Annotated in this window: 48 protein-coding genes and 2 tRNA genes (1 of these 50 only partly in view); 46 read left to right on the plus strand and 4 right to left on the minus strand. The window is 34.1% G+C overall.

The genetic code is table 11. From position 1 onward, the window contains the following. The first annotated feature begins 253 nt into the window (after positions 1 to 253). The 11 genes from nifJ to CVU84_13155 all read left to right on the plus strand — a co-directional run bounded on the left by nifJ (position 254) and on the right by CVU84_13155 (position 15472). Positions 254 to 3766 carry a pyruvate:ferredoxin (flavodoxin) oxidoreductase gene (gene nifJ, locus CVU84_13105; protein PKM93846.1) on the plus strand — a complete coding sequence of 1171 codons (3513 nt, stop codon included), beginning with the start codon at positions 254 to 256 and terminating at the stop codon, positions 3764 to 3766. Positions 3767 to 3913: 147 nt separating this feature from the next. Continuing rightward, positions 3914 to 4495, plus strand: coding sequence for a nucleoside recognition protein (locus tag CVU84_13110; protein PKM93847.1), 582 nt, complete (start codon positions 3914 to 3916; stop codon positions 4493 to 4495). Next, on the plus strand, positions 4492 to 5019 hold the full coding sequence (locus CVU84_13115; protein PKM93848.1) for a spore maturation protein: 528 nt from the start codon (positions 4492 to 4494) through the stop codon (positions 5017 to 5019). Before CVU84_13110 ends, CVU84_13115 begins: the two co-directional genes overlap by 4 nt. A gap of 69 nt (positions 5020 to 5088) precedes the next feature. Beyond that, positions 5089 to 5547, plus strand: coding sequence for a MarR family transcriptional regulator (locus tag CVU84_13120; protein ID PKM93994.1), 459 nt, complete (start codon positions 5089 to 5091; stop codon positions 5545 to 5547). A 239-nt stretch (positions 5548 to 5786) separates the two neighbouring features. Next, the gene (locus CVU84_13125) at positions 5787 to 7115 is read left to right on the plus strand and encodes an ABC transporter substrate-binding protein (protein ID PKM93849.1); all 1329 of its coding nucleotides are present in this window, start codon (positions 5787 to 5789) and stop codon (positions 7113 to 7115) included. Then, positions 7105 to 8892 carry a hypothetical protein gene (locus tag CVU84_13130; GenBank protein PKM93850.1) on the plus strand — a complete coding sequence of 596 codons (1788 nt, stop codon included), beginning with the start codon at positions 7105 to 7107 and terminating at the stop codon, positions 8890 to 8892. Before CVU84_13125 ends, CVU84_13130 begins: the two co-directional genes overlap by 11 nt. Before the next feature lie 15 nt (positions 8893 to 8907). Beyond that, complete coding sequence (locus CVU84_13135; protein PKM93851.1) at positions 8908 to 10509, plus strand: hypothetical protein; 1602 nt, start codon at positions 8908 to 8910, stop codon at positions 10507 to 10509. Positions 10510 to 10803: 294 nt separating this feature from the next. After that, a complete protein-coding gene (locus CVU84_13140) occupies positions 10804 to 11466 on the plus strand; it encodes a methyltransferase (protein ID PKM93995.1) in 663 nt (220 codons plus the stop codon). Beyond that, entirely contained in the window at positions 11432 to 12208 is a 777-nt protein-coding gene (locus CVU84_13145) for a glycerophosphodiester phosphodiesterase (GenBank protein PKM93852.1), read from the plus strand. Before CVU84_13140 ends, CVU84_13145 begins: the two co-directional genes overlap by 35 nt. Positions 12209 to 12267: 59 nt before the next feature. Then, positions 12268 to 13848 (plus strand): choline transporter, encoded by a 1581-nt coding sequence (locus CVU84_13150; GenBank protein PKM93853.1) that lies wholly within the window; start codon positions 12268 to 12270, stop codon positions 13846 to 13848. A gap of 127 nt (positions 13849 to 13975) precedes the next feature. Further along, positions 13976 to 15472: a choline transporter gene (locus CVU84_13155; GenBank protein ID PKM93996.1), complete on the plus strand. Its 1497-nt coding sequence runs from the start codon at positions 13976 to 13978 to the stop codon at positions 15470 to 15472. Between the two features lie 126 nt (positions 15473 to 15598). Here CVU84_13155 and CVU84_13160 read toward each other — a convergent pair whose 3' ends face one another. Next, positions 15599 to 17254 (minus strand): phosphoenolpyruvate carboxykinase, encoded by a 1656-nt coding sequence (locus CVU84_13160; protein PKM93854.1) that lies wholly within the window; start codon positions 17252 to 17254, stop codon positions 15599 to 15601. A 322-nt stretch (positions 17255 to 17576) separates the two neighbouring features. Here CVU84_13160 and CVU84_13165 point away from each other — a divergent pair, with 322 nt between their 5' ends. The 26 genes from CVU84_13165 to CVU84_13290 all read left to right on the plus strand — a co-directional run bounded on the left by CVU84_13165 (position 17577) and on the right by CVU84_13290 (position 47699). Continuing rightward, positions 17577 to 18311 carry a hypothetical protein gene (locus CVU84_13165; GenBank protein ID PKM93855.1) on the plus strand — a complete coding sequence of 245 codons (735 nt, stop codon included), beginning with the start codon at positions 17577 to 17579 and terminating at the stop codon, positions 18309 to 18311. 80 nt (positions 18312 to 18391) lie between these two features. Then, positions 18392 to 20359, plus strand: a complete 1968-nt coding sequence (locus tag CVU84_13170; GenBank protein PKM93856.1) for a methionine--tRNA ligase — start codon at positions 18392 to 18394, stop codon at positions 20357 to 20359. Positions 20360 to 20379: 20 nt separating this feature from the next. Then, a complete protein-coding gene (locus CVU84_13175; protein PKM93857.1) occupies positions 20380 to 21159 on the plus strand; it encodes a hydrolase TatD in 780 nt (259 codons plus the stop codon). A gap of 162 nt (positions 21160 to 21321) precedes the next feature. After that, positions 21322 to 22356, plus strand: coding sequence for a hypothetical protein (locus tag CVU84_13180; GenBank protein ID PKM93858.1), 1035 nt, complete (start codon positions 21322 to 21324; stop codon positions 22354 to 22356). Then, positions 22353 to 23873, plus strand: a complete 1521-nt coding sequence (locus CVU84_13185) for an ATPase (GenBank protein ID PKM93859.1) — start codon at positions 22353 to 22355, stop codon at positions 23871 to 23873. The genes CVU84_13180 and CVU84_13185 overlap by 4 nt, the downstream gene beginning before the upstream one ends. Then, the gene (locus CVU84_13190; GenBank protein PKM93860.1) at positions 23870 to 25450 is read left to right on the plus strand and encodes a hypothetical protein; all 1581 of its coding nucleotides are present in this window, start codon (positions 23870 to 23872) and stop codon (positions 25448 to 25450) included. Before CVU84_13185 ends, CVU84_13190 begins: the two co-directional genes overlap by 4 nt. Before the next feature lie 24 nt (positions 25451 to 25474). Continuing rightward, the gene (xylF, locus tag CVU84_13195) at positions 25475 to 26542 is read left to right on the plus strand and encodes a D-xylose transporter subunit XylF (GenBank protein ID PKM93861.1); all 1068 of its coding nucleotides are present in this window, start codon (positions 25475 to 25477) and stop codon (positions 26540 to 26542) included. Between the two features lie 240 nt (positions 26543 to 26782). Continuing rightward, positions 26783 to 27823, plus strand: a complete 1041-nt coding sequence (locus CVU84_13200) for an ATPase (protein PKM93862.1) — start codon at positions 26783 to 26785, stop codon at positions 27821 to 27823. An 82-nt stretch (positions 27824 to 27905) separates the two neighbouring features. Continuing rightward, positions 27906 to 29426, plus strand: a complete 1521-nt coding sequence (locus tag CVU84_13205) for a xylose ABC transporter ATP-binding protein (GenBank protein PKM93863.1) — start codon at positions 27906 to 27908, stop codon at positions 29424 to 29426. Between the two features lie 20 nt (positions 29427 to 29446). Continuing rightward, positions 29447 to 30643 (plus strand): sugar ABC transporter permease, encoded by a 1197-nt coding sequence (locus CVU84_13210; GenBank protein PKM93864.1) that lies wholly within the window; start codon positions 29447 to 29449, stop codon positions 30641 to 30643. Positions 30644 to 30784: 141 nt separating this feature from the next. Next, positions 30785 to 32587, plus strand: a complete 1803-nt coding sequence (locus tag CVU84_13215) for a hypothetical protein (GenBank protein PKM93865.1) — start codon at positions 30785 to 30787, stop codon at positions 32585 to 32587. Between the two features lie 165 nt (positions 32588 to 32752). Then, entirely contained in the window at positions 32753 to 34039 is a 1287-nt protein-coding gene (locus CVU84_13220) for an O-acetylhomoserine aminocarboxypropyltransferase (protein PKM93866.1), read from the plus strand. A 134-nt stretch (positions 34040 to 34173) separates the two neighbouring features. Continuing rightward, on the plus strand, positions 34174 to 35070 hold the full coding sequence (locus tag CVU84_13225; GenBank protein ID PKM93867.1) for a hypothetical protein: 897 nt from the start codon (positions 34174 to 34176) through the stop codon (positions 35068 to 35070). A 504-nt stretch (positions 35071 to 35574) separates the two neighbouring features. Then, positions 35575 to 35651, plus strand: a tRNA-Arg gene (locus CVU84_13230). Positions 35652 to 35955: 304 nt separating this feature from the next. After that, positions 35956 to 36693 (plus strand): N-acetylmuramoyl-L-alanine amidase, encoded by a 738-nt coding sequence (locus tag CVU84_13235; protein PKM93868.1) that lies wholly within the window; start codon positions 35956 to 35958, stop codon positions 36691 to 36693. A gap of 12 nt (positions 36694 to 36705) precedes the next feature. Continuing rightward, positions 36706 to 36975 (plus strand): hypothetical protein, encoded by a 270-nt coding sequence (locus tag CVU84_13240; GenBank protein PKM93869.1) that lies wholly within the window; start codon positions 36706 to 36708, stop codon positions 36973 to 36975. 151 nt (positions 36976 to 37126) lie between these two features. Further along, positions 37127 to 37321 (plus strand): hypothetical protein, encoded by a 195-nt coding sequence (locus CVU84_13245; protein ID PKM93870.1) that lies wholly within the window; start codon positions 37127 to 37129, stop codon positions 37319 to 37321. Positions 37322 to 37413: 92 nt separating this feature from the next. Continuing rightward, positions 37414 to 37486 (plus strand) — tRNA-Thr (locus tag CVU84_13250). A 31-nt stretch (positions 37487 to 37517) separates the two neighbouring features. Next, positions 37518 to 40538, plus strand: a complete 3021-nt coding sequence (locus CVU84_13255) for a hypothetical protein (protein ID PKM93871.1) — start codon at positions 37518 to 37520, stop codon at positions 40536 to 40538. 233 nt (positions 40539 to 40771) lie between these two features. Next, the gene (locus CVU84_13260; protein ID PKM93872.1) at positions 40772 to 42139 is read left to right on the plus strand and encodes a hypothetical protein; all 1368 of its coding nucleotides are present in this window, start codon (positions 40772 to 40774) and stop codon (positions 42137 to 42139) included. 26 nt (positions 42140 to 42165) lie between these two features. Then, positions 42166 to 43500, plus strand: a complete 1335-nt coding sequence (locus CVU84_13265; GenBank protein PKM93873.1) for a hypothetical protein — start codon at positions 42166 to 42168, stop codon at positions 43498 to 43500. 63 nt (positions 43501 to 43563) lie between these two features. Continuing rightward, positions 43564 to 44316, plus strand: coding sequence for a tRNA cyclic N6-threonylcarbamoyladenosine(37) synthase TcdA (locus CVU84_13270; GenBank protein PKM93874.1), 753 nt, complete (start codon positions 43564 to 43566; stop codon positions 44314 to 44316). 12 nt (positions 44317 to 44328) lie between these two features. Continuing rightward, positions 44329 to 44781, plus strand: coding sequence for an Rrf2 family transcriptional regulator (locus CVU84_13275; GenBank protein PKM93875.1), 453 nt, complete (start codon positions 44329 to 44331; stop codon positions 44779 to 44781). 24 nt (positions 44782 to 44805) lie between these two features. Continuing rightward, entirely contained in the window at positions 44806 to 45252 is a 447-nt protein-coding gene (locus CVU84_13280; protein ID PKM93876.1) for an Rrf2 family transcriptional regulator, read from the plus strand. A 120-nt stretch (positions 45253 to 45372) separates the two neighbouring features. Next, positions 45373 to 46533 carry a cystathionine gamma-synthase gene (locus CVU84_13285; protein ID PKM93877.1) on the plus strand — a complete coding sequence of 387 codons (1161 nt, stop codon included), beginning with the start codon at positions 45373 to 45375 and terminating at the stop codon, positions 46531 to 46533. A gap of 29 nt (positions 46534 to 46562) precedes the next feature. Then, the gene (locus CVU84_13290) at positions 46563 to 47699 is read left to right on the plus strand and encodes a cystathionine gamma-synthase (protein ID PKM93878.1); all 1137 of its coding nucleotides are present in this window, start codon (positions 46563 to 46565) and stop codon (positions 47697 to 47699) included. A gap of 264 nt (positions 47700 to 47963) precedes the next feature. Here CVU84_13290 and CVU84_13295 read toward each other — a convergent pair whose 3' ends face one another. Beyond that, positions 47964 to 48824: a fatty acid-binding protein DegV gene (locus CVU84_13295; protein ID PKM93879.1), complete on the minus strand. Its 861-nt coding sequence runs from the start codon at positions 48822 to 48824 to the stop codon at positions 47964 to 47966. 440 nt (positions 48825 to 49264) lie between these two features. On the opposite strand from CVU84_13295, the gene CVU84_13300 reads away from it, so the two are divergent. The 5 genes from CVU84_13300 to CVU84_13320 all read left to right on the plus strand — a co-directional run bounded on the left by CVU84_13300 (position 49265) and on the right by CVU84_13320 (position 52566). Further along, complete coding sequence (locus CVU84_13300) at positions 49265 to 49744, plus strand: hypothetical protein (protein PKM93880.1); 480 nt, start codon at positions 49265 to 49267, stop codon at positions 49742 to 49744. A gap of 11 nt (positions 49745 to 49755) precedes the next feature. Then, the gene (gene hisA, locus CVU84_13305; GenBank protein ID PKM93881.1) at positions 49756 to 50508 is read left to right on the plus strand and encodes a phosphoribosylformimino-5-aminoimidazole carboxamide ribotide isomerase; all 753 of its coding nucleotides are present in this window, start codon (positions 49756 to 49758) and stop codon (positions 50506 to 50508) included. Positions 50509 to 50518: 10 nt separating this feature from the next. Continuing rightward, complete coding sequence (locus tag CVU84_13310) at positions 50519 to 51010, plus strand: shikimate kinase (GenBank protein PKM93882.1); 492 nt, start codon at positions 50519 to 50521, stop codon at positions 51008 to 51010. A gap of 353 nt (positions 51011 to 51363) precedes the next feature. After that, complete coding sequence (locus CVU84_13315; GenBank protein PKM93883.1) at positions 51364 to 52002, plus strand: tRNA (guanosine(46)-N7)-methyltransferase TrmB; 639 nt, start codon at positions 51364 to 51366, stop codon at positions 52000 to 52002. Positions 52003 to 52026: 24 nt separating this feature from the next. Continuing rightward, positions 52027 to 52566, plus strand: a complete 540-nt coding sequence (locus tag CVU84_13320) for a hypothetical protein (GenBank protein ID PKM93884.1) — start codon at positions 52027 to 52029, stop codon at positions 52564 to 52566. Positions 52567 to 52573: 7 nt separating this feature from the next. Here the strand turns inward: CVU84_13320 and CVU84_13325 are convergent, their stop codons facing one another. Then, positions 52574 to 53575 carry a hypothetical protein gene (locus CVU84_13325; GenBank protein PKM93885.1) on the minus strand — a complete coding sequence of 334 codons (1002 nt, stop codon included), beginning with the start codon at positions 53573 to 53575 and terminating at the stop codon, positions 52574 to 52576. Positions 53576 to 53693: 118 nt separating this feature from the next. Between CVU84_13325 and CVU84_13330 the strand changes: the two genes are divergently transcribed. The 4 genes from CVU84_13330 to galU all read left to right on the plus strand — a co-directional run bounded on the left by CVU84_13330 (position 53694) and on the right by galU (position 57378). Continuing rightward, positions 53694 to 55307 (plus strand): hypothetical protein, encoded by a 1614-nt coding sequence (locus CVU84_13330; protein ID PKM93886.1) that lies wholly within the window; start codon positions 53694 to 53696, stop codon positions 55305 to 55307. A gap of 153 nt (positions 55308 to 55460) precedes the next feature. Continuing rightward, complete coding sequence (gene trxA / locus CVU84_13335; protein PKM93887.1) at positions 55461 to 55778, plus strand: thioredoxin; 318 nt, start codon at positions 55461 to 55463, stop codon at positions 55776 to 55778. 211 nt (positions 55779 to 55989) lie between these two features. Beyond that, the gene (locus CVU84_13340; protein ID PKM93888.1) at positions 55990 to 56463 is read left to right on the plus strand and encodes a hypothetical protein; all 474 of its coding nucleotides are present in this window, start codon (positions 55990 to 55992) and stop codon (positions 56461 to 56463) included. Between the two features lie 27 nt (positions 56464 to 56490). Then, positions 56491 to 57378, plus strand: coding sequence for a UTP--glucose-1-phosphate uridylyltransferase (galU, locus tag CVU84_13345; GenBank protein PKM93889.1), 888 nt, complete (start codon positions 56491 to 56493; stop codon positions 57376 to 57378). 28 nt (positions 57379 to 57406) lie between these two features. Here the strand turns inward: galU and CVU84_13350 are convergent, their stop codons facing one another. Then, on the minus strand, positions 57407 to 57671 hold the end of the coding sequence (locus CVU84_13350; protein PKM93890.1) for an AI-2E family transporter. 902 nt of this gene lie beyond the right edge of the window; 265 of the gene's 1167 nt are visible here — the last part of the coding sequence; the start codon falls outside the window, past its right edge — the gene reads right to left on this strand; it ends in the stop codon at positions 57407 to 57409.

A 57671-nucleotide genomic window follows, 5' to 3' on the forward strand; every position in this document is an offset into this window, starting at 1 on the left:
GGGAAAAGCGGCATAAAGTAAGCGAGAATTTTAAGTCTCAATAGCCGATTTTCCTATTACGATGAAAGTTCTGCAAAAGAAATTGGGAAAAGCGGCATATTGTAAACCAGAATTTTAAGTTTCAATAGCCGATTTTCCTTGGTTAAAAAAATCACTAAGTACTAAAAAAAAAACATTACTTACCAGAATAATATGTTATAATTATAAGACGAGAGTTAAAATTCATTTACTTATTTTCCTAAGGAGGTTAATTATGTCTAAAATTATGAAAACAATTGATGGCAATACAGCTGCGGCTCATGTTGCCTATGCATTTACAGAAGTTGCTGCAATATATCCAATTACACCATCATCAAACATGGCTGAAAACGTTGATGAATGGGCAGCACATGACAAAAGAAATATTTTCGGTCAAAAAGTACAAGTTTCCGAGCTTCAATCTGAAGGTGGAGCAGCAGGTGCAATGCATGGTGCTTTAGCAGCAGGTGCATTAGCAACTACATTTACAGCTTCTCAAGGCTTACTTCTTATGATTCCAAACATGTATAAAATTGCTGGAGAACTTCTTCCGGGTGTTTTCCATGTAACTGCTAGAGCTATTGCAGGTCATGCATTATCTATCTTTGGTGATCATTCAGACGTGATGTCTGCAAGACAAACAGGTTGTGCGCTTTTAGCTTCTGGTAGTGTTCAAGAAGTTATGGACATTGCAGGGATTGCGCATTTAGCAGCAATAAAAGGAAGAATGCCATTTATTCATTTCTTTGACGGCTTTAGAACATCTCATGAAATACAAAAAATCGAAATGATCGATTACAGTGTATTTGATCAATTGTTAGATAGAGAAGCGTTACAAGAATTTAAAGAAAGAGCATTAAGCCCTAACCACCCAGTTACTCGTGGTACAGCTCAAAATCCAGATATTTTCTTCCAAGCAAAAGAAGCAAGCAATACATTTTACGATAATATTCCTGATATTGTTGCGAATTATATGGACGAAATGGGTAAATTAATCGGAAGATCCTATAAACCATTTGATTATTATGGTGCTCCTGATGCAGAAAACATCATTGTTGCAATGGGTTCAGTTACAGAAGCTATTGAAGAAACAATTGACTACTTAGCAGCAAAAGGTGAAAAAACTGGAGTTATTAAAGTCCATTTATACAGACCTTTCTCAGAAAAATATTTCTTCAATGTAGTACCTAAAACAGTGAAAAAAATTGCGGTATTAGATAGATGTAAAGAGCCAGGCTCAATTGGAGAACCTCTTTTCTTAGATATTCAAAGTTTATACTACGGAAAAGAAAATGCACCTATAATCGTAGGTGGACGTTTTGGTTTAGGTTCAAAAGATACTACACCATCACAAATCTTATCAGTATTTAAAAACTTAAAAGCAGACAAACCTAAAAAAGGCTTTACAATTGGTATTGTTGATGACGTTACAAATACATCTCTTGCACTTGACGAAATGATTAATACTGCAAAAGCGGGAACAATTACTTGCAAGTTCTGGGGTCTTGGATCTGATGGTACAGTTGGAGCAAATAAAAATGCTATCAAAATCATTGGTGACAATACTGATATGTATGCACAAGGATACTTCTCTTATGACAGTAAAAAATCAGGTGGAGTTACAATTTCTCATTTAAGATTTGGTAAATCCATGATTAAGTCTACTTATTTAGTAAATGAAGCTGATTTCATTTCATGTTCAAATGAAGCATATGTTCATCAATATGATTTGTTAAGTGGTATTAAAAAGAATGGTACATTCTTACTTAATACAGTAGCATCAGCTGAAGAAGTGGTAGCACAACTTCCAGCTAAAATGAAAAAAAGCTTAGCAGACAAAAATGTGAAATTTTACATAATTAATGCAACTAAGATTGCTGAAGAAATTGGTCTTGGAAACAGAACAAACATGGTTATGCAAGCAGCCTTCTTCAAATTATCAGAAGTTATTCCACTTGATGATGCGGTTAAATTTATATACAAAGCAATTGAAAAATCTTACGGTTCAAAAGGCCAAAAGATTGTAGATATGAATACAAAAGCTGTTGATCAAGGTATCAACGCGATTGTTAATATTGAAGTTCCAGCAAGCTGGACAAATGAAACAGAAACAGAAGTAGCTGCAACAAGCAACAAACCAGCATTTATCACAGACATCATGGAGCCAATTAACAGACAAGAAGGTGACTTGTTACCTGTAAGTGCATTTGTTGGTGGTGAAGATGGAACATGGCCACAAGCAACAGCTTCTTATGAAAAAAGAGGTATTGCGGTTAATGTACCAGAATGGCAAATTGACAACTGTATTCAATGTAATCAATGTTCATTTGTTTGCCCACATGCTGCAATTAGACCTTTCTTATTAACAGATGAAGAAGTTAAAAATGCACCAGCTAACTTTGCTACTAAAAAAGCTGCTGGAAAAGCATTAGAAGGTTTACATTACAAAATTCAAGTAAGTACGCTAGACTGTACAGGTTGCGGTAATTGTGCTGATATCTGTCCTTCAAAAGTAAAATCATTGGTTATGAAGCCAATTGCTTCTCAAAGAGATCAAATTGAGAGCTGGGAATATGCAGTATCACTTCCAGTAAAAGATAATCTTGAAAATAAATTAACGATTAAGGGTAGCCAATTCCAACAACCATTACTTGAGTTCTCAGGAGCTTGTGCAGGTTGTGGAGAAACACCTTATGGAAAAGTAATTACTCAATTATTTGGAGATAGAATGATCGTTGCAAACGCTACAGGCTGTTCATCAATCTGGAGTGGTTCTGCACCTTCAACACCATATTGTAAAAACCAAAATGGAAGAGGTCCAGCATGGGCGAACTCACTATTTGAAGATAATGCAGAATATGGTTATGGAATGGCAGTTGCTTCTAAGAATATGAGAAATGTTCTACTTGAAGACCTAGCTGCACTTGCTGCATCTGATGTTGATGCCGCAACAAAAACAGCTGTAGCTAGTTACTTAGAAACAGTTGATGATGTTGATGCATGTAAAGCAAAAGAAGCGGATGTTCTTAAAACATTAACTGCAGTTGCTTCAACGAATGCACTAGCTGCAAAAGCATTAACGAACAAAGACCACCTTGTTAAAAAATCTGTTTGGATTATTGGTGGAGATGGTTGGGCATATGATATCGGATACGGCGGTTTAGACCACGTATTGGCTTCTGGAGAAAATGTGAATGTATTGGTATATGATACAGAGGTTTACTCTAATACAGGTGGTCAAGCATCAAAATCTACACCAATTGGTGCAGTTGCGAAGTTTGCTGCTGCTGGTAAAAACATGAAGAAAAAAGATTTAGGTATGATCGCAGCAACTTATGGTTATGTATATGTAGCACAAGTAGCTATGGGATCAGACAAAAATCAATTCTTAAAAGCAATTATTGAAGCTGAAAAACATGATGGTCCATCCTTAATCTTAGCGTATGCACCATGTATCAACCACGGTATTAAAGGTGGTATGGGTAAAACACAAGAGCAAGAAGATTTAGCAGTTAAATCTGGTTACTGGCATTTATACAGATTCAACCCAGCTAGAAAAGCTACAGGGGAAAATCCTTTCGTTCTTGATTCAAAAGAACCTACATTATCATTTGTAGACTTCATTAAGAGTGAAACGAGATACACTACATTAGAAAAATCTTTCCCAGATATAGCTAAAGATTTATTCGCAAAAGCGGAAGCTGATGCGAAAGAAAAATACTTAGCTTACAAGAAATTAGCTCAATAAAATTAAGTAAAAAAAGATATAAAAGACATAAGGCACTTTGCCTTGTGTCTTTTTTTTGCCTTTTGGTATATCAGTTCTAAAATCAATTAATAGACATTAATTATAGGAAAAAGCCATATACATATAAAAAATCTATGGTGTATTAACATGATAAATTATTTGTGGGCCATATTGATCATAGTTGGGGTGCTCTATGGTTCCGTGACGGGTACGTTAGGGCAAGTAACACAAGGTGCAATTGAAGAAGCTAAAGCAGCTGTGGCGTTAGGTGTGACTTTAATTGGCGTTATTGCTATGTGGACTGGACTTATGAAGATTGCTGAACGGGCTGGCGTAATTCAGGCCTTGACTCGGTATATGTCTCCCATTTTGAAATTTCTATTTCCTAATATTCCAGAGAGGCACCTAGCAAGGAAGCATATTGCCACCAATTTGATAGCGAATATGCTAGGACTAGGGTGGGCAGCAACACCAGCCGGGTTGAATGCTATGAAAGAGTTGCAAAAGTTAAACAAAGATAAGGAAGTAGCAAGTATCGAAATGTGTACATTTTTAATTATTAACATTTCATCGGTTCAACTTATTTCAATAAATATGATTGCGTATAGAACACAATTTGGATCTGCGAATCCCACTGAGATCATAGGTCCATCTCTAATTGCTACTATTGTTTCTACCGTTGCAGGTATACTATTTTGTAAATTTATGATGAAGGTGAAATCCCATTGAAAATGCTCATGCTGTTCTCGGATATTATGATTCCACTTATTTTTGTAACAATCATTTGTATAGGTATTTCAAAAAAAGTACCCGTCTTTGATACCTTTATTGAAGGAGCAAAGGAGGGCATTAAAATTGTAGTTGATATTTTGCCAACCTTGATTGGGTTAATGGTTGCGGTAGGTATTGTTAGTAGATCAGGACTTTTAGGGTTTCTAACAACGTCATTAAAACCTATTACTGATAAACTAGGATTTCCAGCGGCATTACTTCCAATAGCAATGATGAGGACTATTTCTGCGTCTGCTACGACAGGATTGGTTTTAGATATCTTTAAAACGTATGGACCAGATACCTTAGTAGGTCGTATGACGTCAATAATGATGGGCTGTACAGAAACAATATTTTATACAATGACTATTTATTTCATGTCCATTAATATTAAAAAGACACGCTATACCTTATTTGGCGCGCTTTTAGTAACCTTAGTGGGCATAATCGCATCGGTAATCATTACATATCGTGTATTTTGATTTGACAATAAAAAGCATTTGGTATATACTTTGATTATCAAAATATATAAGGTGATTAACTTGAATGATATGCAGAATTCCTTGAACCATTTATTAGTCAAAATGTTTAATGATATTCTTAAAATTGAAGAGCATGTATTGATTAATGACGAATATAAAGATATATCAATAACAGACATGCATGTTATCGAAGCAATCAGTTATGATAGCTCAAGAAACATGTCATCAGTCGCAAAGGATTTAGGTGTTACTATGGGAACGTTGACCATTGCAATCAATAATCTAGTAAAAAAAGAATATGTTAAAAGAACAAGAAGCATTAAAGATAGAAGGGTTGTTCTTATTTGTCTTACTCCAAAGGGCCAAAAGGCATATAAGCACCATGAGCTGTTTCACGAAAAAATGATTATAGAAATAAAGAAACAAATGGATGAAGAGGAAGAAAAGGTATTGTTGAAAATGTTAAATTCAATTAACGAATATTTTTCTACTTTACTACCTACAATAGGCAACAACAAGCATCAATAAACAAGAATAAATACAGAAATAGATACACAAATAGCACTTCTAGTAACAAATACTCAATTTCCATTGCTTTCATAAGAATCCCCGCTCTAACAATAAGTAGAGGGGATTTTTTTATGTATTAAGAAGGTGCAATACATTTGAATGAAAAAATTATAATTGAGGGTTAAATATGAATGTGGTATGATGATGAATAAAGATTGTAGAATACGTCGGAATTTCATTAGAAGGGGTGAAAAGTTATGAAAAAAACAATCCTATTTGTTCTCATTTGTATTAGCTTATTGATGATATCGTGCAATAAGGCTGATATTCTGCAAAAGACTGAGGAAACGCAACCTATAGAAATTGAGTTTTGGTTTGGTTTAACTGGGGTGCAAGGAGATACGATGGAAGATTACATTCAAGCCTTCAATGAGAGCCAAAAAGAATATGTTGTAAAGGGGGTAGCCTTTGACAGCTATGACGTGACGGCTAAAGCATTAGAAACAGCACTTGCAAAAGGGAAAGGACCATCCGTTGTTCTTCTTGAAGATTACCAGATGTATAAAGTTACTGAAAAAGGTGGAATCAGGGCGATTGACGATTTAATTGAAAAAAGCGAGGACTTTAATATTGACGATATTATTCCTAAGTTTTTAAACCAAGTAGTTGTAGATGATCAAATATATGGGTTGCCAATTTATGGGACTACACAGGTTATGTACTATAGAAAAGACTTATTTGAACAAGAGGGAATTTACGTTGAGCAATTAAATACCTGGGAAGACCTAGCGGCAGCAGCAAAAAAACTAACAAAAAAATCAGCAGAAGAAGTACTGGTATATGGATGGGAACCTATGCAGGGAAGAGAAAATCTGATTGATGCAACAATTAATCGTGGGGGAAAGCTTCTGAATGAAGAGGGTACAAGGGTATTGATTGCTGAAGAACCGTGGATAGAAACCTGGGAGCAATTTAGAATATGGATCCATGAGGATCAAATTATGAAAGTACACTATGGTGGTGAGGGTTGGCAGTATTGGTATGCAACAATTGATGATGTACTACAAGGAAGGTCTGGGGGGTATACGGGTTCTGCAGGAGATTTCAAAGAAATAGATTTTAATATTATAGGAGCACATATTCAACCTTATTGGGAAGGATATGAAGAGAATCCATTAGGGGTATACAATGCACATACAATTTGTATTCCAGTTTTTACACCAGAGCGGGAAGCAACGGCAGCTTTTGAATGGATAAAATATTTTACGAGCACGGAAATAACGAGCAAGTGGTCTATGGAAACCGGGTATCTACCTGTTAGATTATCGGCTATTGAAAGTAGAGAATACATTGAATTTATTGATAAGCATCCAAGCTTTAAAGTCACGTTAGAACAGATGAATAGAGCAACCAATATCAGTTACGATCCTACAGGAGGTGCTATTTATGAGGCCTTAAAGATTGCGGCGGAAAAGGTTGAAGTTCTTAATATTCCTGCGGATATTGCGTTAGAAGAAGCACGTAATTCAGCACAAAAAGCTTTGGATGAAGTGAGGATACTTGAAGGAGCAATAAATGAGAATTAAACACTTGAGAATAAAATTTGTTCTTTTCATTTCCCTTTTAACTGTTGGCGTTATAAGTATTTTAGGTACGATTACGGTATCATTTTTCTCGAATGCAATGCTTAAAGAGGTAAAAACGATAGCAGCACAAAAGATGCAGATTATAACGAGTGACTTAGAAGAAGAGCTTAAATATATATTTAATTTAAGCGAAAATATTAAAAACAATCAGGAACTTGAAAAGAATCTATATATAAACACTACGAATAGTGAAGAGCTGTATGAAAAAATGCGGTTAATTTCAAATATAACTCGAGAATATGCCTATGCTGATGTAGCTATAAATTCTATTTTTGTGATTGACAAAGATAATCAGATATTTGATCCGTTTTATATGATGTCACCTTATAAAGAGATTGTAGAAAACTATGAAGAATTCCATAATTTCAATCGTTTAAAGACCTATTCAGCATTTTCTTTGCCTACAAACTTTCCGAGTAAGCTAGATTCAGAGGAAGGAAGTAAAAGTACAATTACATATTTCGAAACCTATATATCGAAGGAAGATTATCAACCGATTGGAACAATATTAATTAATGTAAAGATTGAATCCTTGTTTCAAAAATTTAAAAATGCATGTAAAGCTGAGTTTGATACAGCCTATATTGTTGACAAACAAGGCAATATAGTTTATAAAATTGAAGAAGAAGAGTCTAAAGCAATCGCGTATAAAGAGATAAATGATAAAGATTCTTCAAGCGGTATCTTTAATGTCAACAAAAAGGATTATTATTTTATTAAGAAAGATCTTGAGGTTTATCCAGGCTGGAAAGTGATCGGTATTATGGAATATAATAACCTGAAAACAAACATTAATACAATTATGAAATACTTTTATGGGATTGCGTTTCTAAGTATCATCATAATTCTTATTTCATCCTTTGTATTTTCTAAAAAAATTACAAAGCCTATATTAAATTTGAAGGAGTCAATGGACATACTAGCATCAGGTGAATGGCCAGAACCCTTAGTACCAACTACCCATGATGAGATTAGAGCACTCATAGAAGGTTATAATAATATGCTGGATGAACATCAAAAATTGATAGAACAAATATATCATGAACAAGAAGAAAAGAAGAAAAAAGAAGTGGAAACAGTTCAATTAAAATTGGATTTGTTGCACTCTCAAATTAATCCTCATTTTATACATAATACATTGCATACAATGCAATATTTATTAAAAGCGAATAAGACAGAAGGTTTACTAGAAATGTTAATTTCATTTAATAGGCTATTACGTTTTAATATGTCTATTGAAAAGGATTTTATAACAATAGAGGAAGAAAAACTATGTATAGATAGCTTTATTAAGATACTTGAATACAGGTATGATTATAGCTTTAAGGTTGAATATACCATTCCAGAAGACATACTTGACTACTTAATACCAAAGTTGATCCTCCAACCACTTGTAGAAAATGCCATTTATCATGGAATCATTCCAAAGGGAGTGGAGGGTAAAGTACTCATAACAATGAAAGCCCAAGATGAAAACTTATTTATTGAAATTGAGGATAATGGTGTAGGAATTGAAAAGGATCTAATTGACAGTATATTAAATAATAAGCAAGCTTCTAATGATAGTTCATTTAATCAAATCGGCGTTCACAATATCGACAAAAGACTTAAGCTTCTATTTGGAGCTGAGTCACGACTGACTATTACGAGCACCTTAAACATTGGAACGACTGTTGCCTTCTCGATCCCTCTGAGAAAACTCAATAGAAAAGCATGATAGTAAGGAGCGAAAATGAAGAAATCTATAATAATCGTAGACGATGAAATGCCATCAAGAGAAATGTTGAAAACCTTTGTTGATTGGGATAAAACTGAATATGAGATCGTTGAAGAATTTGTAAACGGAAAAGATGCATTAGATTTTATTATGAATAATAGGGTTGACTACGTTATAACAGATATCCAAATGCCCGTTATGAATGGTATTGATTTAATTAAAGAAATTAAAAAAGCAAATCCTGGGCAAGCCCTAATTGTGTTAAGCTGTCATGAAAAATTTTCGTATGCGAGAGAAGCGATGAAATATGGAGTGAAAGACTATTTGATAAAAGACATGTTAACACAAGAGGACTTATTAGAAGCATTATCACAAGCAGGAAGCAATTCTGCTACTGAATCTACAGCACAAGCTGATGTATACGAGAATGAATTTGAGCAAAATTCACGAATTAGTTCCTTAGAAGAATTGTTGATTAATACCAGTGACCAGGGAGAACCAATAAAAATAGATGTTTCAAAAAATGAATCTCATGTGCTTATGGTAGTTTTTTTTGAAATGAATAAGCAGTATGGAAGTGCTCTTTTTGAACATGAAAACGAATTAATGTGTAATATTCAAAAAGAATTAACAAGTAAAACCAGTATAAAGAAAGAGTATGTAGTCTGGAAGCCTCCAGCTCAAATTATTATTTTATTAGAGGTTGATCAGATTGCGAGTCAAATTAAATATATATATGATTGTCAAAAGATGGCATTAAAAATTAGAAGTATTATTAATACACTTTGTGGTTGCGAATTGACGATTGGAATTAGTAAAGGCTTTAATGGATATAAAGATATTACACTACGTTATGAAGAAGCGAAGAATGCATGTCACTATAGGGTGTTCTTAGGAGAAAATAAAAACATATTTTACAATACTGTCTTTACCCAAATGACAAAATTCAATCCAAACAGGTTGGAGGAAGGCTTGAACAAGATTTATACTCTTTTGCTTACAGAAGATTACAGTAAAGTTTTCGAAGCTATTAAGGCAATATATGAAGAGGATGTAAAAGGTTTTATGCAATATAACTATATCAAATATGTGAATGCAAGAATAATATCTAGCATTATTCAATATATTAAAGACCATCCTTTTTCTTACGAAACGATTTTTGGTAAAGACTTCATACCGCTGAATGAATTAGATGATAGCAATTCAATAGAAGATATTATAGAGTGGTTTCATATAGTGATTCAAAACATTGAGAAAGCCCATAATCCAAAGGAAACAATTTTATATTCCCTAAGAGTTATTCAAGCACAAGGCTTAATAAAAGCACATTTTAGAGAAGGAATTGGCTTGCATGAAATTGCGGAACGTCTAGGTGTTCACAAGGTATATCTATCTCGAATATTTAAGGAGGAAACAGGAAAGAACATTACACAATATCTACAAGAGCTAAAGATTGAGGAAATCAAGAAATTATTAGAAACGACCAATAAATCAATAAGTGATATTGCAGAAGAACTAAATTATGCGCATTCCCAACAACTATCAGTAGCATTTAAACGGGAAACAAACATGTCACCAAAAGCCTATCGAAATACCCATTTTCAAAAAAAGAGTTAAATTAACTTACAAAAGGTTAATCTTAGCTCTTTTTTTTAATTTGATAAATGATATACTCGAACAAATTAAGAAATTAGGTGATAAGTGATGAAATTTGAGGGTGCATTAGATGAAAGACTGAAAAGTGAACGAGTAATAGCATATGCAAATTCTAAAAATACTCATATTTGGAAAATACCAGCCTTTATTATTTTAATTGTACTAACATTGGTCTCAGGCTTTATTGTGGTTATGAAGGTGCCAAGCATAAGCGTTTTAAACTATAGTCTGGATGCAGGTAATTTCTTTCAGAATATGTTTACAATATTATTAGCAAGCATTATAGGAAGTGTAATTGGCTGGGAAAGAGAAAACAAAAACCGACCCGCTGGTCTTAGAACTTATTCTCTAGTATGTATGGGTTCAGCATTGGTGATGATAACTTCCTACGAAATATTTAATAATTATCATACCCTTGGCAACTTTGATCCAGCAAGACTAGGGGCACAGGTTATTAGCGGCATTGGATTTTTAGGCGCAGGAACTATCATTCGCGATAAATTTTCTGTAAAGGGGTTAACAACTGCTGCAAGCTTATGGGTTGTAGCGTGTATTGGTCTTACGGTTGGAGCGGGGATGTATGTTACGAGTATTATGATTAGTGCAATCGTATATTATGTGATGCACAATTTAAGATGTATGGATGATATAAAAGTAGAGATGATGAATTATGAAATCGTCATACGAATGAAAGAGCAAACGGGGCAAATACGAGAGGTACATAAGGTTTTAGATAAATATAGAATTAATGTAAGAGACATTAATATTAGCTATGGACAGAAAGGTTTATTAGAGGAAGAGAATGACGATTTGAATATTGTCATCCACGCATTAATTATGGATCAATTTGTTGATCAACTCATTATTGAGTTTAATAACATAAATGGAATTACTTCATTTTATTTTAGTGAGTTATGATTTTAATCATTTTAAGGGAGGAAATATCATGATTATCGGACACAAAGGAACAGCAGTCTATGCACCAGAAAATACCATATCAGCAATTAACAAAGCTATTGAAATGGGATTAAATCATGTTGAGATTGATGTTCAGCTAAGCAAGGATGAGGAGGTAGTTGTTATTCATGATTATACCTTGGATAGAACTACAAATGGAAAGGGAGCTGTTAGAAATACAACCTTAGCAGATATGAAATGTCTAAGTGCAGGAGGGTGGTTTGGTGAAGCCTATGAGGATGAAAAGATTCCTACACTAGATGAAGTACTTTGTGTGTTACCAGAAGACGTTACATTAAATGTTGAGATTAAAAACATTGCAAGAGAAAGAGGAAATATTGAAGAACGGGTGCTAGAGTTGATTGAAAAACATAAAATTCAAGACCAAGTGATCATTTCTTCTTTTGACCATGTAAGCTTAAAAAAAGTTAGAACTATGAATGAGACGATCCGAATTGGTGTTTTGATTTATGCGTATTGGCTTGATCCTTGGTCACAGCTAGAGGTCTCTCGATTAAAACCATATAGTATTCACCCCGCTATTGAGTATTTAGATAAAGAATTTGTAATTGAAGCGAAGAAAAGGGGATATGCAATATTTCCATATACAGTGAATAGCCGAGAGGAATATAGCTATTGTATAGAATTAGGAGTAGACGGGGTATTTAGTGACTATCCTAACCTAGTAGATTTAGAAGAATAATCTTAAAAGCAAGTTTCATCAATCATAATGAAATTGCAAATATAAAGGAGGAAGTTATTATGAAAGTTTTATCCAAATTTAAAGAAGGACCAAAAATAGACAAAGCAATATATTGGCCTTCTGTTTTAATCACATTATTTTTAGCAGTTTATTTTGTGTTCAACCCAGAGAAAAGTCTTGTTAAGCTTAATACAGTTTTTAACTATATGACGAACGAATTGGGATGGACATATATTTGGTTTACACTATTGGCTTTTGGTAGTGCGCTTTATTTGATTTTTGGTAAATTTGGAAACGTTATATTAGGATCACCAGGTGATAAGCCGGATTTTTCCACCTTTTCCTGGATTGGCATGATATTCACGGCATCCACAGGCTCATCGTTATTATATTGGGGAACTATAGAGTGGATTTATTATTGGCAAGCACCACCTTTTGGAGCAGAAGTTGGATCGTGGGAAGCAGCAGAATGGGCTTCTGCATACGGTATGTTTCACTGGGGAGCTTCAGCTTGGGCGATGTATGCAGTTATATCAGTAGCAATTGCATATTCTTACCATGTAAGAAAGAAACCTATTTTAAGATTATCAGAAGCTTGTAGAGGGCTTTTAGGTGATCGAGTAGATGGTTGGATAGGTAAGCTAATTGATGTGTTTTTTGTATTTGGTTTAATTGGTGGGGTAACAACATCCATGGGACTTGGCACACCAATGTTAACAGCAGGAATATGTAAATTAACAGGTATCGCACATACTAGAGAGCTAGAACTTATTATTATTACAGTTTGGACTTTATCCATAGGAATTACAGTGTTTTTAGGACTTGAAAAAGGGATACGTAAATTATCCGATTTAAATATATATTTGGCATTTGGTGTACTCGGATTTTTATTAGTCCTAGGAGGACATACGGTATTTATTCTCAACCAAACCACTTCATCAGTTGGATTAATGATACAAGAATTTGTACATATGAGCTTTTGGACAGATGCAGTTGGTCAGTCAAAGCATCCGCAATGGTGGACTATTTTCTATTGGGCATGGTGGGTTGTTTACGCACCAGCAATGGGATTATACATAGCAAAAATTTCTAAAGGAAGAAGCATTAAACAAGTAGTTCTAGGATCAGTTTTTTGGGGATCTCTAGGTTGCTGGATATTCTTCTCGATTTTAGGAAATTACTCCATGGGATTACAATTGAGCTTTAACAACCCAGAATTATTTCCGGGTAGAGCTCTAGATGTTATTTCCATTTTCAATACATCCGGGCCAGCCTGGGCAGTAGTTGAGACCATTGCTGCAGCACCCCTTGGAATGATTTTGCTTTTTGCATTTATTCTATTAGCATTCATTTCTATGGTTACAGGCCAAACTACAATTGCATTTACATTGGCAGCAGTAACTACAAAAGAGCTTAAAGAAACAGAAGAACCAGCAAGATGGAATTCCTTCTTGTGGGCGATAATATTAGGAGCAATTTCAATTTCCCTATTATTATTTAATGCCTTGAAACCACTTCAGACTACATCAATTGTGGCTGCCTTCCCCCTAATGATTGTACTGATTATAGTGGCAATTTCTTTCTTTAAAATGTTAAAAGTAGATAAAGTTCTAGAAAAAATGCAAAATAAGCCTAAGTAAGAATTCCTAAATAATAGGGGAAAGCCATGGAGATTCTCCATGGCTTTTTATTTTATACTAATCGTGTTGTGATGATTCAATGGAAACTTAATAAGGGGATTGAAAGATGCAAAATAAGAAGTTATTCATCTCAAGGAATCATATTGTTTTTGTGTTCTCAATAATAATCATTTTGTTTGTCGCATTTTGGGGCATTTTCTTCCCAAAGAATCTAGGAGATAAAGCCAGCGTAGCCTATAATCTACTGATTTCTAGATTTGGATGGGTGTACTTGCTATCAGTATCAATATTTTTGATTTTCTGTATTTATTTGATATTCAGTCCATATAAAAATATCAAATTGGGGAGTAATGATTCAAAACCTCAATTTTCTACTTTTTCTTGGTTTGCAATGCTTTTTAGTGCAGGTATGGCAGTAGGATTGATTTTTTGGGGTGTGGCAGAGCCTTTAAGTCATTTTGTGAGTCCTCCACACGAGTTGGCTGGAGCAGGATCTCAAGAAGCAATTATGCTTTCGCTAAGATATTCTTTTTTTCATTGGGGGTTACATGCGTGGGCAAACTATGCATTATTTGCCCTTGCAATTGCATATTTTCAACTAAGAAAGGGCTATCCAGGTTTAGTTAGCAGTATTTTCATTCCATTAATTGGTGAAAAAAATGCCAGAGGATGGATGGGTATTATGATTGATTTATTAGCAATATTTGCAACAGTAACGGGTATAGCCACAGATTTAGGCTTAGGAACACTACAAATTAACAGTGGTTTACATATGCTTTACAATATTCCAGAAAATATAACCGTACAAATTATCATTATTATTGTAGCAACTATTTGCTTTATGACTTCCGCCATTAGAGGACTAGAAAAAGGAATAAAGCTATTATCAAATATAAATTTATGGTTATCGATTATCTTGGTTATTTTGGCCATTATAGTTGGACCAAAGCTAACAATAATCAGAAATTTAGTGGGAGGTTTATTTGCTTATGGGTCAAATATTATAGGCGATAGTCTACCAATAGGTTATTTATCTAGTGATAAAGAGTGGTTAGGAAATTGGACAATATTTTACTGGGCTTGGTGGATTGCTTGGACACCTTTTGTAGGAACATTTATTGCAAGAATATCTTGGGGTAGGACGATAAAAGAATTTATTATGGGAGTGTTATTTGTTCCAGTAATAGGATCCATTATCTGGTTTTGTATATTTGGTACGTTAGGAATGTCACAGGGTGAAAACATAGCTACATCAGCACTTAAATCAATACCAACAGCATATTTCACTATTATTGAACAATATCCTATGAGTGGTTTGATATCCTTTCTGACAGTAGTTTTGCTCTTTATATTTTTTGTGACCTCTGCAGATTCATCAACATTTGTACTTGGAATGTTCTCATCAAATGGAGATCCAAACCCTTCGACAAAGAATAAAGCTGTATGGGGTATAGTTCAATCATTACTAGCATTGGGGTTGTTGCTTGCAGGAGGGTTAGAGGTTTTACAAACGGCCAATATTGTTGCAGCATTTCCGTTTGCATTTGTTATGCTGTTTGCAATGATAGCATTAATGAAATCGTTAAAAGAAGAGACGTCAGTTGCTAATAAAATTTCAAAGTAATGCATATAACAAAAACGCAACAAATAATTTATTTGCTGCGTTTCTGTTTTTGGTGGTGTTTGTTTTGTTTTTAAAGTTTCAAGATTAGAGGTTAATTAAAATAACCTCAGTGCTTCATTTAAGTTATTAAGCTAATTCATTAACAACTTTTTTTAATGCTTCTAATGCTTCAGCTGGTAATTTATCGTAACCGCCTTTAGCAGTGTCTCTTGATTCAACATATTGCACTCTGTCAAGCATACGAGCTTTTAATTGACCAACATATTCTGCGTCGCTCATATTAGGAACAAAGCCTTCAACTTCCATAATTTCTATGTCTGAGAAAGTTCCCCATTTTTTGAAGTTAGTATTTCCTTCAACGATAGCTTCTAATGCGCCTAATGTAATGGCTGGTGTTACTTTCTTGCCCATAAAGTCGCCAGTGTTTAAGATATAGCAATCAACATGGTTTTTTTCAAATAGTTGTTTAAACTTGTTGAAATCATCTTCTAATTTGTATGTTCTAAAAGGATTTGCATATGGTTCTACTACTAATGCATTAGGGTCAACTCCTGGAGCCAAACGCTCTGCAGTTGTTCTTTTTGTTGCTAGTGTAGCACCCATAACTGAAGCCAATGCTGAACCACTTAACTTAATAACTGGAGGAAGAGTAGGATCCTTCATTAACCAGAAAATAGAATTGATTGGTTCTGCAAATTTGTCTAAACGGTTTGGTGACCAAAGCTTTGATTTAACAGCTCGTCCATTTCCATTTCTGATGTCTTCAGGAACAATAACAACTCTACCATCTTCATCAACAGTTGCGCCGTTATTTTGAACTGTCATTAAGAATTTGTTATCTGGGTCTGAAGCTGGATAATCTTGAGTTTTATCAAAATAAGCAGGCTCAAGAGCTACAGATGAACCATCTTCAGTAGAAATGATGAATGCATCATCATGTAATACTGTAATATCATATTTATCATTATGTTTTGCATGTGTAATAGTTGATTTACCTGAACCAGATAATCCAAATACACCTGCAACGTATTTTTTGCCATCAGCAAGGTTATAACGTTTTTGTCCACCATGGCATGAAGCATAGCCATTTCTGTTAGCACAAGCCCAACCAAGAGTAAGAGTACCCTTTTTATGTTCTCCAAAATATCTCATGCCCAGTAGTGCAGCACAGTTATGGTTTGGATCAAAGAATGTAAGACCCATAGCATGATCAGCATGTGACCAATCAGGATCTGAGAAAATATAAATGTCACCTTCGTGATTATATTCTTTTGAAGCTTTATACATTTTTGTATATTCTTCATTAAGGTATTGGAAGTTAAGCATCCATGAATACATAATGTTTTCATAACCTTCAGGGATTAAAAGATGAGCTTTTACCATGAAGTCAGGATCTAGACCTACAAATACTTCTGCATGATACATTGTTTTATATCTTGATTGAAAGATTGCTTCACTAATCTTTAAAGCGAATTCAGGTACGCTTACGCCTTCTTCCCCAAGAATTTTTCTTGCTGAAGCAGCACGACCAGAAACTGCTCCATCATTGAAAAGTAATACCTTAGCGTCAGCATCTAGGCCTTGAGCTTCTGGCTCATAAACTGCCATATCTGTAATAACAGTCCCCGGTGAACCTGCTGCTAATTGATAAGCTTCCTTTAAGGAAGTTACATGAATTACATTGTTGCCATAAAATGGTGTTTCGATTGTTGTACGAATTTGAGATAAAATTGGGCTTTTTGGGCTAATTTCATTCAAATTGTAGCTACGTTTTGTTGCCATTGAATTACCTCCTTTAGATTGTATAGAATAATGTTTGTATATATAAATTATCTCAGAATGAGAAATTTATGAACGGTTATATATCACTTCCAATTTTTCCCCATCTTAATTATAGATTTTGTTTTTGCAAATGTCAACAGAAAAATATTTATGATTTAGACATTGCAAAGGGTCTCTTATGGTTATATGCTTTACCTTTCCCATAAGGGTTGTATTTTATTTAACTGCGTGATAAGATAGTTGTAACTAATATATAAGCTTAAAGTAGAAAATATTGAAGTTGGTTTCAAGCAAGATTTTATTTGGGGAGTTGATAAAAACGATGGCTTTGGGGCAGAAAGTGGTAAAGGAATTAAATACAGAGATTGGCTTCATTGAAGATTTACTTAAGGATTATGAGGAACAATCTTTTTTGCAATGTATTCATAAAATCGAAGCACATTTTGAAAGCTGTCCAAATACGATAAGCAAGAAACTAATTAGAAATATTTATTTGAATTGTTGTATGAAAGCTGCAATTAGCGCGAAAGCTGCTGGAGATTTTAGTACATCTAAGGAAATATACGACAAGCTATTAACATATGAGAGTGAATTGATCTTTGAGTCGGACGTTATTTTATATAATGTTTATAGCCAATTAGCAGAAGTGGTTAGCCAGCTTGATGCTGACGAGGATTTAAATATATATGATGAAAAGGCTAAATTGATAGTAAATAAAATGGTATCATCTAGAGTTATTCAAAGCATTTACATCAGCTTTATAGAAGGTAATTATGACGAAGTAATTAAAAGAATAAGGGTCCTGAATGTTGATGATTTAGATCAATTTAACAAGGGAAGATACTATATGATGATTGGTTCTGCTTATTATTATAAAGAGCATTATAAAGAAGCGATTGGTTATTTAGAAAATTCAATAATATACTACAAGGATAAGCCAAATAACAGTGTGTTAGAACTTATTTTTGAAGAATTAAGTAAGTGCTACATGCATTTAGAAAAATATAAAGAAGGCTTTAAATACTTAAAATTAGCCCACAATAAAATAAATATATAGCATCAAAAAACTTTGCATTTTTATATGTTTAAATATATAATATGGATAAGATTTAAGAAAGCTTGAACGGAGGAACGATAATGGGTAAGAAACCCTACTATATTACAACAGCAATTGCTTACACATCCAAAACCCCTCATATTGGAAATACTTATGAAGCGGTATTAACAGATAGTATAGCAAGATTTAAAAGACTATCAGGTTATGATGTATTTTTTTTAACTGGAACAGATGAACATGGTCAAAAAATTCAATTACAAGCAGAACAAGAAGGCATAACTCCAAAAGAGCTTGTAGATAAAATTGCAGGTGAAGTAAAAACCATTTGGGATTTTATGAATACCAGTTATGATAAATTTATCAGGACTACTGATGCAGAGCATGAAGATATCGTTGGTAGAATTTTTAAGAGATTATATGATCAAGGTGATATTTATAAAGGTAGCTATGAAGGCTGGTACTGTACACCTTGTGAATCATTTTTCACAGAATCTCAAGTTGTTCAGGGCAATTGTCCAGATTGCGGTAGCCAAGTACAAAAGGCAAGCGAAGAAGCATATTTCTTTAAATTAAGTAAATATGAAAAAAAGTTAATGCAACATATCGAAGATAATCCTGATTTTATTCAACCGGAGTCAAGAAAAAATGAAATGGTTAACAATTTTATTAAACAAGGCTTACAGGATTTGTGTGTTTCAAGAACTACATTTAATTGGGGTATTCCCGTTTCATTTGACGATAAACATGTAATTTATGTTTGGATAGATGCGTTATCAAATTATATAACGGCACTTGGCTATAATCCTAATGGAGAAAGTGGCGAGCTATTTAATCGCTATTGGCCAGCTGATGTACATTTAATTGGTAAAGATATTTTAAGATTTCATACTATTTATTGGCCAATTATGCTAATGGCTTTAGACGTAGAGTTACCGAAAAAGGTTTTTGGGCATCCTTGGTTAATGGTTGGTGAGGATAAGATGTCTAAATCTAAGGGTAATGTTATATATGCGAAACAACTAGTTGATTTTTTCGGTGTAGATGCCGTTAGATATTATGTATTACATGAAATGCCATTTGCTCAAGATGGCACATTAACCTATGAATTATTAATAGCAAGAATAAACTCTGATTTAGCAAATATTCTTGGCAATCTTGTGAATAGAACTGTTGCAATGGTTCATAAGTACTTTGATGGTATCATCTTGCCGCCAAGTAAGGGAGAAGCTATTGATGAAGAATTAATTAACATGGCATTATCTCTAAAAGGTAAAGTTGAAGTCAAAATGGATGACCTTAAGGTGGCCGAGTCTATAGATGAAATTTGGACCCTCTTAAGAAGAAGCAATAAGTATATAGATGAAACCTGCCCGTGGGTATTGGCAAAGGATGAAAGCAATAAGGAACGTTTGGCTACGGTGCTTTTCAACCTTATAGAAAGTATTCGATTTGCCTCTGTTTTATTGAGTGCATTTATGCCAGAAACAGCAGAAAAAATCCAAAAGCAAATTAATGCTACAAATGTTAGCCTAGAATCTCTAGATTCATTTGATGGAACAACGCCTGGAACTAAAGTTGGCACTGCTGAGGTTTTATTTGCAAGAATTGATGAAAAGAAAATGCTAGAAGAAATAAATAATGAAAATGAAGCTATGAAAGCGACTGGGAAACAGGATGTAGGAATAGCAGCAAAATCAGAAGGAATTGCAACAAAAGACGAAGAGACAATTCTTATAGATGATTTCGCCAAAATCAATATTAAAGTTGGAGAAATTATTGAATGTGAAAAAGTAGAAGGTTCTGATAAATTATTGGTGTCAAAGGTTCAGGTTGGCAATGAAACGAGACAAATTGTTTCCGGTATTGCTAAGAATTACGTACCAGCAGAGTTAATTGGTAAAAAAGTGTTAGTAATTACGAATTTAAAACCCGTAAAGCTTAGAGGCGTACTTTCAGAAGGAATGCTCTTGGCAGCATCAGATGAAGAAGGCAATCTTAAGCTTGCAACGGTAGATGGTGATATTAATACAGGATCAACTGTAAAATAGGTTGCAATAGGGGTGAAAAAATGTTTTTTGAAAGTCATGCACATTATGATGATTTAAAGTTTGAGCAAGATAGAGATACTATATTAAGTAGTGTGAAGGAACAAAACATAACTAAAGTCATTAATGTCGCTGCAAATATGGCATCTAGCTTACACTGCATAGAGCTTGCGAAAAAATATGACTTTATATATGCAACAGTTGGGGTACACCCTCATGATGTAGGAGCAATGTTAGAAGATGATTTAGAAACCTTAATTGGTTTGTCTGCGTATGATAAAGTTGTAGCTATAGGAGAAATTGGCTTAGATTATTATTACGAAAACTCTCCAAAAGAAGTTCAAAGGCTATGGTTTAGAGAACAGATTAACATTGCGAAGGATATTGGGTTGCCGATTATTGTTCATAGTAGAGATGCTTCAAAAGAAACCTATGAGCTCATAAAAGACTCTAGAGGATATGAGGTTGGTGGCGTAATCCATTGCTTTTCAGGGAGCAAAGAAATGGCTCAAGCTTATGTAGATATGGGTTTTTATATTGGAGTAGGGGGCGTTGTAACCTATGACAATGCAAAAACCTTACAGGAAGTAGTAAGGGCAATCCCGCTAAAAAACATATTAATTGAGACGGATTCACCATACTTGTCTCCAGTGCCAAATAGAGGAAAGCGCAATGATTCAAGGAACCTTCAATATGTTGTAAAAGCAATAGCAAAGTTAAAAGAAATATCTGAGGAAGAAGTGATTAAGACAACTTACGATAATGGCCTTAAGCTATTTATGGGTAATAGTTCAAATAATTAGCTTGAAAAATGAATTTATAAAAAGGGCGATTAACACGCCCTTTTATTATCCCAGTAGGAAAGTTTACTTTCCATGAAGAAGAATAGAATAAAGAATTGAATAGTATAAAAGGTATGGAACGTAGGGACGAGCACTTGAGCACTTTATTCTTATATAAAGGTGATGACTATGAAGAAAAGCGTAATAAAGATAGCTATCATAACACTAGTTTCTATATTTATTATTGCCGCAGTTTTATCAATAAAATATATAACAGAAATTAGTGATGAGCTTAACGAAACCAATTCGGAAAATAAGGATAAAAAGTTGCCGCAATATCATTTTATGATTATTGCGAATGAACTAAACTTTTCATCAGGAAAGGCATTTATAAATGGTGTCAATTTAGCGTGTGAGGATTATAATTCCGTTGTAGAAATCAATGAATATAAACGAGAAAATATTGACCAACAAATAAAAAACATTGCAATTGCTGTGGCTTCAAAAGTAGATGGTATTATTGTTCAAGTAACAGATCAAGAGTTGTTTGTTGATGAAATAAACAAAGCAATTGATGAAGGTATCCCTGTAATAACTATTTTTGAAGATTCAGCAAAGAGTAAAAGATTGAGCTTTATAGGCGTTAATTCTTATGAATTAGGTAAGCGAGCGAGTGAATTGGCTGCCAATGCGGTTGATAGCAAAGGGGAAATGGCAATTATATTTGATGGATTAGAAGAAAAGAATTTTGATACTTCTAAGAATTTAATAGAAGAAGGAGTTCGAGATGGCTTGGTTACTAGTCCACAATTAACCATTAAAAAAATTGATATATCCACAACAGGTATACTGGGTGCAGGCGATATTGCAAAGGAAATTATTAGAGATCATCGGGGAATCAATGTTATATTTTGCACTAGTGCCAAGACAACACTTGGTGTTGCTGAGGCAATCGTTGATTTGAACATGGTTGGAAAGATAAAGATTGTTGGATATGGTGATGATCATGATATATTACAATTCATAGATCGGAATGTCATTGACGCATCATTGGTAAGTGATACGAAAAGCATTGGTTATCAAAGCATTGAGTCTGCTTATAAATATTTAGAGGAAGGTAGTATTTCGGATTTTGAAGATACAGGAATATATGTGATTGATGAAACAAATATAGATTATTATATTGAAAAACTTAAAGAGGAAGGTGACGACTCTTGAAAAACCTTCTTATTGATAAAATTTTTAATATAGCTACGATAAGAACAAAAATGATAGCATATTTTTTTGCTACAGTAATCCTGTTGAGCTTTCTAACCATTTATACGTTTTATGTGTCTCAACAATCCCTTAATCAAATGGATGAAATGTATGAGAAAAATTTGTATCTAGTTGATATTTCTAACAAATTATCTCAAGCAAATGACAATTTATTAAATTTTTTAACTGTGAAAAGCTCAGATAGCTTTATTGCTTTTCAAAGGTCTGGTGAGGAAATTAAGGGTGTTATCGAAGCTACAAATAGAGATTTGAGCTATAATCCCTCACAACTACTGTTTGTTGATGTTTCTAATATGATTTATGTTTATTTTTCATATGCGGATTCTGCTATAAATGCAAAGAGGGGTCGAAACGACGATGAAACAAACCAATCATATACGAAAGCAACTGAAATTGAGGGATATATTCAAGAATATATTGCAAAAATACAACTAAATCAAATTAAAGAAAATGCTACAAGATATCAAATTGTAAAAGACAAAGTATCAGAATTACAAAAAACAAATGTTGTATTAATTGTTGACGTTATGTTGTTTTCAATATTAATCATCATTATTTTAACGTATAGGATGACTGAGCCAATTATAAGGCTTGCTCATTCGGCAGACGAAATTTCTAGTGGGAACTTTGAGATTGATGAAATTGTGGTAGATTCTGAAGACGAAATTAAAGTTATGGCAACAGCCTTTAATAAAATGAGAGAAAATATAAAAAATTATATTGAAGAACTTAAAAACAAGGCAGAGACAGAGGCTAAGCTTATGGATCAGGAGCTACAAAATATTAAGATGCAAAGCTTGTTGAATAAGGCGGAGCTTGAAGCTCTACAGTCTCAGATTAATCCCCATTTCTTATTCAATACGATAAATACTGGCGTGCAGTTGGCTATGATGGAAGGTGCAGATGTTACTTCGGAATTTCTTGAAAATATGTCTGCGATATTTAGATATAACATTAAGAATTTGAAGAAGCCGGTTACGCTAGGAGAAGAGATAGATAATATTAAGGCATATGCTATGCTTTTAAAGGTTAGGTTTGGAGAGTTTTTAAAGTTTGAGTTTGATATTGAAGACGGCATTAATGAAATCAATATGCCACCACTTATCTTGCAACCATTGGTTGAAAATGCATGTATCCATGGGATTGGAGACCTCGAAGAAGGCGGCGTTATTCGTATTACTACAAAGAAGGATGCAGATATGGTTCATATTACTATTGAGGACGATGGCGTAGGTATGGATCAAGAATATATTGATAAGGTTCTCTATCATACAAACGAAGAAGATCTTTTTAAAAAGCCAAAAAAAAGTCATACTACAGGAATTGGCCTAGCAAATGTTATTCATCGGTTACGTTTATTTAGTCAGAATGAAGATGCAATTGAAATAAGCAGTGATAAATCTAATGGAACCAAAATAATAATTCACCTTCCAATCTGTGAGGAGGCAATGTTATGAAATATAGATTAGTTGTAGTAGATGATGAAGAAATTGTAATTAACGCAGTGAAATTTATTGTAGAAAAGAATATGGAAAATGTGGAAATAATTGGTACTGCTAAGAACGGTAGAGAAGCAATAGAAGCCGCGATAAGACTAAATCCAGATATTATGCTGATGGATATTACAATGCCTGGAATCAATGGAGTGGATGCTATTAAAGAAATTATTGAACATAACAGTAAAATTAAATTTGTTATACTATCGGCATATGAACAATTTGAGTATGCCAAGGAGGCTGTCGGTTTAGGTGTTCAAGATTATTTGCTGAAACCAATCAATAGATATAAACTAATTGATGCTTTGAATGAAGTAATCAAAACCCTTGAGATAGAGCATAGTAAGCGTATAAAAGAAATTGAAAACATGGAAAAGCTTCAAAATGTTTTGCCTATTTTAGAACAAGGGTTTATATACTCGATACTCATGAATAGAGATTATGAAGATGAAATATCAAAATACAAAGAGCTATTTGAATTAAAGGAAGAAGGGGGATATCTCTTAGTAATTGAATTTGGAGAATATGATAGCAGCACGTTGAAAAATAAAATTGGTTCAGGTGTGAAGTTACAAAAATCATACAACCTAATTCGAGATAGCTTAAAGTTCAAATATAAATGCCTAGTCGGGCCAGCGATTATAAATCGGATTATTGTATTTGTTTCGAAAGACCATCCTTCAGATGAGTATGAATTTAGGCTTGAAACGATTGAAATGGCAGAATACATAGCCGAAACTGCTATGAAAAAGACTGGGGTTGAATGTTATATTGGTATAGGAGGCTATTACCATTTAAAGGAATTGCCCTATTCATATGAAGAAGCTTTGAAAGCACTTCGAGATAGCAATGGCCAAGCAGTAACGCATATTAAAGATGTAAAAAATGAAAATCGAATGGAATTAGACGTATACAATACAATAGGAAAAGAATTGTTGGTGGCCTTTGAATCGGGGAATGAGGAAAAAACTTTAGTTTATTTGAATAAAATTTATGATGCTATTTCTTGTCTTCCAACACATGATCAACCCAATAAATGTATTGAGATTATGGTTTTGATCTACAGAAAGGCATATGAAATGGATGTGAAAAGTGATACGGTGATCAACTACTCTTCTTATCTAGAAGAAATCATCGGTCAAGATAAAGAAGAGCTGCAAAGATGGAGCATAAGAAAGGTGAAATACTTTGTTTCTAGGATTAGTGAAATGAATAAAAATAAAGTGAGCAAAGCTGTACTAGAAGCAAAAAATTATATTGATATTCACTATAGTAAGGAATTAACCTTAGAAGAAATATCAAGAGTTGTAAGTGTCAGTCCACAATACTTTAGTAAACTTTTTAAGGAAGAAACTGGGTTTAATTTTATAGAATATTTAACCAATAGTCGTATTGAAAAAGCAAAAGAATTGATTAAAAACTCTCAAATGACCATGAAGGAAGTATGCTTTGAAGTAGGGTACAATGATCCGAATTACTTTAGTCGGCTCTTTAAAAAGATTGTTGGCGTTTCACCAACAGATTATTTAAGAAAGTAGCAAAATACTAGGGGGTATTTACTGATGAAAGGAAGAAATTGGGTAGTACTTATTGTGGTAGCATGTGGTCTATTAATCCTCGTAAAGGTTCTATTCGGGGACAAAGATTCAAAGGAAAACCTTCCGTCTGAAAAAGATGATGGAATCGTGATTGGGTTCTCATTAAGTTCTATTGTGATTGACAGGTGGCAGAGAGATAGAGACGTATTTGTAGCAACAGCAAAAGAACTAGGTGCAGAGGTTATTGTACAAACAGCAAATGAAGACAAGGAAACTCAAATAAAACAAATTGAGTATCTGATGAAGGAAGGGGTCGATGTTCTAGTCATTAACCCAGATGATAAGGATGGATTGTCAGACGTTGTTAGACGAGCAAAGGCCCAAGGAATTAAGGTGATTGCGTATGATAGAAGCATTAGTAATGCGGATGTAGATGTTTATGTTTCCTTTGATAATCAAAAATTGGGAAGATTAATGGGGGAAACGATGCTAGAATATGTTCCTACAGGCAATTATGTAATTATTAATGGATCCTTAAAGGATAATAATAGCATCATGTATAATGTGGGCTTTCATGAAGCAATTGATGAAGCAGTAGAAAATAAGGATATTACCATTATTAAAGAGGTTTGGGGTGAAGATTGGGGAGAAGAAATTGCCTATACCTCTATGGAAGAAGTTATCCAAAGCGGTGAAAAGGTCGATGGTGTCATTGCTGCAAATGATCGCTTTGCAGAAGCGGCTATAAGAGTTCTAGCAGAAAACAGACAAGCGGGAGATGTGGTGGTAATTGGCCATGACGCTGAATTATCTGCATGTCAAAGAATTGTAGAAGGAACTCAAAAAGCAACTATTTATAAATCCATTACAGATATGGCTGAAGGTGCGGCAAGACTTGCCATAGATTTAGCGAATGGTAAGGAAATTAATTTCCAATCTACATATGATGATGGCACGTATGAAGTACCTAGAATAATGTACGATGTATTCATCGTTACAAACGACAATATGGTGGATATTATCGTGAACAAGGGTTTTCATAGATTAGAAGATATCTATCAAAACGTACCTAAAGAGCAATGGCCAAAGTAAGCGTCAAAACACAGGCCATGGAAATATTTAATGCATAATATAATGCTATACAAAGCATACTATAGAAAAAGAGACTAATTAAAGTAAGGATATGATAATATATTCTAGAGCTAAATAGGCTCTTTTTTTATATAATCATAACTGTAGTGAAACAGCGGTGCCGTGATTAGATAGGGTGAATTTAAGAACGACATTGGCAACTTAATCATTAATCATTAATTATTTGGAGGGTTATGCAAAATGAAAAAATTAGTAACATTATTTTTAGTTTTAGTAATGATGACATCCGTATTTGCTGGATGTGCTAAAAAAGAAGCTCCAGCAACTGATACACCAGCAACTGATGCTCCAGCAGCAGATGCAAAAATTAGAGTAGGTATTTCATTACCAACTCAAAGAGAAGAAAGATGGGTAAGAGACAAAGAACAAATGATCGCAGAAGCTGCAAAACTTGGCGTTGAGCTAGTAGTAAAAGTTGCAGATGCTGACACTCAAGAACAAATCCAACAAGTTGAAGCTATCTTAACAGAAGGCGTAGACGTATTAATTTTAGCTCCAAACGATGCATCAGCATCAGCTTCATTAGTTGACATGGCTAAAGAAGAAGGCGTACCAGTTATCGCTTATGACAGATTAATTACTGGAACTGCTAATTTAGATTATTATATTTCTTTTGATAATACTGAAGTAGGTAGAGTTCAAGGTAAATTTATCACTGATTTAGTTCCAGAAGGAAACTATATCATTATGTCAGGTGCACCAACAGATAATAATGCAAAATTATTCAAAGAAGGCGCTATGGAATACCTTCAACCACTTATTGACTCTGGAAAAATCAAAGTTGTTGCTGAACAAGCAGTTGAAAACTGGGAACCAGAAAATGCTCTTAAAATCGTAGAAGCAGCTTTACTTTCAAGTAACAACGAAGTAGATGCAATTCTTTCTCCAAACGATGGTTGTGCTGGTGGCGCTATCCAAGCATTAGCAGCTCAAGGTTTAGACGGTCAAGTTCCAATCACTGGACAAGATGCTGAACTTGCAGCAGCTCAAAGAATCGTAGCTGGAACACAAACTATGACAGTATTTAAAGACACTAGAGATCTTGCTTCAAAATCAATTCAAATGGCTATGGCTCTTGCAAAGGGTGAAGCAGTTGAAACGAATGGTGAAGTAGAAGGCGTTCCTTCAGTACTAATGGCAGTTAAGATTGTAACTAAAGATAATGTGAAAGAAGTTTTAGTAGACAGCGGATACTTAAAAGAAGCTGACGTATTTAAATAAGATACGAAACAAGTAACATATTTTAAGCAGAGAAGTAGCGATAAGCTACTTCCCTGTTTGTTATAAGAAAGGCGGTGTAATCATGAACGAGTGCATATTGGAAATGCAAAATATAGTTAAAGAGTTTTCAGGAATAAGAGCATTAGATGATGTTACTTTCAAGGTAAAACGTGGTGAAATACACGCCTTAGTGGGTGAAAATGGTGCGGGGAAATCAACACTCATGAAGGTTTTAAGTGGAGTTTATCCTCATGGTGATTATTCAGGGAAGATTATTATCAATGATAAAGAGATGGCATTTGGCCATATAAAAGACTCTGAAAAAGCGGGAGTCGCAATTATATATCAAGAACTTGCATTAGTTAAGCAAATGAATATTGCTGAAAATATTTTCTTGGGTAATGAATTACGAGGAAAAGTTGGAATAGATTGGAATCAAGCGATTTCCAGAACAGAAAAGCTTCTTAAAGATGTTGGATTAGAAGATAATCCACTTACCAAGATCTATCAGCTTGGAATTGGAAAGCAACAACTAATCGAGATTGCAAAAGCAATCGCTAAAGACGTTAGCCTTCTCATTTTAGATGAACCAACAGCAGCGCTTACAGAAACTGAGAGTGATAATCTGCTTACCATCTTAAGAGCATTGAGAGAAAAAGGTGTTACATGTGTTTATATTTCCCACAAACTTAATGAAGTGCTTGAGATTGCAGACACAATAACAGTTCTTAGGGATGGTAAAACAATCTGTACCATGGATAATGATGATCAAATGTCAGAGGACGTCATCATAACTAGAATGGTTGGTAGAGAATTAACGAATAGATTTCCAAGGGTAGAACATAAAGCCGGTAAAGTTGTATTAGAAGTAGAAAATTGGACTGTTCCACATCCTGAAATACTAGGTAAAAATATTATTAGCAATGTGTCTTTTCAAGCAAGGCAAGGTGAGATACTAGGGATTGCAGGTCTTATGGGTGCAGGTAGAACAGAGCTTGCAATGAGTTTGTTTGGTGCATATGGCGAAGGAATCACAGGTACTCTTAAACTTGAGGGCGTAGAACAACGCTTCAACAATCCAAGGCAAGCAATTCAAGCAGGATTTTGTTACTTAACAGAGGATCGAAAAAAAACAGGTCTTGTCCTAATGATGGACATCAAAAAGAACATAACGCTTTCGAGTTTGAATAGCATTACCAAAAACTTTTCAATTAATGCAAATGAAGAAATAAAAGTATCAAATGAGTATGTGTCAGCTCTTAAAATTAAAGCTGCCTCTATAGAACAAACTGTTGATCATTTATCAGGTGGTAACCAACAAAAGGTAGCCATTGCAAAGTGGTTAATGGCAAAGCCTAAAGTATTAATACTAGACGAACCAACGCGTGGTATTGACGTAGGTGCAAAATATGAAATTTATAATCTAATGAACAAGTTAGTAGAAGAGGGTGTCTGTATTATTATGATTTCATCTGAATTACCTGAAGTATTAGGTATGAGTGATCGTGTCATAGTAATAAAAGACGGAAAGATTACTGGAGATGTTGATTTTAAAGAAGCTGACCAAAAAACCATTATGTACTATGCTACAGGTGGCAAGTAAAATGAAAGGATGTGTATATTATGGAAGATAATAAAATCAGTAAGTCACAAATTAAAATTATGATTAAAAATAATATTAGACAATATACAATGTTTATTGCACTAATAAGTATTATGTTGATTTTTTCAGTTATTGAATCAAAATTTTTATCTCCAAGAAATATCTCTACTTTGTTTTTGCAAACAGGATATATTGCAATTTTAACGTGTGGAGTTGTACTAATTATAGTAGCAGGACATATCGACTTATCCATTGGCGCAGTAGTAGGACTTACAGGAGCAATTGCTGCTAGGCTTATGGTTACAATGGGGCTACCAATGTGGTTAGCCATTATACTTACTTTAGTAGCAGGACTTATAATTGGTATATGGCAAGGTGCTTGGGTAGCTTATGGAAATGTCCCAGGATTTATCGTAACTTTGGCAGGTATGTTGATTTTTAATGGACTCTTGTTATTGGTTACAAAAGGTGGAGTTACCATTAACTTTCCTCAAGAATTTAAACTTATTGGTCAAGGATATATTCCAACGTTGTTTATGGAAAACAATGTAAAAGATATGATTCCACATGATACAACGATGATTATCTTGGTATTGTCTTTAGTGGGCTTTGTATTATTTGAAATGAAAAAAAGAGCGGATAGAAAGAAATACAATTTCCATGTTTTATCTACAAAGCTTTTTATTGCGAAACTATTTGGTGTTTCAGCATTAATTTCGGCGGTATTAGGCGTAATGGCATTATACAAAGGTATGCCATACTCAATCCTTATAGTTATTATTATTGCAGGCTTTTATACATTCTTAACGAATAACACAGCCTTTGGTAGACATGTATATGCTATTGGAGGAAATAAAGAAGCAGCAAAATTATCTGGTATTAACATTAAGCTCAGAACATTAATGATATTTGCTTCAATGGGTGTTTTAAGTGCTGCTGGTGGTATCGTATATGGAGCAAGAGTTGGTTCTGCAAGCTCATCTGCAGGAGCAGGTATGGAGCTAGATGTAATTGCTGCAGCCATTATCGGTGGTACTAGTACCATGGGTGGTGAAGGTACGATCATTGGAGCTGTTATCGGGGCACTAGTTATGGGAACCTTGGAAAATGGTTTACTCTTAGTAGGGGTATCCACAGAAGCAAGAATGATTATTAAAGGTTTGGTATTACTTCTTGCAGTATTTGTTGACATTAAAACAAGAAAAAATAAAAGCTAATTAAAATAATATGGTAACCATGTCCCACCTTTCGGGGTGGGAACATGTATGTCTTACCTTAATGGGTATTTTAACTAAATATGGTAGATTGTTTTACTGGTATAAATGCAACCCGCATGAGAAAATGGAGAAAAGCGGAAGTTGGTTTTTGAGAACTTGGGTAAAAGGAGCCTTATGATGAAAAAATTAAGTTTAAAAGTTATGATCCTTTTAATTAGTGTTTCAACGTTTATTTTTGCAACCTTAATTGGCTTAAATTTATATTCAATTAATGAGTATAAATTAAAAACAAAAGAGTTATACACTAAAGGCATTCAAACTCAATTTGACAACGGACTAGTATATGAGGTAGATACCGTAGCAGCGCTCCTCAAGAATTATAATTTTAAAATTGTTAGTGGTGAATATACACTAGAAGAGGCAAAAGCACAAGCTATAAAGGATATTAGTAGTATATCCTACGCAGGGATCAGTGGTTTTTGGATATTCTCATCAGATGGGACGTGTCTATTATATTCGCTTGATCATAGTTTAGAAGGAAGTAATCAATTAGGTTATAAAGACGCACAGGGAAAACCAGTTTTTAGTGACCTTATCAATAGTGCAAAATCAGGTGGGGGATTTGTTGATTTTAATGCTGTATGGTCTAAAAATGTACCAGAACCAGTAAATATTCGTGCTTACGCTAAGAAATACGAAGCATTCGATTGGGTTATTGCAACAGGCTTAACCTATGATAAAATTGACAGTAATTTTACTACTTTTAACAATATTTCCGATCAGTATGTTACGAAGTTAACTAGAAGTTCAATAATACTTGCAATCATTTTATTAAGTATCGTTATTGGGATTGCAATCATTTCTGGGTTCAAGCTGACGAAGCCAATTATACAGATTACTCGCGCTTCGGCACTTTTGGCAAAAGGAGATTTAACAACGCATGTACAAGTGAAGTCAAAGGATGAAACTAAGAAGTTGGCAGATTCCTTTAATGAAAGCATTTCTAGCTTAAATATACTTGTTAAAGATGCGCTATCTGTATCAACAAGAGTAAAGAATTATGCTGAAATTACCAATGCCTCTATGAGAGAATTAGCAGTTGGAACTACTCAAATTTCAAGTACGATTCAAGATCTAAGCATTGGAGTAAGTAAACAAACAACTTCAGTGGAATCTATACATAATCGTTCGACAGACATTTTAACACGTTTATTAATGATCAATGATGAAATGACACAGTCTAGCGACATTTCAGCGGCAACAAAGGAAATAGTGGCAAATGGCACACAGACTATTGAATTTCAAAAAAATAAAATGGATGAAAATAAGAGAGCATCTGAATCAACAGTTATTTCAATAACGAATTTATCAAAGATTTCTAGTGAAATAGCAAACATCATTACGGTAATTGAAAACATCTCTTCACAAACTACATTACTAGCATTGAATGCAAGTATTGAAGCAGCTCGTGCAGGTGAACATGGTAAAGGCTTTGCAGTTGTAGCTGATGAAATTAGAAAATTGGCAGATGAGACAGTGAACTCAACTGGAAAAATTACCCATATTATTTCTGATGTAAATGGTGCAGTAAATGAAGCTGTTAAAACAATAAAAATCTCACAAACTGCAGTTGCTGAACAAGAAACATCACTCATGCAAACGGCTAATGTTTTCGAAGATGTCACTTCAGCAGTAACACAAGCATATAACAATGCGATCACAGTAAAAGAAGCGACTTTAGCGTTAACTGTTAATGTTGAGAAAATAAATGATGAAATTAGCGAAATATCTTCAATATCCCAGGAATCTGCGGCATCCTTTGAAGAAGTATCAGCTACAAATGAAGAACAAACTGCAAGCTTTGAAGAAATTACAGCATCAATTGATGAATTAACGAATCTAGCAGAAGAGCTTAATAATAACTTGCAGAAATTTAAAGTATAGCTTATCCTCCCTCCCCATATAGATAATGTTAGAAAAAGGGCGATTCATTAATCCATTAACCATGGGCTAGAGAACCGTTCTTTTTCTATCCCTTGATAACTACTGCTTGATTATAAAATTCTTTTATTCTATACTATAATAAATATTTCGGAGGGAGCTATTAAAATGAATCAAAATTGGAAACTAGAAACCAAAGCAGTACAAAGTGGATATTCACCAAAAAACGGGGAACCTAGAGTACTACCAATTTATCAAAGTACAACCTACAGATACGATACATGTGAGGAGGTAGCTAATTTATTTGACCTTAAAACAGTAGGTCACATGTATACTAGAATTAGTAATCCCACGGTAGCAGCATTTGAAGAAAAGATTGCACAGCTTGAAGGCGGCATAGGGGCCATGGCTACTGCTTCTGGACAATCAGCTACCCTTTTATCAATCATGAATATTTGTCAGGCAGGAGAACATATATTATCTGTTAGTTCATTATATGGTGGTACCTACTCTTTATTAAAAACAACGCTTAAAAAGTTTGGCATTGAAGTAACCTTTGTTGATCCAGACCTTGCACAAGAAGTGTTGCAGACCTATATTAGAGATAATACAAAAGCAGTTTTTGCAGAAAGTATTGGAAATCCAGGACTAAATGTTTTGGACTTTGAAAAATTTACTGACTTGGCACATAAGAATAATCTACCACTCATAGTTGATAATACTTTTCCTACACCATTTTTATTAAGGCCATTTGATTATGGGGTAGATATTGTAATACACTCAGGAACCAAGTATATTGATGGGCATGCGACAAGTGTAGGAGGAATTATAGTTGATAGCGGTAAGTTTAATTGGTCAAATGGTAAGTTTCCGGAAATGACTACACCAGATGACAGCTACCATGGTGTTGTTTATACCCAAGATTTTGGTAATGCAGCTTATATTACAAAAGCAAGGGTACAGCTATTAAGAGACACTGGTGCGGCAATTAGTCCTATGAATGCTTTTTTGATGAATCTTGGACTGGAAACACTTCATTTAAGAATGGAACGTCACTGTGAGAATGCGCTTAAGATTGCTCAGTGGTTACAACAACAAGATGAAGTTGAATGGGTAAACTATCCAGGACTACCTAATCACCCTTCTTATGAATTAGGCAAGAAGTACTTACCGAAAGGCTGTAGTGGTGTACTAACTTTCGGACTAAAGGGTGGAAGATTAGCTGGAGAAAAGTTCATTGATAGTTTAAAATTGATAGCGCTAGTTGTTCACGTTGCAGATGTTAGGTCTTCGGTATTACATCCAGCAAGTACAACGCATAGACAGCTTACGGAGGCTGAGCAAATTGCATCCGGCGTTAAACCAGAGTTGATTCGTTTCTCAGTTGGAATTGAAAATAGGTTGGATATTATTGATGATTTGAGACAAGCATTAGATCAAGTTGCAAACGCTTAACCTCTGTGAACTTCACATGTTTTCAGGTGTTCATGTTGGCTAAAAACATATAGACAAACAGGCATACAAATGCTATATTATGGTTATATCAAAATGAGATATATATTTTTACATATAGGGCAAGGTGAAGCAGGATGATGTTGTACATTTCAGCGTTAGGATTTAGTGCGTATAATACAAAAGAAAAAGCCGAGGGAATCGTAAGCGATATAATTGCAAATCCCAATACAAGATACATCTCAAATTATAAATCAGATGAAATAAAGGTAGAATATTACAAGGAATATGGTACAGAATTTGGGCTAATCGTTAGAGGTGCCCTGAGTCAAGATGAAGAACTGACTGTATATTCCTTAATTCCATATGCTATTGGTAGTGTGATTACTGATACACACGAAATAGATGTAGTTAAAGGTGAAAAAACAGACGTATACAATGCTTTTTGTGAAGAAAGTCGATCTGGCACGCCAGTGTCTTTTTTTCTTCAAAATGTAATAGATTATTTAGAAATTGAAGACCAAGAGGATATTTATATTGAAGGTGTTCGATTTGTTGCTTTTTCTGTTGAGGGCACGGTAATACTTCCAATTGATAAAGATGAAACGGATATATTACTTGAAGAAGAAGAAGATGTCTTTAGAGAAGAATTATTAGAAAAAGCAAGGCAGGGAGATGAAGAAGCCATGCAAATTCTTGAAGAAGAAGCATTGGAATCTTCGGAAATTCTTCAAGAAAGATTAAAGGATGAAGACCTTCTTAGTATACTTGAAGGTTTTTTTGTCCCACTTGGCGATAGTGAGGACATCTATTCATTTTTAGGTACGATTGAGGAAGTAGCTGAAACAGTTAATAAAATGACAGAAGAAAGAATATATATATTAAGTATTAAATGTATGAGTTTATATATTGATGTATATATTAATGCAGCTAACATTATTGGAATTCCAAGTGTGGGAATGCGATTTAAGGGCACATGTTGGGTTCATGGTCTTATTGAATTTGAATTTAATGGCGCCTATGAAGAAGAATAATCATTGAAAGCAATTAAATTGAGAATGAAAAAAATCACTGAATGTGTCAAGCATTTTTGAAAATGTCCCAATAAATCCAAGATATAAGCAATAGTTATAGTGGTGCTCAGACTGTCGACAAAAGCATTTTTTCTGATTGGTGTATTCCATTATTGGGCAGTAAGTGTTCATTTTTCTGGCCTTTCTCTTCGACCGGTCGGGCGAAAAATGAACACTTACTGCCTTTTATATTTATCTTGAAGAAAAAATGCTTTTGTCTCTGTTTCGTTAATTGAGTGGTTATCACCTCGATGTTAATATTCATGAGGGTATATTATAAACCATTGATTTGAAATGGGACATAATCAAATGTGGTATACTAGGACATGATCATATGTGAATCAGACAGGTGTGAATCAGACACCAAGCAGATTTTCTGAATACTACTTGACATCAGCTTGAAACATGATAAAATGTTAATGCAATCAAAATATACATGATTGAGTTAATGGTAGTAATGTGAATGTTTTCGTAGCTCAGTAGGATAGAGCGATCGCCTCCTAAGCGATAGGCCGTGGGTTCGAATCCCGCCGAGAACACTAAAGTACTGTGGTTTTAAGGCGTAAGAAATATAGTTATTACAAGGCTTTGAAGTGTTAATAGCACTTAGAAGCCTTGTTTTTGTTTATGAGTATACTTTGAGAGGTTGATACATTCTATCGGATTAAAAATTTAATTGTTTTGTTGCAACCCATGACTTAGAGCTAACACAAACATTAATAAAACATAGAAATTATCATATTTGACAAGTTTACAATGAGTGATCTTTTTTCACGCTGCTTCAAAAATAGCAAGTCAAATCATTGCGAATATAATATATAAAGTAAACAAGAAAAGAGGTGTGAAATGGAAATAACAACGCAAATAAAAACTCTATTAATACCATCGGGTACAAAAAGAAGAAGTGGAATCAAAATGAACAAGGTTGAATTCTTTGTAGACCATGATACAGGAAATGCTAATTCGACTGCACAAAATAATGTCTCCTACTTCATTAGATCTGCAAACACCTTGTCAGCATCCGCTCATGTGTTTGTTGATGATAAAGAGGCAATCATGTGTATTCCTTGCATGGACAACCCCGAAAAAGCATGGCATGTGCTATATGACAAAGTAAAGGATAATGAATTATTTGGTGGAGATGCCAATGATATTGCTATCGGTCTAGAGTTATGTTATTTTCCAAATGATAAAAAGCGGTCACTTAAAGCATATGAAAACTATGTGCAAATCGCAGCTTATTTATCAAAATACCATAATGTAAATCCATCAAAGAGACTTGGACATTTTGAATTAGATCCAGATCGAAGAACGGATCCCAATAATGCCTTGAAGTATATAGGTAAAACGTACTTAGATATGAAAAGCGATATCTTAATAAAATACAAAGAGCTTATTAGTGAGGAGGAACCGATAGTGGATGAACCAACGAATGGTACAGAAGATGTAGCTGATTGGGCAAAAGATGCCCAAGCCTGGGTAATACAAAATCATGTAAGTGATGGAACGAATCCCAAGAATAATGTATCTCGGGAAGAGGTCTGGACAATGCTGTATAGAGCATATCAACTAGGTAAAAGCTAAGGAGGTGTTATTATGGAAGCATGTATTATTTGCACCATAATCTTCCTATTTGTACTGACTCTAGCGGTTCTGTGGTTTAAAGGAAAGAAAAAGCTAGTTAAAAAAATTATTTTAGAATTGGTCGCATTAGCTGAAGAAAAATATGGCTCAGGTACAGGTGAAATTAAATTAGCCTCAGTTTTATTAGAAATTTATCAGGAGTATCCTTGGTTGGAATACCTTGAGACATGGGTCATCAAATGGATAAACGAAGCAGTAAAGTTCATGAACAAAAGTCAATAGTTTCAAACTATTTTCACCTGTCTGTTGTTGAGACAGGTGATTTCTTAATCTACTAGTTGAGGTAGTCAATTTTCTTTTATTGAAAAGTTCTAATCAATTGTGTTATCATTAATGTAGATAAACAAATCAAAATAAAAAAGGAGATACAAAGGTGAGTATATTTAAGGTTAAAGATTTGAAGCGAATAGTTGATGTACTTGTTCAAGATGGTATAGAATTAGTTGAAATTGAACTTTTTGATAGAGATGAGATCGAAGGCGAGCTTATTGGCGCATCGATAGAATTTAATGGTTGCAGTGACGATGAAGATGGAATTGATTATGGTTGTATTGAAGAGTTTATTTAAGAATATAGTGAAGCGTAATATTGAGAATAATCAGCAAAGTAGTTCATAAAATCAATTGTAGCAGATAATGATTTACACATTATAAGATATTGGCTGGCGTAGCTCAGTAGGCAGAGCAGCTCACTCGTAATGAGCAGGTCGGGGGTTCGAATCCCCCCATCAGCTTATTTAATATCCAAAAAGGAGATAAGTGGATATGAATATCATAAATGCGAAATTTAGCCCAACCATCTTAGGAGAAGACTACATCATTAGAACTAAGCTATTAAGTGATATGAAGAAAAACAAGAATGTTATTTTCATTACTGGACCTGCTGGCTATGGTAAAACGACACTCCTAGCGCAGTATCATAAGGCTGTTGATGAAAATGTAATGTGGTACCATCTAGATAGATATGATGATGAGATAGGAACCTTTATTACATATTTTACAAAGGGTATTAGTAGGTTTTTGGAAAAAAGGGATGTAAATATACCAGGCATATCAGATGAGCTACTTATAGAAGTAGAAATAAAATCCTTGGTTGCAGAGATGTTGAACTATCTAACAATTAACTGCAAGGAAAAGCTTACTATCATTTTAGATGATTTTCATTATATTTCTAATACACAGATTCTTGAAATGGTAAACACATTTTTAAAATATATGCCTTCAAATATTTGCTTTATTTTAGCATCAAGAACAAAGCCAAACCTAGATAGTGATTACCTAATTACGAATGATCGTTTTTTGGAGATAAACATAGATAGCTTGAAGTTTACTAATGAGGAAGAGCAGGAGTATATTGACGCAGTTAAATCTACCTACAAGGTTTGCTCTATTGGGAAGGACACCATTCGTAAAAATAATGGATGGCCCTTTGGACTTAACCTTTTGCAACATGCTGTAAGAGAAAACCTTGTTGGTGACTATGAAATAAATGATTTGTATAAAAAATGTTTTGACAATATATATGAGCTTTCTGATGATAAAGAGTTTTTAATATCTACTTGCATGCTTGACGTACTTGACATAGAGGCTTGTAACTTTATAGCAATTAGAAACAATACAAATGAAATTTTAAATAGATTATCAAATAAAGGGCTTTTTATAAGCAAGACACATAATGGTGTATATAAGTATCATGATTTATTTAAGGATTATTTAATTAATAAAGTAGATGATAAAAAAACTATTTACGCGAAGATAGCGGATTATTACATTTCTAAAAAGAATTATATTGAGGCAATCGATTATTTGCTACTAAGTGAAGCATACAAAAAGGTTGAAGCAATATTAAAAAGAGATAGTTATAAATATATATCTATTACATATTATTCTAAGGTATATAATTGGGATAAAAAGATTTCTAAAAAACAGGTAAATAAATATGGAGGGTTAAGTCTTATAAAAGCGATAATAGCCCTTAAGGATTTAGATGTAGACGGGGGCACTCATTATATTTTAAATGCAAGGGAGCTATTTGTAAAAAATAATGACAAAGACGGCCAATTAAAAGCCGACATTATATGGGTAAAGGCGTTAAGAATGCAACAAAAATTTTCAGAGGCATACGAATTAGCAACTACAATATATGATAAGCTTGTCGATAGAGACCTAGATGAAAAAATAGATATCATGACCGAAAAATTACATTCAGGTGCATTTTTATGCAAGGTTCAAGAGGAATATAAGTCTTTAAAGAAAGAGGTTAAAGGCATTGATGAAAAAAACATTAAAAATCATGAGGTACAAGCTCTTGCCTTACTTGAATATGCTAGCTATTTAATTGGTGAATATAAAACTGCCATGGAAATTCAGTCTAAATATAGAAACCGAATTTCTCCATTGAATTCAATTTTATATACAATTAGAATTTATGTTGTATGGGGACAATTAGAAGAAGGAAAAGAACAGATTCAGTATGAAATTGAAAATGCCAAAAAATTTAGACTTTCTTCAAACCTTCCAGAGCTATATGCAATTTTAGCAGAGATTGAATTTCATAGGGGAAGATATAGCCTGGCAGAGAAGTATTTTAAGGAAGCCATCGATTTATTTGAAGATAACAAAAACAATCTATTTCATTTGTGTGTCTTTACTTATATTCATTTTTTAGTGTTTATTGGAAGAAAAGAGGAAGGCTTAGAATTGATTGTGAAAAGTTATAACAATATTCCGAAAGAAAGTTATTGGGGATATATGATGGCTGATATGATGCTTTCACAAACTTATTTATTATTGGGAAACTACACCAAAGCAATATCATATTCCGAAAAAGCTATGATTCCTTCTGAGGAATTTGGTACTAAGCTATATATTGCTACACTTAGTGCTGTTCTTGCTACAAGCTATTTAGCACTTGGGTATGAAGAAAAAGCATTCATTTATGCTAAAAGAAGTATGGCGTTGTCAGAAAGAGGTAACTATATTCAAGACTTTATTACAAATTATGAATTTTATAAACCACTATATGATTTTTGTTTATTAAAAAATATAAATAAAGAATTTATTGACCAAATTGTAGATAGATCTTCAAAAAATGATCCATCTTATCATGAGCTAGAAAAACCTAAGCTATATGTGCAGTTTTTTGGCGATAATATTGTAAAGTCTGTAGGAAAGTTAATAAGATGGAGAACAAGTAAGGCGAAAAACATTTTTTATTATTTGGTGTATAATGGAAAGACGGGTGTAACGAAAGATAAGCTGATAGATACATTTTTTGAAAATTATGATTTAGATAAAGCCCAAGGTAATTTGAGAACTACACTTACATATATTAGAAAAGCATTGTTAGAAGTTGGATTTAAAGATATAATATGGACTGCTAACGGTAGGTATTTTATTAATGACAAAAATATTATGACTGATTTATCAATATTTGAGGACATCATTACTAAGATAAATAGTAATCATGATTCCAGCACAGTACTATGTCAAGAGTTATGTAAAGTGTATAGAGGAAGTTTTTGTGAAGATATTGACCTCTACGATTTTACTTTGGAAAGAGAGCGGTATTCAAATATTTTTGAAAAAGCGATACTAAATACAATTTCTTATTTAGATATAAAGGGGAGCTATAAAGAAGCCATAGTTTTTATAAATATTCTACTCAAACACAAAAAGTTCCATGAGGAGTATTATCAAATGAAAGAGCAGCTCTACAAAAAACTAGGAGATTCTGCTATGGTTAAAAAGACACAAGAGGAAAGTCTTCTTACGGAGCTAATATAAAAACAACTTCAAAAATTCTATTATTAAAAAGCATACATTACAATTAAAATGTATGTTTTTTTAGTTGTGAGGATTTTTGCACAGGGTAAGTTTTTAACTATTTGTTTATTATTTGTTAACGGGGACTTGCTATCATTATAAATGAATGACAAATTCAAGTTTGATTGGAAGGTGATGGTTAAAGTAGTTAGTAGGGTACCAATTAGAGATATCATAAAAGGAGGCGTAAAGAAATGAAGTATTTTCAAAAATTTGCAAGAAAACTAATTGCTTTTGTTTTAACATTGGCAATTAGTATACCGTTATTTACGGTGGGTGTTTTAGCGGAATCGGATATAACAAATCATTGGGCGGGGAATACGATCAAGGAGTGGTTAGAGAAAGGCATAGCAAGTGGCTATGGGGATGGCACTTTTAAGCCGGAAAATAGTATTACTAGGGCGGAGTTTATGAACCTTGTTAACAATGCGTTAGGGTATACAAAAGAATCAATGATCCAATTTAAAGATGTTACAGAAGGTAAATGGTATTATAATGTTATCCAAAAAGCAGTAGCAGCAGGATATATAGCGGGTTATGTGGATGGAACAATGAAACCTAATAGCCCAATAACAAGACAAGAAGTAGCTGTTATTATTTGTAAGATTAAAAACGCTGAACAAAGTCCAGATAGTAGTAAGCATTTAACAGATGAAAATAAAATAGAAACATGGAGTAAAGGTTATATAGGTGCAGTTGTAAGAGATGGTTATATGGGGGGATATACAGATGGTAGCTTTAAGGCTACAGCTCAAATTAAACGTGGTGAAGCAATTACTGTATTAAATAACGTGATTTCTACAGTAACATATAATAAGCCAGGTACATATGGGCCAGCTACGGGAACCGAAATAATCAAGACGAATGTAATTGTAAAAGCAGATGGTGTCATACTTCAAAATATTCATATCAAAGGTAATTTGACGATTGCTGAAGAAGTTGGGAAAGGAAATGTTACGCTCAATAACGTAACTGTTGATGGAGAAACGTTCATAAGAGGTGGCGGGAAGGATAGTATCCATATTAATGGAGGTCAATATCATAAAATTACTGTTCAAAAGACCTCAAGTGGGCAAGTGCGTATTGTAGCTATTGATGTCAAAGGAACAGAAGTTATCATTTCAGAACAAGCGGCGGGAGAAACGATAATACTAGAAGGAAAGTTCGATAGTGTAAAAGTTGATGCTGATAATGTAGAAATTAAAACGCAAGGTAATACACAAATAAGTGAAATGAAAGTTGGAAAGGAAGCACAGGGATGTAAAATTAACCTGGAGGCAGGTACTAAGGTAACAAAGTTAATATTAGAAGTAACAACGGACGTGAAAGGTAACGGCACGATAACGGAGGCAATTGTATCAGAGGGTGTAAAACCCCCAAGCATAACTCCAACTATTACTACATCAGCTGGAGGAGGGTCATCACAACCATTAACACAAGTTATTTCTGGAACATTAACTGTTTCAGCAGGAGTACCGGATTTAACAGCAGCAACAATCCAATTGAAAAAGGCCAACGTTAATGTTGGAGCACCAATTCATCCAGCATTACAGCGAACTTAAATGGATACTATGAGTTTTCAACTGCATTGTTTGATGTAGTGAATGGTACCAATATCTCTGGGAAAAATCTTGAAATAGCGAGAAAAGAACCGATCATTACAACACAGACTTCAACAACTGTAACAAAAGGTACAGATGGAGTGAGTATTGCAATTGATTTAACCTCAGGGAAAGATTATCCAGCACAGGTTTTGAATTTAGGTCATACGTTTGCAGACAATGCAACGGTCACAAACCTTAACAATTGGACTGTAAATACAGGAACAACCGGATTAACCTTTTCATCCATTACCAAAAATAGCGATACGCAAGTAACGCTTAACTTTACAGGATTAACAACAAATGCAAGAGCCTTTACAGTTCAAGCAGAGGCAGCCGCAATATCGGGTAATTATTCATTTGATAGTAACGTATTGGCTTTTAGTGTAGTACAGGATGATTTGATTACCGACTCAACTGGTGGTATGCAAATCTACTATGCAAAAAATACGGATGTCCAAGATATGAGAGCTGTTGTAGTCATGGTACATGGACTTGCTGAGCATTTAGGTAGGTATAATGAGTCGGCAGAGGCGCTAAATGCGGCAGGATATGGAGTCTATAGACTTGATAACAAGGGACATGGTAAAACGGGTGTTGCAAATGGAGATCAAGGATATGTTGAAGACTTCAGCGAATACTATGAAGACATTGATTTAGTAGTTGATATAGCAAAGGCAGAAAACCCTGGCAAACCAGTCTATATGCTAGGACATAGTATGGGAGGCTTACTTACAGCAATGTACGGAGTAACCTATACAAGCAAGCTTGATGGCCAAATAATATCAGGTGGTGCAACAGGACCTTATTACTTATCCTTTGGGTTAGATGATGCAGCATTTTATACGGCAGTAGGGGGAGCAAATTCGCTTGTACCAAACAGTTTAACGAGTACAGTATGTAGGTATCCAGCAATTCAATCCTATTATTATGTTGATCCATTACGACTAACGTCGTATACAAGAAAGCTTCAATGGGAGACCTTTGGTGCAGGATCAAAATATTTAGAGGATCAAATAACGGCAGGGAATTATACATATCCAGTATTTATTATTCATGGTGGAGACGATAGAATTGTATCTAAGGCATTTTCAGAAAGCCTAAACAACAATATTGATTCAGTTGATAAGACCCTCACCATTTATCCGGGCTTATACCATGAATCACTTAATGAAAGAAATGAAAAGGTAGTAGTTACAGAAGATATTATCTTAGATCAATTACTAACAATAACCAGCTATTTTCGGATTTTAGTCGAAAAGGCTGGTTTTTTGTTTAATAATACTCGTATAAAATCAAGAGATAAGCTTTATATTATATAAGGAATATGATATCATTATTTATAATAACGATAGGATTACTATTTTAAGGAGATATAAAAAAACATGCTTCATGAATTTTCAAGAACAGAACTACTTATAGGAAAACAAGGTATAGAGAAGCTAAAGAATGCAAAGGTTGCTATATTTGGTATCGGTGGAGTAGGAACTTTTGTGGTTGAAGGCCTAGTTCGTTCAGGTGTTGGTAAATTTGTTTTAATTGATGACGATTGCATTTGTTTAACAAATATAAATAGACAACTTCATGCTACAAGAAAGACGGTAGGAAAACCTAAGGTTGAAGCTATGAAAGAAAGGATTCTAGATATTAATCCGAAAGCAGAAGTAGAAACCATTCAGAGCTTTTATATGCCAGACAATGCGGATGAAATGTTACAGGATGATTATGACTATATTGTTGATGCTATAGATACAGTAACGGCAAAGATAGATTTGATTTTACAAGCAAACAAAAGAAACATACCGATAATTAGTTGTATGGGGGCTGGGAATAAGCTTGATCCAACTAAATTTGAAGTGACAGATATTTATAAAACCTCTGTTTGTCCGCTTGCTAAGGTTATGAGAAAAGAGCTCAAACGAAGAGGCGTTAAAAAGCTAAAGGTAGTTTACTCGAAGGAAACTCCTATGAAACCCCTTGAAGAAGATGATTCAAGTTGTAGTAACAATTGTATTTGCCCCTCAGGAACAACAAGAAAATGCACTGTAAGGCGTCAAATCCCAGGTAGCATTTCTTTCGTTCCCTCAGTGGCAGGACTTATTATAAGCGGAGAAGTAATCAAAGATATGATACGATAGGAGGTAAGATCTATGAAGATATCAACAAAAGGCAGATACGCGCTTGAGGCTGTACTGGATTTAGCAGTTCACTCCCAAACGGAGGTAGAGAATTTAAATAACATTTCTGAAAGATTGAAAATATCAAAAAACTATTTAGAGCAATTATTTAGTGTACTTAGAAAAAAAGAGCTTATTAATAGCGTTCGAGGTGCCCAAGGTGGATATAGGTTAGCCAGAAGTGCAGATAAAATTACTGCGGGTGAGGTCATACGTGCAGTAGAAGGACCATTATCACCAGTTAATTGTATAGAAGAAGGTAAATGTGATGATCCGTGCAATGATTACTCTACATGTGTAACTAGATTAATGTGGCTAAGAATGATGGATGAAATCAACAAGGCCGCGGATAGTGTTACAATTAGTGACTTAGTGGACGCATATGGAAAAATGAAGAAAAAAGACATTATCGAATATTTTATTTAATTAATCAACAAGAGGTGTAGAGATATGAAAATTTCAACAAAAGGTCGATATGGACTAAGAGCAATGATTGACTTAGCAGTATATTCAAATGGAACACATGTATCACTGTTTAGCATTGCAGAAAGACAAGGTATCTCAGGAATATATTTAGAGCAGGTTTTTGCTACTCTAAGAAAAGCGGGTCTTGTAAAAAGTGTTAAGGGAGCACAAGGAGGATATTTGTTGTGCGACAGACCAGAAAACATTAAAGTTGGCCAAATAATTCGTTCGCTCGAAGGAGATTTATCTGTTATAGATGAACAAGAATCCGACAAAACGGATTACAGTTTAATATCAGCATGTGTAAAAGAAAATGTTTGGGACAAAATAGATGATAATATTAATAAACTCGTCGATGGTATCACACTTGAGGATTTGGTAATAGAACAAAACAAATTAAATGATGATTCCGGTTCTATGTTTCATATTTAATCTAATAATAAGTAGTTGACAGTGAATTTGAATAAGTGTAGTATAAGATTACATAACCGCTTAATTATATAGGATTAATAAGGTATCGCTGGCGGTGCTCAATAAATTAAAAAGAAGGGACTGATTTTCATTGGGAATGTAAAAAATCAAAGCATAGAAACAAAGGTTGTACACGGAGACAAGGGTTATGACCCACATACAGGAGCTATAAGCTATCCAATATATCAAAGCGCAACCTTTAGGCATCCAGGGCTAAATCAATCTACAGGATATGATTATTCGAGGCTTCAAAATCCAACAAGAGAAGAGCTGGAAAATACACTAGCAATCTTAGAAAATGGGAAACGAGGCTTTGCTTTTTCTAGTGGTATGGCAGCAATATCAACGGTACTTAAGCTTTTTTCGCCAGGAGCACATATCGTAGTTTCAGATGATATGTATGGAGGAACCTATAGACTATTTGAAGAAATTTATAAAGGCTATGGATTAGAATTTAGCTATGTTGATACGAGTATAATCAAGGATGTTAAAGAAGCTATTAAAGATAATACAGTAGCACTTTTTATTGAAACACCAACAAATCCATTAATGAAAGTATCCGATCTAAAAGCTCTTTCTGATTTGGCTAAGGAAAAAGGGCTATTGACTATAGTCGATAATACTTTTCTTACGCCTTATTATCAGCGACCGTTAGAGCTTGGTGCAAATATTGTTGTTCATAGTGGTACGAAATACTTAGGTGGTCATAATGATACACTAGCTGGATTTGTAATAATGAGTGATGATAAACTGATTGATAAAATTCAATTAATCCAAAAATCAGAAGGCGCAATGCTTGCACCATTTGATAGCTGGCTTATTTTAAGAGGAATTAAGACGTTAGGAGTTAGGCTTAATAAACAACAAGAAAACGCCATTAAAATTGCAAATTGGCTAAGTAACCACGAAGCAGTTGAAAAGGTTTATTATGTTGGATTACCAGAGCATTTAGGCTATGAGATCAGTAAAAAGCAAGCCTCAGGCTTTGGAGCTATGATTTCTTTTACAGTAAAAGACATTAAATTCATTCCCCAAGTTCTAGAAAGAGTACAGATTATTTTATTTGCTGAAAGCTTAGGTGGAGTAGAGAGTCTCATTACTTATCCAATTGTGCAAACGCATTCAGCTATACCTGAAGAAATGAGAAAAAGAGTAGGGGTGACAGATAAGTTACTAAGACTATCAGTTGGAATTGAGGCCGCAGAGGATCTAATCATGGATCTTGAGCAAGCTTTGAAATAAATAGAAAATATATACAAGGAGGGAACCTCATGAGGTTTGGAACTAAATTAATCCATAATAAGCATGCCATAGATAAAAATACTGGAGCGTTAAGCATACCTATTTATCAAGTATCCACCTATCATCAGGAGGATATTGACTTAAATCAAGAATATCAATACTCAAGGTCAGAAAACCCTACTAGGAAAGCATTAGAAGAAACGATTGCATTACTTGAAGGAGGCGAAAGAGGTTTTGCATTTTCTTCTGGTATGGCAGCAACATCATCAGTGCTTTCAATATTTTCAGCTAGAGACCATATCATTGTTTGTGAAGATGTATATGGTGGTACATATAGAATTGCAAATAATTTCTTCACTCGATTTGATTTTGAAATAAGCTTTGTGGATGCAACAAATGTAGATGCAATCAAACAAGCCATAAAATCAAATACGAAAGGAATTTATTTGGAATCCCCATCAAACCCAACGTTAAAGATTACTGATATTAAAGCGATTAGCGCGATTGCGAATGAAAACAACATCATAGTCATGGTAGACAACACATTTATGTCACCCTACCTTCAGAGACCTTTAGAGCTTGGTGCACATATCGTTATTCATAGCGCTACAAAATTTATCGGTGGACACAGTGATGTGATCGCTGGCTTAGTTGTTGCAAAGGAACCTGATTTATGTAACAGGATTTATGCAGTTCAAAATGGATTTGGTGCTATCTTGGGCCCACAAGATTCCTGGCTATTATTAAGAGGTCTTAAAACCTTGAAGGTTAGAATGGACTATCAGCAAAATAACGCCAGACTACTTGCGCAATGGCTCAGTCTTCAACCCGAAGTCAAAACTGTATATTACCCAGAGCTACATTCACATCCCGGATCCCAAATTCATATGTCACAGTCTGATGGACCAGGTGCCGTCCTATCCTTCGAAACCCATGATGAAGACCTTGCTCGACACTTTATGAAAAACGTAACCACTGCTGCAGTAGCAGTCAGCCTTGGTGGCGTCGAAACAATCGTATCCTACCCCGCTAAAATGTCTCACGCTTCCATGCCAAAACCCGAACGTGAAAAACGAGGCATATCCGACGCCCTAATACGAATCTCACTAGGACTTGAAGATATCGAAGACATCCTTGAGGACTTTAAAAACGCACTAAAAAAATAAGCAACCCCATGTACATACTTCTCAAAAAGAAGATTTAACTTTCAAATATAAAAATCAAATATCCCCTTATAGTATCTACATTGATTAAGCATTTCATTTTCAATGTTTTTACCCTAAGGGGATTACTTTATCTTCATTTCGATATTTTCTTTTTCTTTCAAAACTCCCACAAGTACGGCGCCCGATTGACCTTATTTCTTGGTTCCTAAAAATTTTACAATACAGACCTCTTTGTCGACAACCTACAAACGCTTCTAATCAATCCTACCGCATCGGCTCCCTAGTACAATAAGCAATACCTAAAGTCCCAGGACCAACATGTGTCCCAATAACAGCCCCTATCGAAATAATCTCAGGAGCACTACCTATCAACTCCGCAACATCCTTCGAAAATTCATTGGCCTCATTTGGACAATGAATATGATGTACAATCACATTCCCGTACCCATATTCCTTAATATCGTCACTAAATACTTGAAGCATATAATCCAATGCCTTCTTTTGAGTTCTTATCTTAGCCAATGTAGTTGTAAAGCCTTCCTTTACGGTTAAAACTGGTTTGATTTTTAAAATATCAGCTAGAAGTGAGCTTGCATTGCCGATCCTTCCGCCTTTTTTTAAAAACTCTAAAGTACTAGGAGCAAATATAAAACGTGTACAGTTCATAGTCTTACGAGCTATTTGTAGCACATCATTCATAGGTTGGTCATCTATAGCTGCTTTAGCTGCAGCAATTGCAACAAATCCCATTTCCATACAATTTGTTCTTGAATCAATTAGCTCTATGATCGCATCTGGAAATTCTTCTAAAATCATACCCTTAACTAATTGGGATGTGGAAAATGTTCCGCTCATTTCAGAAGATAAAAAGATTCCAACAACAGAATTGCCGTTCATAATATGCTTTTTAAAGGTATTGTACATATCTTCAGTAGATGGCTGAGAAGAGGTTGGTAGCTTATCTAATTTAGATAGCTTTCCATAAAACATTGATAAATCCAATTCGGTTTCAAGGTAACTTGTCTCTTCAAAAACAACGCTTAAGGATACAAGAGAAATGTCAAGTGCCTTTAAGGTGTTTTGAGGTATGTAAGAGGTACTGTCAGTAACAATTTTTATAGCCATATTAGTCTCCGTTTGATTTTTACTTATTGTTTTGTTTTATAATGTATAAATAATTAGAAAATCGTTCGTAGTATATAATCAATGTAACGCGCTGACAAGCGTGTTGTTCTTAATAAGGAAAGTTCTGCATAAGTAATTGGAAAAGCGGCAGGAAGACGAGAATTTTAACTCGGCGTATAAATAACAAAGTTCTTTAACGCTGCGCAGCCGATTTTCTTGTCTACTAGGAAAGTTCTGCATAAGCAATTGGAAAAGCGGCAGGAAGGTAACGAGAATTTTAACGCTGCGCAGCCGATTTTCTTGTCTTTATCATTATTAATTAGTATATCAGAAAATAAAATATTTTAATATGTTTTTTTATTAATACTCATTCAGTTGAAAAACTACGATACAAGTGATATTATTAAAAAAAGATTTGTTACATTAGGAGGTAAGGCTAAATGAGTCAATATAGTTCTTTATTAGACGAACTTATAGAACAAGAAAAGGAATTGCAATTCAAAAAATTTAACAGTGAGACAGCATTCACTCTTGGGATATTATTAGTAGAAAAAGCCAAAGAAGGCAATAAAAATGTTGCAATAGATATTACATTCAATGGGCATCAATTATTTCATTATGCCTTCGAAGGTACTTCGCCTGATAATGGGGAGTGGATTAAAAGAAAATCTAGAGTAGTAAATCGATTTCATACTAGCTCATATAGAATGGGTATTAAGTTGAAAATTGACAATGTATCTATAGAAGACAAATACTTTGTTAATCCGATGGAATATGCACCTCATGGAGGAAGCTTTCCAATCATTATTAAAGAAGTAGGATATGTGGGTACAATCACCGTATCAGGCCTACCACAAGAAGAAGATCACCAAATGGTAGTCGAAGCGATTAGAGAATATCTCGAAAATTTAGAAAGCTAGAGGGAAAAAACATGTTTAGACCATGTATTGATTTGCATAATGGACAAGTGAAACAAATTGTTGGAGGCACCTTAACAGATTCAGGTCAAGGTATGATCGAGAACTTCGTTTCTGAAAAGGATTCTACTTATTATGCCAATCTCTTTAAAGCCGATGGGCTAAAAGGCGGACACGTAATTATGCTTGGGAGTGGCAATGAAAAAGCTGCAACTGAGGCACTTCAAGCATATCCAAATGGACTGCAAGTTGGAGGTGGAATAAATCCCGAAAATGCTAGCATTTATTTGGAGAAGGGTGCAAGTCATGTTATAGTCACTTCCTATGTATTCAACAATGGACAAATAGTGTTTGAACATTTAGAAAAAATGGTCAAAGCCATTTCTAAAGAAAAATTGGTACTTGATCTAAGTTGCAGACAAAAATCAGGAAAATATTATGTTGTAACTGACCGATGGCAGAAATTCACTGAGTATGAGGTCAATCAAGAGCATTTAAGGCTGCTAGAAAGCTATTGCGATGAGTTCCTTATACATGGAGTAGATGTAGAAGGCAAACAACAAGGAATTGCCCTTCAATTGGTTGAAGATATTTCTAAGTGGATTCAAATCCCGGTTACATATGCGGGAGGTATTCGATCCTTTGAAGATATAAAAACAATCAATCGAATTGGACAAGGCAGAGTACATTATACCATTGGTAGTGCGCTTGATATATTTGGTGGGCAAATGAGCTATAGAGAGGTCGTTAATAATCAAGAAAATTAAGGGGATAGGTATGAACATTATTCTTATTGGTATGCCAGGAGCTGGTAAAAGTACAGTAGGTGTAGTGCTTGCTAAAGCATTGGGATTTCAATTCATTGATACGGATCTGATTATTCAAGAACGAGAGCAAGAACTACTACATATGATTATCCAAGAAAAAGGCATGGAAGCATTCCTAGCTTTGGAGGAGAAGGCAATTCTGACCCTTACAGGTGATAATAAGGTTATTGCTACAGGAGGGAGCGTTATTTATAAAGAAGCAGGTATGAACCACTTGAAAAAACTTGGTATAGTGGTGTATTTGAATACTCATTATAAAATTCTAGAAAAACGCATTCGTAATATGGAAACCAGAGGGATTGCTATGGGTAAAAATAACACGCTCAAAGACATATATTGGGAAAGAAAAGCACTATACGAAAGATATGCAGACCTTACAGTTACATGTAAAGGAAAAACAGTTGAAAAAATTGTTAAATTAATCAAAAAACAACTACAGTAATAGAATAAAATATTTACAAAGTGAACGAAAATTTGCATCAAACAGACAAAAATAACCCAAAAAATTCTAACAATTACAAATATTTAACAACAAAAACACACAAATGAAATAAAAAAGACACAATTTGGACACGATACCGTGTTATTATAATAAAGTAATAACTATCCCCCCCTTTTATTATATAATCTAATAGGCAAAATCCTACCTTTACATAGCTAGATCTTAGGTAGGTCTTTTTTTGCCCAAAAATGATATAGTTTACCAGAAATAGTCGCTTTGACTACGAATGTCATCTATGGTAAAATAAAAACAGAATATGGCAAATTACCACGTACGAAATGGAGCAGACCTAAATGAGACATCGGAACGTAAAAGACGCATACCAAAGACTGGAATTGCATCCTATAGTTATTCAAGACCCAATAGAATATAAAGGTAGTTGGAATAAAAGATTTAACAATGAAAACCCAATATATATTGAAATCGGTATGGGCAAAGGACAGTTTATTATTGAACATGCTATCAGGAATCCCAATATCAACTTTATCGGATTCGAAAAGTTCTCGGCAGTGCTTGCAAAAGCATTAGAAAAGGTTGACCAACATCAAGGATTAAATAATCTTTTGGTTATTAGAGAAGATGCTGATCGAATAACCAAATTTTTTGAAGAAGGTGAGTTAGACCGACTATACTTAAACTTCTCAGATCCGTGGCCGAAAGAAAGACATGAAAAGAGAAGACTCACCTACATAAGCTTTTTAGAAAAGTATTCATTTATTTTAAAAAAAGAAAGTAGCATTATTTTCAAAACAGATAATAGTAAGCTTTTTGAATTTAGCGTAGCGCAAATGAAGAAATTTGGATATGATGTAAAAGAAGTAATTTATGATCTTCAATCTAGCCACTATGCACAAGATAATATTATGACGGAATACGAAACAAAGTTTGTTTCGCAAGGTTTGAAAATCTATTTAACACATGCGATAGTATAAATTAATGAGAGTATAGGAGTAGGTATGAAATATAAAGTCATTAAAGACAAGAAAAATGGGGAAACTCGAATTGACTATTTCAAGGTAGCAAATAAAAACACTTTTCGATGGGATGCTTTGAAGAAACTGATGTGTGAAAAAGAGATGATGATTAGAATAGATACTAATTTAGTGAACTCTGAAGCAAAGGATATCGATATCTCAAAATCATTTGAAGAGTACTTTGAGATGCATAACATTCCATATCAAGTATTACCAACAGAAAAAAACAAGTTTAAAAAAATATTAGGCATTAATCTCAAAATGACTCGAGAAAATGCCTATATAATTCTATTTCATATAAAAGAAGAAGATATGACAAACGATTTCTTTAAGCAATACTTAGAAAATTGTGATCTAGATATTGGTATCACGCCTAAAAGATCCTTCGAAGAAATCTACAAAGAGTTACAAAAGGGTTACTTTACTTCTTTTTTTGGTTGTGAATATTTTGAAGAAGCTATTTATGATTCGAATTATATTGGAAGCATGAGAATTTCACCAGGTATAGAGGTTGATGTATAATTTATTCTCACGCCAATGCCTTTGTAAGGATTGGAAATAATAGTTCAAATATAACAACAAAACCAACAAATAACGATACACTAATAATAAAGGCAGGCGTGACAATTTTTTCATTGACCACCTGAAGGCCATTGTCATTTGATAAGTTTAAAACCTCGGAAGTAGTAAGTCGATCCTTAAGAATATTTTCTTTTTTATTATACTTCATTAAACCGTATATGATTAATATTGCAATCGGAGTAATCACTATGCAGGCTATCCCCATAAAGATACTCGCTTGAATTAAAGAGGCAGTTGGATTTAAAGTAGCTTGTTCTATTTGTTTCGCATAGTCAGGATTTATTTTAGTTAAGTACTCCTGTAAAAACAAACTCCCCTTAGCCAATATGAGACTAGTTGCATTAATTGTAAAATGCATAATCATTGATGATAAAATGGAACCTGTTAAATGAACTACAAAGCACATAATGACGCCCATAACAAAAGCATATAGAAATTGATTTACATTCATATGGAACATACCAAAAAAGAAACCACTAATCAGACAGGTTGTTAAAACTGGTTTGCTACGATAATTGCTCGTTATGATACCTCTCATTGCAAGTTCTTCTATAAATGCAGGTGTAGCAGCCATAAGTAGAAGAGAAAACCACAGAGGCTTTTCAGCTATTTCAAGGACAGCATCAGAAATTTGATTTTCTACAAAAAATTGTGATATAACATTTATTAAGGATAGCAGAGGAATAATAGCCCCAGCCAATAAAAAACTGAACAAAGCATTGAGTGGTTTAAGCTTCCTAAATAATAGAGTCTCTTTTATTGGAGACTTCGTAATGATAAAATAAAAAATAATTGGAATAAAAACAATACCCCACTGAGAAATGATTATTTGAAGTGATATGCCCATTTCACCTGTTATGGCAACAAGTATACCTAGTAATATACTACCAAGTAAAAAGGTTGTTATTGTTACAAGAAAGTATCTGTTTCCCCGTTTGATTGAGTACAAAATATTTAACCTCCTAAAGTCATTGATGTCGTAATATACATCTTATCACATCGGAAAAAAAAGAAAAAGAGATAAAACATTATTTTGACAAAAGATTAAATCTCAATAAGGAGCGCTTATGATGAATAATTTAAAAAAATCACTTGTTTGCATTTGTCTAATTGTATTTCTTGGATTTAGCACAGTAGTAAATGGTGCGGAAGAAGAAAATGTCCCACTTGCCGATTATTTATATGATATGGGATTGTTTAAAGGTACAGGGCAAGGATATGATTTAGATGAAATAACAACTAGAGCCCATGGAGCAGTCATGGTTGTTAGATTGCTTGGGAAAGAACAGGAAGCTTTGTCAATGAAATACGCACATCCTTTTTTAGATGTGCCACCCTGGGCTAGTCCATATATTGGATATATGTGGAAGAATAATATTACAAAAGGAATAGACGAAACTACATATGGTGCCGACAAGCTCATTAATGCATCAGAATATATGACGTTTTTAATTAGAGTCCTCGGCTACGATGACTCACAGGGTGATTTTTCATGGGATAAAAGTCTTCAAAAAGCTAGTTCTCTTGGGATTATTACTTCTAATGAGTATTCGTCCTTTCAAAAGAAAATATCTTTTCTAAGAGATGACATGGTATTTATTTCATATGCAGTATTAGAGACAGATTTAAAGAATGGTATGGGTATTTCGCTATTAAGAAAGTTGATGGATGAAGGCGCAGTACCGCAAACAGCCATGCTTGATTACAAATATGCGCCGTACCTTTTGGAGGAAAGAAACTTTAAACCCAAAGACAACGAAGAGCTTCAACAGGCAGTAATAGAAAGTATACTTGCATTTGATGAACAGGTTATTTTAGATATAAGTGAAAGTTCAATATCTCCGGAAAGAATTCAAGAGAATATCGACCAAGCAATTGATTCCTTGATTGATCTGCCAGGTTATTTTGGAAATGTTGATTCTTGGAATGGGACAATAGGGAGCAATCAAATTATATTATATTTTGACTACAAGATTTCTAAAAGTCGTTTTAATCAATCTGTTCATGTTGCTAAAAGTGTAGCTAGTCAAATTATTACCAACGATATGACGGACTATGAAAGAGAGCTAGCTATTCATGATTACATTGTTGATGGCACGAAATACTATTTAGGTGATAATTTAGAAATATATACAATGTATGGTGTTTTGGTTGATAAAAAGGCTGTATGCCAAGGGTATGCTGAAGCATTTCTTTATCTTAGTACTTTAGCAGGATTGGATTCAGAGATGGTTATTGGAGATGGGTTATCAAATGGTACCTCCATTCCGCATGCATGGAATACGGTAGAGATAGAAGGTGAATGGTACCAAGTAGACACAACTTGGGATGATCCAGTGTCCCCAGATGGAAAGAATATTAAGACATATGAGTACTTTAATATTACCAATCAAGAAATGGCCCTTGATCATGTTTGGGATACCCTTGATTATAGGATTGGAACCGGAACCAAATACAATTACTATGTTTTCAATAACAAAATTGTTAACGGACAGGAAGGTTTAAAACTTGCCTTACAAGAAGGTTTTAATAATAGAAAAGAAAATATGGATTTTAAAGTTATTGGAGAAAAGATAAGTGCAAATCAATTTTCAAATATACTAAATGGATACAATGTTAGTTGTTCCTATAGGATAGATGAGGATAAAGGAATTGTAGAAATATCGAAAATATCTTATTAATACCTTTAGGTTAGTTGCATCAATCGATAGAAAAATGGTATACTAATAATTACTAGTAATGATAGTAATCAAAAAAGACTTGATAGTACTTGACTATATTGATAAAACGTAATATAATAATATTAAGATATTGACTGATAAGGAGGAATGGATATGGCATTAGCATTTACAGATATTAATTTCGAAAATGAGGTTTTAAATTCAACAGTTCCAGTTTTAGTCGATTTTTATGCCGACTGGTGTGGACCTTGCAAGATGATGGCTCCAGTAATAGAGGAACTTTCAACTCAATATGAAGGTAAGGCAAAGATTGGTAAGCTTGATGTGGATCAAAATGGTGCAACAGCACAAAAATATAAAGTTATGAGTATACCAACAATTTTACTCATTAAGGATGGTCAAGTTGTAGAAACAGTAGTTGGAGCAGTACCAAAACAACAACTTGAAGCTAAGATAAAAGCAGTACTGTAAAAATGATAGAGATATTTATGAAAACACCTCATTATGAGGTGTTTTTTTAATTTAGGAGTAATCGGTAAACCGACAGATAGGTAGCAAAGGTTGTCTATTAGCAAAGCCAACACGATTTATAAAGTCAAATTTCTTGTTTTTAGTTGAAAAAAACTTCACATGCTATATAATAGTAGTTATAAGTTTAACAAAAAGCCGTAGGAGATCTTAGATGAAACAGTCGATTATCGTACTTTTTGAAGAATTAATGCAATTAGAGGAAAATTTTTCAACCCTGTACAAAAACATTTCTATTTTGGAAGGGAAGTTTGACATGTCCATTAAAAATGTTTCTAGTGTTTTGAGCAGAGAGGAATTAAGACATGTTGAAATCTATCAAAAACTTATCGAGGATTTAAAAAGTAAAGAACCGATTCTAATAGACGTTACATTAATAAATGATGCAAGAGGCTATCTTTTGATGTTCAAGCAAAATTTAAATTATACTATGCTCAAATCAGCCAATGAAATTCTTGTATTTGCACTTGATCTTGAAAATAAGAATGGGTTTATTTTAAAACAAATATTAGAATTATTATTAAAAGATGAAAATGAAAATAGTAAACAATTGATTGCTATATTCGAAGAACTCATTATAGAAGAACAAAAACATGCATTGAACTTACAGAAAGTAATTAAATACTAGTTAGTGGATGGAGCTAAAGGAGAAATTATGATTAAAAAAGCAATTATTCCAGCAGCAGGTCTTGGAACGAGATTTTTACCTGCAACAAAAGCGCAACCAAAGGAAATGCTACCAATAGTGGACAAGCCAACGATACAATATATTGTTGAAGAGGCTATAAACTCCGGTATAGAAGATATCATAATTGTTACAGGTAGAAATAAGCGCTCGATAGAGGATCATTTTGATAGATCTGTTGAATTAGAAATGATGCTAGAGCAAAAAGGGCAAAACGAACTTTTGGAAATTGCAAAATCAGTATCTAATCTTGCTAATATTCATTATATTAGACAAAAAGAACCAAGAGGTCTAGGGCATGCAGTCTTAGTAGCTAAAAACTTTATTGGGAATGAACCCTTTGCAGTACTTCTCGGAGATGATATTGTAATATCTAAAAAGCCTTGTTTACAACAAATGATAGAAGTATATAACGAGTATAAAACAAGCATCTTAGGAGTCCAACAAGTTGCTTACGAAAATGTTAATAAATATGGTATTGTTAAATGTAAGAACATTGAAGGCAGAGTTTATAAGGTTCAAGATATGGTTGAAAAACCTAAGGCAGAAGATGCACCTTCAAACATAGCGATCTTAGGAAGATATATTATTACACCACGTATTTTTAAATATCTTGAAACGCAAGGTGAAGGTGCCGGTGGTGAGATTCAATTAACAGACGCATTAAGAAGGCTAGCTGAAGATGAAGCTATGTATGCCTACGATTTTCTCGGCAAAAGATATGATGTAGGAAACGTTCAAGGTTATCTTGAAGCATCTGTTGAATTTGCACTTAGAAGAGATGATCTTAAAGTTGACTTTTTAGAGTATCTAAAAAGAGTAGTTGCAGATACAGAGCAGTTTACATATTTCGATTAAAGGTAAAGACAGAGCCAAAGCTCTGTCTTTAGTGTTTAGTTGTATTCATTTTCTTGTTATATCTATTATCAAGATAGCCTTCTATTAGCGTTTTAATAATGCTGAAGAAGGGTGCCCCAAAGAGCATGCCGATAAAACCAAATATATTTCCAAATAATAGGATAGAAAATATGATCCAAAAAGGTGATAAGCCTATGGAACCCCCTAATATTTTAGGCCCTAAGATGTTTCCATCAAATTGCTGTAGCAAAAAGATAATAACAAGAAACCAGACTGCCTTTACAGGATTAACG

This window comes from Firmicutes bacterium HGW-Firmicutes-1, from assembly GCA_002841625.1.
Classification (GTDB): domain Bacteria; phylum Bacillota; class Clostridia; order Lachnospirales; family Vallitaleaceae; genus HGW-1.

What these genes read in the sequence shown, in the direction of transcription:
- nifJ (PKM93846.1), top strand. Translation starts at nt 254, where the DNA reads ATGTCTAAAATTATGAAAACAATTGATGGCAATACAGCTGCGGCTCAT.
- CVU84_13110 (PKM93847.1), top strand. Translation starts at nt 3,914, where the DNA reads ATGATAAATTATTTGTGGGCCATATTGATCATAGTTGGGGTGCTCTAT.
- CVU84_13120 (PKM93994.1), top strand. Translation starts at nt 5,089, where the DNA reads ATGCAGAATTCCTTGAACCATTTATTAGTCAAAATGTTTAATGATATT.
- CVU84_13125 (PKM93849.1), top strand. Translation starts at nt 5,787, where the DNA reads ATGAAAAAAACAATCCTATTTGTTCTCATTTGTATTAGCTTATTGATG.
- CVU84_13130 (PKM93850.1), top strand. Translation starts at nt 7,105, where the DNA reads ATGAGAATTAAACACTTGAGAATAAAATTTGTTCTTTTCATTTCCCTT.
- CVU84_13135 (PKM93851.1), top strand. Translation starts at nt 8,908, where the DNA reads ATGAAGAAATCTATAATAATCGTAGACGATGAAATGCCATCAAGAGAA.
- CVU84_13140 (PKM93995.1), top strand. Translation starts at nt 10,804, where the DNA reads ATGTTTACAATATTATTAGCAAGCATTATAGGAAGTGTAATTGGCTGG.
- CVU84_13145 (PKM93852.1), top strand. Translation starts at nt 11,432, where the DNA reads ATGGAATTACTTCATTTTATTTTAGTGAGTTATGATTTTAATCATTTT.
- CVU84_13150 (PKM93853.1), top strand. Translation starts at nt 12,268, where the DNA reads ATGAAAGTTTTATCCAAATTTAAAGAAGGACCAAAAATAGACAAAGCA.
- CVU84_13160 (PKM93854.1), bottom strand. Translation starts at nt 17,254, where the DNA reads ATGGCAACAAAACGTAGCTACAATTTGAATGAAATTAGCCCAAAAAGC.
- CVU84_13165 (PKM93855.1), top strand. Translation starts at nt 17,577, where the DNA reads ATGGCTTTGGGGCAGAAAGTGGTAAAGGAATTAAATACAGAGATTGGC.
- CVU84_13170 (PKM93856.1), top strand. Translation starts at nt 18,392, where the DNA reads ATGGGTAAGAAACCCTACTATATTACAACAGCAATTGCTTACACATCC.
- CVU84_13175 (PKM93857.1), top strand. Translation starts at nt 20,380, where the DNA reads ATGTTTTTTGAAAGTCATGCACATTATGATGATTTAAAGTTTGAGCAA.
- CVU84_13180 (PKM93858.1), top strand. Translation starts at nt 21,322, where the DNA reads ATGACTATGAAGAAAAGCGTAATAAAGATAGCTATCATAACACTAGTT.
- CVU84_13190 (PKM93860.1), top strand. Translation starts at nt 23,870, where the DNA reads ATGAAATATAGATTAGTTGTAGTAGATGATGAAGAAATTGTAATTAAC.
- xylF (PKM93861.1), top strand. Translation starts at nt 25,475, where the DNA reads ATGAAAGGAAGAAATTGGGTAGTACTTATTGTGGTAGCATGTGGTCTA.
- CVU84_13200 (PKM93862.1), top strand. Translation starts at nt 26,783, where the DNA reads ATGAAAAAATTAGTAACATTATTTTTAGTTTTAGTAATGATGACATCC.
- CVU84_13205 (PKM93863.1), top strand. Translation starts at nt 27,906, where the DNA reads ATGAACGAGTGCATATTGGAAATGCAAAATATAGTTAAAGAGTTTTCA.
- CVU84_13210 (PKM93864.1), top strand. Translation starts at nt 29,447, where the DNA reads ATGGAAGATAATAAAATCAGTAAGTCACAAATTAAAATTATGATTAAA.
- CVU84_13220 (PKM93866.1), top strand. Translation starts at nt 32,753, where the DNA reads ATGAATCAAAATTGGAAACTAGAAACCAAAGCAGTACAAAGTGGATAT.
- CVU84_13225 (PKM93867.1), top strand. Translation starts at nt 34,174, where the DNA reads ATGATGTTGTACATTTCAGCGTTAGGATTTAGTGCGTATAATACAAAA.
- CVU84_13235 (PKM93868.1), top strand. Translation starts at nt 35,956, where the DNA reads ATGGAAATAACAACGCAAATAAAAACTCTATTAATACCATCGGGTACA.
- CVU84_13240 (PKM93869.1), top strand. Translation starts at nt 36,706, where the DNA reads ATGGAAGCATGTATTATTTGCACCATAATCTTCCTATTTGTACTGACT.
- CVU84_13255 (PKM93871.1), top strand. Translation starts at nt 37,518, where the DNA reads ATGAATATCATAAATGCGAAATTTAGCCCAACCATCTTAGGAGAAGAC.
- CVU84_13260 (PKM93872.1), top strand. Translation starts at nt 40,772, where the DNA reads ATGAAGTATTTTCAAAAATTTGCAAGAAAACTAATTGCTTTTGTTTTA.
- CVU84_13270 (PKM93874.1), top strand. Translation starts at nt 43,564, where the DNA reads ATGCTTCATGAATTTTCAAGAACAGAACTACTTATAGGAAAACAAGGT.
- CVU84_13275 (PKM93875.1), top strand. Translation starts at nt 44,329, where the DNA reads ATGAAGATATCAACAAAAGGCAGATACGCGCTTGAGGCTGTACTGGAT.
- CVU84_13280 (PKM93876.1), top strand. Translation starts at nt 44,806, where the DNA reads ATGAAAATTTCAACAAAAGGTCGATATGGACTAAGAGCAATGATTGAC.
- CVU84_13290 (PKM93878.1), top strand. Translation starts at nt 46,563, where the DNA reads ATGAGGTTTGGAACTAAATTAATCCATAATAAGCATGCCATAGATAAA.
- CVU84_13295 (PKM93879.1), bottom strand. Translation starts at nt 48,824, where the DNA reads ATGGCTATAAAAATTGTTACTGACAGTACCTCTTACATACCTCAAAAC.
- CVU84_13300 (PKM93880.1), top strand. Translation starts at nt 49,265, where the DNA reads ATGAGTCAATATAGTTCTTTATTAGACGAACTTATAGAACAAGAAAAG.
- hisA (PKM93881.1), top strand. Translation starts at nt 49,756, where the DNA reads ATGTTTAGACCATGTATTGATTTGCATAATGGACAAGTGAAACAAATT.
- CVU84_13310 (PKM93882.1), top strand. Translation starts at nt 50,519, where the DNA reads ATGAACATTATTCTTATTGGTATGCCAGGAGCTGGTAAAAGTACAGTA.
- CVU84_13315 (PKM93883.1), top strand. Translation starts at nt 51,364, where the DNA reads ATGAGACATCGGAACGTAAAAGACGCATACCAAAGACTGGAATTGCAT.
- CVU84_13320 (PKM93884.1), top strand. Translation starts at nt 52,027, where the DNA reads ATGAAATATAAAGTCATTAAAGACAAGAAAAATGGGGAAACTCGAATT.
- CVU84_13330 (PKM93886.1), top strand. Translation starts at nt 53,694, where the DNA reads ATGATGAATAATTTAAAAAAATCACTTGTTTGCATTTGTCTAATTGTA.
- trxA (PKM93887.1), top strand. Translation starts at nt 55,461, where the DNA reads ATGGCATTAGCATTTACAGATATTAATTTCGAAAATGAGGTTTTAAAT.
- CVU84_13340 (PKM93888.1), top strand. Translation starts at nt 55,990, where the DNA reads ATGAAACAGTCGATTATCGTACTTTTTGAAGAATTAATGCAATTAGAG.
- galU (PKM93889.1), top strand. Translation starts at nt 56,491, where the DNA reads ATGATTAAAAAAGCAATTATTCCAGCAGCAGGTCTTGGAACGAGATTT.